The sequence below is a fragment of the Gilliamella sp. ESL0232 genome (assembly GCF_013346885.1).
Taxonomy (GTDB): Bacteria; Pseudomonadota; Gammaproteobacteria; order Enterobacterales; family Orbaceae; genus Gilliamella; species Gilliamella bombi.
In genome coordinates, this window is the sequence record NZ_JAAEDW010000010.1 from 1 (window position 1) to 54,479 (window position 54,479).

Consider the following 54,479-nt stretch of genomic DNA (forward strand, 5'->3'; position numbering starts at 1 on the left):
CCATGCCGAACTCAGAAGTGAAACGCCGTAGTGCCGATGGTAGTGTGGGTATTACCCATGTGAGAGTAGGGTGCCGCCAGACTTTTAAATATAGAGAGCCCAGCAGTCATGCTGGGCTTTTTGCTTTCTAAACAAAACTTATTTGTAGTGTATTTCTAGTTTATTCGATGTTTATTATACGTTTCAACAATAGGTGTTCTCACTGATGATATTGGTCGTAATTTATAAAGATAGGTTATGATAATGAATGAAGAATGGAAACCTATATTTCAAATAGAGTTAATGGATATTATTAACAGTCTACACATTAAAAAATTGCATGTTGGATCGTCTGATTCTCTTATTTGTGAAACGATGGGAGAACCAGAATTACCTGTAGCAAGACTGAATAGAAAATCAAAAATATTTAGTCATCTATATGGCAATGTCAATATTCTCTCTGAAAATAACATGGTAATAAGTATAAATATTGATATGCATTGTTTTAGAAAAAAAATGGTAGTTCTTGGTAGAATAAATAGCTGGAAACTTGATACTTGGTTAGAGTTATCAAAAATAAAAGATTGGCGTGTAAATAAATTTTGTGATGTGGTTCGACTTGAAGGAAAAGGAATAGTTATTTGTTTATTACCGAATGGAGAAGTAGGGATGATTTCTCTTTGTTGAATGGTTTTTAATCACTGATGTTGAGTAGTAATTTGCGAAAATACTGTAATGAATATTGGAGTTTGTCGAGGTAAATGTGTACATAGAGATCATGTGAAAATTATCGCTTGCTGAGTGGAGTAACTTCGACGGGAGACCAAATTGACTGTTTCCATTGTATGAAGTTATTAGTTAGAATTTCTTTTATGTAATTTTCAAATTTAGAATTAAAGTATTTATCAGATATTATTGTTATTTTAAGAGTATAATGTTCATCACATAATAACTCACTAAGCCTATCAATTTTGTCGATAACAGCAATACTAAAATTATCCAATTCCGCTCTGGCAATATAACGACCTTTTTCATCTTTACAGGATAATTTACATTTAAATGCTAGTTCTATCTTAGTCAGCATTTCTTCAAATGAATTATTACTATCAATAAGTACAAAAGTTAACCATCTTTCATTTATTTTCATAACTCTATTATCCTAGAAAAATTTAATGCTAAAATATTAAAAAATAAATATTATTTACATAAAATGTAGAAATTGTTTACGTGTTATCCGAAGTAATTTGTAATGAATATGCATAAAAAACAAAATTAGCGTCTTATTATAAACAATAGATATGATGTTTATATCATAAAGAAGAAATAACTGCTACTGATTTGATTAAACGCTTATCGCTTGCTGAGTGGAGTAACGTCAAAAGGAGACCAAACTGGCTGTTCCCATTGTATGAAGTTATTAGTTAGAATTTCTTTTATGTAATTTTCAAATTTAGAATTACAGTATTTATCAGATATTATTGTTATTTTAAGAGTATAATGTTCATCACATAATAACTCACTAAGCCTATCAATTTTGTCGATAACAGCAATACTAAAATTATCCAATTCCGCTCTGGCAATATAACGACCTTTTTCATCTTTACAGGATAATTTACATTTAAATGCTAGTTCTATCTTAGTCAGCATTTCTTCAAATGAATTATTACTATCAATAAGTACAAAAGTTAACCATCTTTCATTTATTTTCATAACTCTATTATCCTAGAAAAATTTAATGCTAAAATATTAAAAAATAAATATTATTTACATAAAATGTAGAAATTGTTTACGTGTTATCCGAAGTAATTTGTAATGAATATGCATAAAAAACAAAATTAGCGTCTTATTATAAACAATAGATATGACGTTTATATCATAAAGAAAAAATAACTGCCACTGATTTGATTAAACGCTTTATGGTCAGTTATCCGACTATTTATAACTAGCCTAAGAAAGCCTGATTGAAGCTTTTTATTCCTTTAATCTGTAAGAATGAATGTTCTTAAACCATTATTTATAGCTAGTCAAAGTTGAAAAATCCATCAAAACTAAATTAAGTCAGCAAGCTAAATGCTATAACAAAACCTATTAGGGGATAAACTTATAGGTTATTCTTTACAAGAATAAAACCGATTTGTGTTCCTTTTCCTTGTTCGGTAACAAATGCGCCAACTGCGCAAATCAGTTGTTCGTTGTAGTAAATTAGAGGGATTCGAGTTCGCATCCATGGTGGAATATTATGCTCTTGCCATAGTTTTTTTATTGATCGTGAACCATGGCGATTAACAATTTGAAATTTTCCTTGAGCATGGAATCTAACGGTGATTTTTTCATCTGCTTGTGGTAAGCGGCAACATAAATCAGTTTGATAATTAACTTGTAATTCGCCAACATTATCTGGAAGTGTTAATGGCAACGCTAAATCCCAGTTTAGGATTTGCTGTTCAATATCTTGATATAATGCTAACAAATAAAGTTGATTTTGATAACGGCGAACTTGTTGGTTATTAAAGATAAATTTCGGATTAGCATCTTCTTTTGCTAATGCAACGGTTTGCCAAATTAATGTTATTTGTTGGCGTGTTGGCATATTAATATGATTGTGTTTAAACCACATGCGTAAAATTGCATTTCGTTTATACTCGGAATAGTCCATTAATGGTGCAATAGCCAGTTGATTTTGTTCGGTGATAACTTGCTTAAATTCTACCAATAATAACTCATTAATTAACGTTTCTTGTTGTTGACATAATTCCGCACTGCGTGCAACCATTTGCGAAAAATGTGGCCAGCGTTGATTAAGAATTGGTAAGACTTTTAAGCGTAAAAAATTACGGTCGTAGTGATCATCTTGGTTGCTTTCATCTTCTATCCAATTGAGTTGATGTTTATTCGCATAGGTTTCAATTTGTGATCGTGATATTGTTAATAAAGGTCGAAGATGTTGTTGATTTTCCCTTGGCATTGCGGACAATCCCGCAGGTCCACTGCCACGTTTCAATGCCAAGAAGAAAGTTTCACATTGATCATCAAGATGTTGAGCTGTACATAACGTTTCATCATCTTTTAGATGGTGATATATAGCTTGGTAACGTGCATTTCTAGCTTGCTCTTCAATATTACCCGCTATGGGATCAAGTCTGACTTTTTCAATAATTATTGGAACTTGCCATGTTTGGCATTGTTGACTGCAATGCGTTGCCCAGTTGTCAGCATTGCTACTCAAACCATGATGAATATAGATCGCTCTTAGTTCTAAATTTGGTAACAATTGTTTTTTAAGCTTAACAAGCACATGCATTAATACCGTTGAGTCAACACCTCCACTATATGCAACCAGTAGCGCTTTGTGGTGTTTTATATTATGAAAAACTGTTTGTTTTATTATTTCGTCACACGTGATTTGGTTTTGATTATTCATCTTCTACTTAATTATGCTAAACTAAACATTCGTAATGCATTGGTTTTATATAGATTCATTTTTTATAGCTTGATTCTGTCTAAACCAGCAGCAAGATCGGCGATTAAATCATCGGGATCTTCAAGACCTATATGAAGACGAATTAAAGTTCCTTTAAAATCAATACCAGATACAGGTCTAATTTTTGCTAGTTCTTCGGGTTGATTGGCTAAAATTAATGATTCAAAACCACCCCATGAGTAAGCCATTGAGAAATAAGTTAAGTTATCAATAAAATCAGATAATTGCTCGTCAGTTAATCGATCTTTGAGTACAAAAGAAAATAATCCACTTGCACCTGAAAAATCACGTTTAAAAAATTCATGCCCCTTACAACTTTCTAATGCTGGGTGATTGACGGTAGCAACTTTAGGATGATGAGCTAACCATTTTGCTACTTTTATGCCATTTTCGTGGTGTTGCTTTAATCGTATTGCTAATGTTCGCAATCCTCGTGTGGCTATATAAGCGGTATCCGCATCGCACATTTGTCCCATTAAGTAAGAACGTTCGCGTAATTTTTCCCAACAGCGTTTGTTAGCAACAGCAGTGCCTATCATGGCATCAGAATGACCGATTAGGTATTTTGTACCTGCTTGTATTGAGATATCAATATCATGATCTAATGCTTTAAATAATACGCCGGCGCTCCATGTATTATCGATCATAATAATAATTTCTGGATTGGCGCTGCGAATTGCTTTAACCATTGAAGGAATATCATGAATTTCCATCGTAATGGAACTTGGTGATTCTAAAAATACGACTTTGGTATTGGGTTTAATTTGATTTGTAATATTGTGCCCCACTAATGGCGTAAAGTAATCTGTTTCAACACCAAAATTTTTTAAAATTTGCTGACAAAATTCTTGAGTAGGTTCGTAAGCGGCTTCAGACACTAATATATGATCGCCAGCTTGAACAAAAGCTAAAATAGCATTAGCGACGGCAGCTGCGCCACAAGGGTATAGATAGCAACCAGCTCCACCTTCGATTTCAACCATCGCATCTTGTAGCGCAAAATGAGTTAATGTACCACGGCGTCCATAAAATAATGCACCATTAGCACGGTTTTTGGTTGCTTCTTTTTTTGTTTCAATTGAATCAAAAACCAATGATGATGCACGTTGAACAACCGAATTAACAGCGCCTTGTGTATAACGCTTTTTACGTCCTGCATGAACTAATTTTGTTGGTAATGACATAATGATACACCCTTGCTACTATTTATTAAGGTTGATATTTTTATTAATTTTGATAACAGTTAGCATAGCATGCTGTTAGAATAGTAAAAAATAAATTTTATTAATATTTTCTTGCCAATTATGCTAATTGTTCGACTTGCTTGTCTTAAGGATGCTGACATTGATTTTTCACTGTTGCCTCAAACGCTTCTTGATGAAGCGAATAATTTAAGTGGCCAACGTAAAAAACAGTTTTTAGTTTGCCGATCAATTTTGGCTCATTTGCTTAAACAATACTGTGATATTTCGATGTTACCTGTTATTAAGGTTGGAGATAATGGTCGTCCCTCTTTTTTAGAGCCACACTTACCAGATTTTAATATTAGTCATAGCCAAGATTGGGTAGCAGTTGCGATTTCGTTAGTAGGTAAGGTTGGTTTAGATATCGAAGTAGTACGTCCACGAAAAAATTATTTGAAAGTAGCTAAAAATTTTTTTGCTGATGACGAATATCAATGGATGACTAAACAAGATGATACATTAAGAGCCTTTTGGCAACTATGGACATTAAAAGAGTCTGCATTAAAGCTTTATGCTAAAGGTGTTTGGCAAATAAAATCGGTTAACGTCGACTTAAAACAGCAGATGATTATGGCACCTTTTGCACAAGAATTTTATTATCAATATCGTCAAGTGGATAATGTTCATCTGTCGGTGAACAGCAATCAACCGATCTCTAAATTAATTTTGTTGTCTTAATACAATGTTTTTCCATTATTTATTATGGTGCGATAATGGCTTGTTATTTATTAAACCAGATAGATATCTTGAATTCTTTTTCTATTAGTTTCGTTTAATTGATATTCCTGTGATAACCAATTGTCAATTGTACCGTGACGCGTTTTAATTGCATTCAGTGCCGCAGTTAGATACTCTTTTTTGGCGGCAAAAATTAATTTGCGTTTTTCAAACTCATCAGGCGTCATTTTATGTTGATATTGGCTTAATATATTTTCACGATAATCTGACAATAGCTGTTCTGTTAGTAAATAATCTTGCATGACAGTTTCTTCACTAACACCCAAAGCAAACAATGTTAATGCAACGCCAACACCTGTACGATCTTTACCAACAGCACAATGTTGTACCAATGGTCTACCTTGTGAGTTTAGTAGGATTGAGGAAAGTTTTTGATATGCTGCGTTATTAAATGGTAGTAGCTGGTAAAGCTTAATCATAAAATCAAATGGAGCATTTTTTTTAAGTGTTTGGTGAGCATTACCTAAATCACTTGTTAAACTTGCGGTGATCGTATTGCTCAACGGATTAGCTGGTACATTAATATAATGAGTATTTTGCCATAATTTATCTGGATTTCGCTCAATTTCATCAGGATCGCGATAGTCTAAAACGTAGTGCAGATTTAGCTGATTAGCTAAAAAAGATTGCTCTTGTTGTGTAATAAGCGAGAATGCGCCTGAGCGGTATAGTAGGCCCGATCGAATTTGACGTCCATCAATTGTTTTGATTCCACCTAAATCACGAAAATTAATCCCATTTTTTATTGGTACAACTGATGCCATAACCCGTCCCTATTTATTTTTAACTTTACTTGCTATATTAACATGTTTCTGATTAGAATTAACTCATTGTTATGTTGTTTATCAATTTTTTGAGGTTTTTACTATGTCGATGTTATCTGTTTTACTAACTGATAAACCTGCACCAAAACAGTGGGGAAAAGATGCATTACTGAGTTTTTCTAACGAGGCGATTACTATTCACTATAAACCAGAACATCGCTTAGGGGCGATTCAACGTGCAGGTCGCAAGTTAGATAACCAAGGAATAAATTCGGTTAAACTAAGTGGTGAAAATTGGGATCTCGAAGCTTGTTGGCATTTTTGGTTAGGCTATCGTAATGCCAAAAAAAGTACAAAAGTAACTTGGTCAGAACTCAACACCAAAGACAAACAAGAATTGAAACATCGTATAGAAATTATTGATTGGTGTCGGGATATTATTAATGAACAAGCCGAAACATTAAGTCCTGTTGAGTTAGCCACACGAGCAGCTAAGTTAATTAGCACTTACTCATCTGCTGTGACTTACAACATCATTTCAGATGAAGCTTTAAGAGAGCAAGGTTATATGGGCATTTATACGGTTGGAAAAGGTTCGGATCGGCCAGCGGCTTTGCTTGAACTAGATTATAACCCAACCCAAAACCCTAATTCACCGATAACAGCCTGTTTAGTTGGTAAAGGTATTACCTTTGATTCAGGAGGATATAGTTTAAAACCAAGTAATTTTATGGAGTCAATGCGCTCAGATATGGGGGGGGCTGCGTTAGTAACAAGTGCATTAGCATTAGCCATTGCGCGAGGTTTAAATCAACGTATTAAACTTTATCTATGTTGCGCGGATAATTTAGTCAGTGGCAATGCGTTTAAATTAGGCGATATTATTCGTTACCGTAACGGTAAAACGGTTGAAGTTGATAACACTGATGCAGAAGGGCGACTAGTTTTGGCTGATGGTTTAATTTGTGCTGATAATGACCAGCCTCATTATATTATTGATTGTGCAACACTGACTGGAGCGGCTAAGATTGCGGTGGGGAATGATTATCAGTCATTACTTTCGTTTGATGATAACTTTGCTAGCCAATTGTTAGCTAGTAGCGATATTGAGCATGAAGCTTTTTGGCGATTACCATTAGCCGAGTTTCACCGTTCGCAATTTCCATCATCATTTGCTGATATAGCAAATTCAGGTATACCTAATACTGCAGGGGCAAGTACTGCTGCGGCTTTCTTATCGCATTTTATTAAAAATTATCAAAAAAATTGGTTACATATTGATTGTTCTGCAACATTCCGTAAAAGTGCCACAGCTTTATGGGCAACAGGGGCAACAGGTATTGGTGTGAGGACAATTGCTAATTTACTTAGTCAGCTTAAATAAACAAAAAACCACTTTTAGAAAGTGGTTTTTAAAGTGGTTTTTGTTAACAAAGTGCAATTTTAATCATTTTTAATAACAATTGCTTTTTTGATATAAATAGGCTCAACTGGCACATTTTGATGTGGTCCCACGCGTTTAGTTGGGACACTAACAATTTTATCAACTATATCCATCCCTTTAGTTACTTTACCAAATACAGCATAACCATATTGTTCTGGTGATTTGTAATTAAGGAAATCATTGTTTACTACGTTGATAAAAAATTGACTGGTTGCGCTGTTTATTTCACTTGTTCTTGCCATTGCAATGGTGCCACGATCATTTTTTAATCCATTGTCTGCTTCATTTTTAATTGGTGGGTTATTGTCTTTGAATTTTAGTTGATCATCAGCGCCACCGCCTTGAATCATAAATCCAGGAATTACGCGGTGGAAAGTTAAATTTTCATAAAAACCACTGTTAACATAATCAAGAAAGTTTTTAGTGGTAATTGGCGCATGTTCGCTGTCTAGTTCAATCTCAATATCGCCCATACTGGTTTGTAATAAGACTTGAGGAGTAGCTAAGGCGATAGTTGAAAAAATTGTTAGCAATAATGTTAAAATTAATAGTTTGATTTTTTTCATATTAATAAAATCTCTTTCCATTTGAATTGACTGATTATACCGAATATTAAACTAATTTAAATAGCAATTATGCAAAATCGGATAATTTTTTGTGCTGTATATCGTATAACAATTTAATTATATTTAATTAAAAAATTGATTGGTCTATTTTATTGATGTTAACCTGATTTTAAACATTGATAAGATAAGGAGTTATAAAAAATGTTTTTTATAACTCCCTTTTTTATACTAACCGTTTTTATACTGAAACATAGTGTAACCTGAAACTTTTTTACAAATAAAACTATTAAATTTTATGCGATGTATTTTGTGTGATATGCCTTTATTTCTATCTCATCATGGCATTTGCAGCCAATGTGTTCAAAATATACCTAAATTTAATAAGGTCTGCCATCAATGCTGTTTACCACATTCTTTATCGACTGATATATGTTATCGGTGTCGTGCAAAGAAACCTTATTGGGATGAACTTATTGCTGTTTCTGAGTATGTTAATCCTTTAAAAAAATTGATTCATCATCTAAAGTTCTACAACAAAATTGAATTGAGTACTGCATTGGCAAGATTGATGTTTTTGGCTTGGTATCAACGGCGAGAAATCGATGCGTTAATTAAGCCCGATTTGGTCACTTGTGTGCCATTGCATCATTTTCGTTATTGGTCTCGTGGTTTTAATCAAGCTGAGTTATTGGCAAAACCGATTGCAAGATGGTTAGATTGTGAATTTTATCCTTATTTACTATCTCGAACGTCAAATGTACAAGATCAAAAAAAACTATCTCTTACAGAGCGAATCGCTAATGTTGAAAAGCTTTTTACATGCCATCAAAATCTTTCACATAAATCAGTAATGCTTATTGATGATATCGTTACAACAGGTAATACGATTAATGCAATTAGTCAGCAACTAAAAAATTGTGGAGCAACGAATGTTTATGTTGTTTGTTTATGCCGTACAGTATTGTAAAATCCTAAACAGCCCCTATAATAACCAAGAAAGTTAGTCAACTATTATTATTAATATATTATAAATGATGTTAGGTTTGTTTATTACCTAACTACATTAAAGTGAGGGGTTATGTCTATTATCACTATTTCTGAATCAGCTCAACAGCACTTTAAAAAATTGCTTGCTAATCAAGCCGATGGAACACAAATTCGAGTATTTGTTATTAACCCTGGTACTCCAAGTGCGGAATGCGGTGTTTCGTATTGCCCTGCTGATACTATAGAAGATAGCGATATAGAAGAACGGTATGCTGATTTTTCAGTTTATATTGATGAAATTAGTGCGCCATTTTTAGAAGAAGCTGTCATTGATTATGTGACTGATGAATTAGGTTCGCAGTTAACATTAAAAGCACCAAATTCAAAAATGAAAAAAGTAGCTGATGATGCACCTCTTATTGAGCGTGTTAATTACGCAATTCAAGCACAGGTCAATCCGCAATTAGCTAGCCATGGTGGCCATGTTAGTTTAGTGGAGTTGACCGAAGATAATTATGTTGTTTTACAATTTGGTGGGGGGTGTAATGGTTGCTCAATGGTTGATTATACTTTGAAAGAAGGTATTGAGAAGCAATTAATGGCAGAGTTTCCTGAACTCGCTGGTGTAAAAGATATTACTGAACACCAAGCTGGAGCTCATTCTTTTTGCTAATAATGGCAGAAAATAATTTTTATTTAAATCTTGCTTATTGCTGGGATTGAGTCATAATCGGATAACGTTTGCCATTTGACATTCTGATGGGGTTTTATGAATCAAGTTAGTATTATTTCAGATCTTATCGTTTGGATTGAAAAAAATTTGGAACAACCATTATCTATTGATCATGTTGCACAAAAATCAGGTTATTCAAAGTGGCATTTACAACGTATGTTTAAAGAGGTAACTGGTCAAGTTCTTGGTACTTATATTCGACATCGTCGTTTAACTTATGCTGCGCTTGCTTTACGCATGACAAGTAAGCCTATTTTAGATATTGCGATGCAATATCGTTTTGATTCTCAACAAACATTTACTCGTTCTTTTAAAAAACAATTCAATGAAACCCCAGCAAGTTACCGACGAGGAGATATTTGGGATCCTACAGGATTAACTCCTGCTATTGAGCTTAATAAAAACCGGTTTTCATTGCCTGAGCCAAAATTTGTTAATATGCCTCAAAAAACGTTTTGGGGTATCACCTTTAAAAATAATTGTAATTTGAGTCAATTATTAGATGAAGAAAATAAACTAAGATCACAATTTTTTCATAATTATATATCTCGCTGTGGCAATACATGTGAAAACTTGCCAGATAAAATTTATGCTTTTAGCCGTATATTGAAAAGCAAAGATAATGCTAATGAACAAGAGCTTTTTTATACAATTGCTTTAGATCAGAATAATAATTTAGAGCATATTGAGCAGATAGTTAATGAAGGAGGATTGTATCTTTGCTTTAGATATATTGGTTCTCCTGATGAGTTTGGCGATTTTATTTCACAAGTGCATTTAGCTGCTATGCCAGCATTAAAGGTACGCTTACGTTGCTCTAGTTGTGTAATTGAGATTCATCATAATCTTCGCGATGACTCTGTTGAATCGTTTAAGGATATTAAGCATATGGAGTGTGATTATTGTGTGCCGGTTGTTGCTGATAGTGAAGTCAATATCCAATCAAGTTTATAGTTATAATATGATATAAAAATCTGCTATTAGATATTGACTGAATTATTTAGTTATCTGAGTTTAATAAAATCTTTTCTAACCACTTTTTAAATTCTGGAGTTGCTTCTTTTAGGCTATTAGAGCCTCTTGTTACTGTTGCAATACCAATTTTTAGTTGCTCTTTAAGTTGGCGTTGATTGATTGAACCATCAAGTAATGAATATACGATTTTAACTCGAGTAATTAAAGCATCTCGCTCATCGGCAGTCATTAGTAATTTTAATATATCCAGTGAATAACCATCGTTAAATGCTTGGTGTAATAATTCAACTGTTTGTTGCCATTCGTTAGTTTTCATTATAATCACCATTAATATTGTTTATTAAATTCATTTGAACTAAGAAAATTGACATTTTTTTGCCCTAAGATTACTTGATAAATATAATCATATACCAATACGTTTTTGACGTAATTACGTGTTTCAGTAAACGGTATACTATCGATAAATGCTACTGCATCAAGTTTTCCGTTACTCTTTTTTAGCCAGCGCTTAACATTATTTGGACCAGCATTATAAGCGGCTGAAGATAATATACGATTTTTATCATTTTGTAGATAAGCAGTGTTTAAATAGGTAGTGCCTAACTGTATATTTGTTTGAGGATCAAACAATTGTGCTGATGAAATATAAGTTAATGAATTAACTTTTTTAGCTGTCTCTTTTGCTGTAGCTGGCATTAGTTGCATTAATCCACTGGCGCCGACAGGTGATTTGACAGTAGTATCAAGTGCACTTTCTTGGCGAGAAATAGCTAAAGCATAAGATAAACCAATAGCTTTATCTTTTAATGCATTGTTATATAAATCTTTGTACATAATAGGCAAACGCTCTGTCCAGTTATTCCAGAGTTTGCCTGCAATGGTTGCTTGAATACTAAGATCCCCCCACCCTTTTTGTAAGGCATATTGAGATAATGCTAAATATTCATTCTTATTTTTTTGATTATTTAACATATATCGCCATTCGTAGCTTGATTCTGAAAGCATTCCTAAATAACGTAATTCGTTAATTCTTTTTACATAGGGTTGATTGTCGTATTTGCTTTTTAAGGTTGATATTTCTGATGGTGTAATCTTTGGTGATTGGTTATTGATCGAATAAGGTTGATTAAGAGTTTGTGCACTTATCATGCCATAAAACCCACGTTTGGTTGTGAGTGTTTGTAAAATTTTGTTAGCTTCACTTTTTTTATTATTATTTAATAAAACTCTAGCTTGCCAATATTGCCAGTCTTCTTTTAATTGATCTTCTGGTGATAGTTGTGCTATCCAATAAGCGATGTCTGTGAAGTTATAGTTATCGATAGCAAGGCGGATACGTTTTTCAACTAATGTTGTATCGTGGTATTTTTCAATATAGCTATCACGCCATTTAATTTGTTCATCTGTTGCAGAATTTTTAAAGTAGCTGTTAGCTAAACTTTTTTGTAATGCTACCTGCTCTGCTTTACTTAAAGTTTGCTGTTTAACTAATTTTGGTAATAATGCTGCAGCTAAATTCATATCAGCTTTTACTAAGCGAGGGAATGATGATAAGACAACTTTTTTAGTGAAAGAGCTAGCTTTAATATTTTTTGAAAAATCTTCTAATTTTTTAGGATTATTAAGAACAGCTAGTAAATTGATTTTTGTTGTTTTGTAGTTGTCATCAAGTAAATTAGCTAGGTGTTTGGCTAATTTTAAATTATTTGCATCAATAGCAAGTTCGATACGTAATAGTATTAAATTAGCTGTCCGTTTACCTGCTTGAGCCCAAGCGTCAAGTAATGGATCGCATGCAGAAGGAAGTTCTTTGCCTGTCATCCAAAGAGATTCAACAGAGCTAAAAGCAACCTCGTTATTTCCTTGTTGTAGTAATGCATATTGATAACGACAGTTAGAGAGTATGGAGTTATCTTTTGGGAACGAAACGATTGAATTCCAATCTTGACGATTGCTTAATTCGGTTAAATAAGATTGTGTCAATGAAGCTGTTAGCGGAAAATCATTATATTGATTGACAAAATTGCTTACCATTTGTGGTGAAACGATTTTAATATTACTCTGAAAAAACTGTACAGCAGCATAAGGATATAATGGGTAATCTTTTATGGTAGAGAGCAATGTTTGCTGTTCTTCAAAGTTAAGTGATTGATATGAATTTAGCCATTTTTGATAATTTTCTCGTCCTTTTAGAGAACTATCTGCGTAAATGTTACCTGTGGACAATAGGCTAATTATCAAAAAATAACGTAATAGTAATTTCATCCTTTAACTCCCATGTGAATTTAGTTTATTAGATTAGCATATTAAGCTATGATTCGTCGATAATGAACTGCGGTTTAATTCCTACTAAAACACTCAACTAAATACTTGACTAAATCGAAAGGATATATACAATATGCATACACACATATAAAGGAATGCTCAATGAAACTGACATCAAAAGGGCGATACGCGGTGACAGCAATGCTTGATGTTGCTTTACATGCAGATTCAGGACCGGTATCACTAGCTGATATTTCAGAACGTCAAGAAATTTCACTTTCTTATCTTGAACAATTGTTTGCTCGATTACGAAAAAATGGTTTGGTGCGCAGTGTTAGAGGCCCTGGTGGCGGTTATATACTGAGTCGTTCTATGGATCAAATTGCTATTAGTTCAATTGTTAAAGCTGTCGATGAAACAGTGCATGCGACAAAATGTCACGGGCAAGATGGATGTCAAGGCGGTGTTAGATGTTTAACCCATACACTGTGGAATGATTTAAGTGAACGAATTGAGGACTTTTTAACTAGCATTACATTGAGTGAATTGGTCAATAATAAAGAAGTTAAAGCTGTTGCTAGCCGACAAAGTAATATACAACACGTTCAAATTAATTAATAAAAATAGAATACAGAATTTCTCATTGGGAGTAATTAATGAAACTACCTATTTATATGGATTATGCAGCGACAACGCCTGTAGATCCTAGAGTTGCTGAAAAAATGATGCAGTATTTAACGCCAGACGGTATATTCGGTAACCCAGCATCTCGTTCCCACAAATTTGGCTGGCAAGCTGAAGAAGCCGTTGATATTGCCCGTAATCAAATTGCCGATCTTATTGGTGCTGATTCACGCGAAATTGTCTTTACGTCAGGGGCAACTGAAGCTGATAATTTAGCAATTAAAGGTGCCGCTCATTTTAATCAAGCCAAAGGTAAGCACATTATTACTTGTAAAACTGAGCACAAGGCTGTGCTTGATACTTGCCGCCAGCTTGAGCGAGAAGGTTATGAAGTAACTTATTTAACGCCAGAATCCGATGGGATCCTTGATCTTGATAAACTTGCAACGGCTATGCGTAGTGATACAACCGTTGTATCAATTATGCATGTCAACAATGAAACGGGTGTAATACAAGACATCGAAAAAATTGGTGAGATGTGCCGTGAAAGAGGCATTGTTTTTCATGTTGATGCAACCCAGTCTGTTGGTAAATTACCAATTGATGTAGCTAACTTAAAAGTTGATTTAATGTCATTTTCTGGTCATAAAATTTATGGGCCAAAAGGTATTGGTGGGCTTTATGTAAGGCGTAAACCGCGTGTTCGTATTGAAGCTCAAATGCATGGCGGTGGTCATGAACGAGGTATGCGCTCTGGTACTTTACCTGTGCATCAAATTGTGGGCATGGGTGAAGCGTATCATATAGCTAAACAAGAGATGGTTACTGAAATGCCTCGTTTATTGGCTTTAAAAAATCGTTTATGGGATGGTTTAAAAGACATTGAAGAGGTTTATTTAAATGGTTCTTTGGAGCACAGTGTGCCAAATATCTTAAATGTGAGTTTTGCTTACATTGAAGGTGAATCGTTGATGATGGCTTTAAAAGATTTAGCTGTTTCATCTGGTTCTGCATGCACATCTGCGAGTTTAGAGCCGTCTTATGTATTACGAGCATTAGGGCTTAATGATGAGCTGGCTCATAGTTCAATTCGATTTTCTATTGGTCGTTTTACCACAGAAGAAGAAATTGATTATGTCATTAAATTAATCAGAGAATCTATTGGGAAATTAAGGGATTTATCGCCTCTTTGGGAAATGTTTAAAGATGGCGTTGATTTAACAAAGATTAAATGGTCAGCACATTAAAATTGGGAGTAAATTATGGCATATAGTGAAAAAGTTGTTGATCATTACGAAAACCCACGTAATGTTGGTTCGTTTGATCAAAATGATCCTAATGTTGGTAGTGGTATGGTTGGCGCACCAGCGTGTGGTGATGTGATGCGTCTACAAATCAAAGTGAATGACAACGGTATTATTGAAGATGCTAAGTTTAAAACTTATGGTTGTGGTAGTGCAATTGCATCAAGTTCTTTGGTTACAGAATGGATAAAAGGTAAATCATTAGACGAAGCAGAAGCTATCAAAAATACGGATATTGCTAAAGAACTTGCTTTACCACCGGTTAAAATTCACTGTTCAATTCTAGCGGAAGATGCAATTAAAGCTGCTATTGATGACTACAAAACCAAAAAAGGACAACGTTAATGGCAATCACATTGACTAATAGCGCAGCTGATCGTGTTCAAGCCTTTTTGGCTAATCGCGGAAAGGGTGTTGGGTTACGATTAGGTGTTAAAACATCTGGTTGCTCTGGTATGGCTTATGTTTTAGAGTTTGCCGATGTGATTAATGATGATGATAGTGTCTTTGAAGATAAACATGTCAAAGTTATCGTGGATAAAAAAAGCTTAGTTTATATTGATGGTACTGAACTTGATTTTGTTAAAGAAGGATTAAATGAAGGTTTCAAGTTTAATAATCCTAATACGAAGCACGAATGTGGCTGTGGCGAAAGCTTTAATGTGTAATCGGACACAATAATTATGGTTAATTACTTCGAGCTATTTAGTTTGCCAGCTCAATTGCCGGTAGATGTCGCTCAACTAACAACTCATTATCAGCAATTGCAAAAGCAATATCATCCAGATAATTTTGCTGTTGTAAACGATATTGATAAAGTGGCAATTGTTCAAAAGTCAGCAATCATTAATGATGGTTATCATACGTTAAAAAATCCAATTAAAGCCGCTGAGTATTTTTTATCTCTACAAGGTTTTGACGTAGCAACTGAACAAAGTATTATTCATGATACTGATTTTTTAATGGAGCAATTTTTTTTACGTGAAAGACTTGATGATATCGAACGTAAAGATAATTTTGAATTATTAGATGATTTTTATGCTGAGATTGTTGCTTGTCAAAAGATAGTTTATAACGAATTATTACAATTTATTACTAATCAAGATTGGTCAAAAGCACTTAATCAGATCTATAAAATTCGCTATCTTGCCAGATTGATTGAACAAATCGAAAAGTTACAAGAAAAGCAATTTGATTTATAATTTAAGATAAGTAACATATCGATAGAGATAGATTAAATGGTATTATTACAGATCAGCGAACCAGGACAAACTCCACTACCACATCAGCGCCGCCTTGCTGTAGGAATTGATCTTGGTACAACTAATTCATTAGTAGCAACGGTACGAAGTGGACAAGCAGAGGTATTGCCTGATTTAGAAGGTAATCCGCTATTGCCATCCGTTGTGCATTATGGCATCGATCATGATGATAACTTTGTTATCACGATTGGAAAAAATGCCAAAGATAATGCTGTGAATGATCCGCAAAATACAGTTAGCTCTATTAAGAGATTAATGGGGCGAAGTTTATCTGATATAGATTTATCACAATTTCCTTATACTTTTTCACAAACTGAAAATGGTGTTCCTTTATTAAATTTGCCTAATGAGCAAGTAAATCCAATACAAGTTTCATCAGAAATTTTGACAGCGTTAGCTGAGCGAGCAAAAGAGAGTTTACAAGGTGAAATTGATGGTGTGGTTATTACTGTGCCAGCTTATTTTGATGATGCACAACGGCAAGCAACAAAAGATGCTGCCAAATTAGCTGGTTTGCATGTATTGCGCCTACTTAATGAACCTACAGCCGCTGCGATTGCGTACGGTTTAGATTCAGGGAAGGAAGGTATAATCGCTGTTTATGATTTAGGTGGCGGTACTTTTGATATTTCTATTTTACGCTTAAATAAAGGTGTTTTTGAGGTTCTAGCAACTAGCGGTGACTCAGCTCTTGGTGGTGATGATTTTGATCGGCTACTTGCTGACTATATAAAAGAGAAATTAGGATTAACTAATAATATAGATCCTTATATTAATCAAAAAATCAGTAGCCAAGCTACCGAAATAAAGATTTTATTAAGTGAGCAAGATTTAGCTGTATTTTCTCTGGATAATCAATCTTTGACTATTACTCGCCAGCAATTTCAACAATTAATTGAGCCATTGGTTAAACGCACTTTAGCTGTTTGTCGCCGTGCATTGAAAGATGCCGAGATTAATGTGGATGAAGTAGTTGAAGTTGTTATGGTTGGCGGCTCTACTCGTGTGCCATTAGTGCGAGAATTAGTAGGGAATTATTTTAAAACTAATCCCTTGATATCTATCGATCCTGATAAAGTAGTTGCTATTGGTGCAGCTATTCAGGCCGATATTTTGGTTGGCAATAAACCCGATTCAGATATGTTATTGCTTGATGTGATCCCATTGTCGTTAGGCATTGAGATCATGGGTGAATTGGTCGAAAAAATTATTCCACGTAATAGTACAATTCCGTGTGCAAGAGCTCAAGAGTTTACAACTTTTAAAGATGGTCAAACCGCGATGATGGTTCATGTTTTACAAGGAGAACGTGAAAGTGTTGCTGATTGTCGATCTTTGGCTCGTTTTACTCTGCAAGGTATTCCAGCAATGCCTGCTGGTGGTGCGCACATTAGGGTGACTTTCCAAGTTGATGCTGATGGTTTATTAAGTGTAACAGCAATGGAAAAATCAACGGGTATTGAAGCTGCTATCCAAGTAAAACCTTCATATGGACTGACTGATAATGAAATTGCCGATATGATTCAAGATTCAATCAGTTACGCACAGCAAGATAAACAGATTCGAATACTTGCTGAACAAAAAGTTGAGGCAGCTAGAGTGCTTGAAAGCTTGCAAAGTGCTTTAGATAAAGATGCTGGCTTATTAGATGAAAGTGAACTAAACCATATTTTAATTGCTAAGCATCAATTACAAGCTGTAAGTGAGTCAAATGACAGTTATGCAATTGAAAAACAAATTAAAATTGTTGATAAAGTAACACAAAATTTTGCAGCTAAGCGAATGGATAGGTCAATTCGACATGCGTTAACTGGCCATAACGTTGATGATATTTAACTAACGAGATTATTATGCCAAAAATTACTTTTTTACCGAATGCGGAGCTTTGTCCAGATGGAAAAACTGTTGATGCCCAAGAAGGCGAATCCATTTTAGAAGTGGCATTGCGCAATGATATTGAAATCGAGCATGCTTGTGAAATGTCATGTGCTTGTTCAACATGCCACTGTATTGTGCGTAAGGGATTTGATTCGCTTGAAGTAAGCGATGAGCAAGAAGATGATATGTTAGATAAAGCCTGGGGAGTTGAACTGCATAGTCGTTTAAGCTGTCAAGCTCGTGTCACGAATGAAGATTTAGAGGTCGAAATCCCAAGATATAGCCTTAATCATGCCAAAGAAGATCATTAGGAAGTTATCATAATGATTATCCATTATGGGTTAATATAAAAATAACATTAAATCTGGTTATTTGATTGAAATTTGGTAATTGTAAATTAATAACCAGAAAAAGCTTCCCATCTTTAAACCCAAATATCTGTATTTATTCCTTGCCGTTAGTTAACTAACAGAGTATAATCGGCTCACTTTGTTTATTGCCTTTATGTAAGCAAATGAGAAAAAGATATAATTGTTATATAAAAAATAGCTAATTATATCAACAATACTCCCGATTTGGGGGTTACGAAAAAGAACGGATTACACTCTCCTGTCAATCGAAACAGGGAAAGAGGAGTAGTCTTTTGTTATAACTTTTAAATAATGGAGCTCTGGTCTCATGTCGAACCAAAGAATCCGTATCCGGTTAAAAGCGTTTGATCATCGTTTGATTGATCAATCAACTGCTGAAATTGTAGAAACTGCGAAGCGCACAGGTGCGCAAGTTCGTGGTCCTATTCCATTACCGACACGCAAAGAGCGTTTCACTGTATTGATTTCTCCACACGTAAATAAAGATGCGCGTGATCAGTACGAGATTCGCACTCATAAGCGTCTAGTTGATATTGTTGAGCCAACTGAAAAAACAGTTGATGCTTTAATGCGTCTAGACCTTGCTGCCGGTGTTGATGTGCAGATCAGTTTAGGTTAATCCTAAGCTGAATGATTGAGAGGTCGAAATAATGATTGGTTTAATCGGTCGTAAAGTAGGAATGACGCGTATCTTCACTGAAGATGGTGTTTCTATTCCTGTCACCGTAGTTGAAGTTCAAAGCAACCGCATTACTCAAGTTAAAACACTTGAGAATGATGGTTATCAAGCTATTCAGGTTACTACTGGCAGCAAAAAAGCAAGCCGCGTAAACAAACCTGAAGCAGGTCATTTCGCTAAGGCTGGCGTTGAAGCTGGTCGTGGTCTATGGGAATTCCGTTTTGAAGAAGGCGAATTTTCTGTAGGTCAAAGTATTAACGTTGATATCTTCGCTGACGTTAAGAAAGTTGATGTTACTGGAACATCTAAAGGTAAAGGTTTTGCTGGCGTTACTAAACGTTGGAATTTCCGTACTCAAGATGCTACTCATGGTAACTCTTTGGCACACCGTGGTCATGGTTCTATTGGTCAAAACCAAACTCCGGGTAAAGTGTTTAAAGGTCGTAAAATGGCAGGTCACCTAGGTAATGAACGTGTAACTGTTCAAAACTTAGATATTGTACGTGTTGATGCTGAACGTAATCTTTTATTAATTAAAGGTGCAGTTCCTGGCTCAATCAATAGTGACGTAATTGTTAAACCGGCAATCAAGGCTTAACGTCGAGGAGATAGAGATGGAATTAGTAGTAAAAGACGCGAAAGCGCTTTCTGTTTCCGAAACTACCTTCGGACGTGAGTTTAATGAAGCGTTAGTTCATCAAGTAGTTGTTGCTTATGCATCTGCTGCTCGTCAAGGTTCTCGCGCACAAAAAACTCGTGCAGAAATCGCTGGTTCAGGTAAAAAACCATGGCGTCAAAAAGGTACCGGTCGTGCTCGTTCAGGTTCAATTAAGAGCCCAATCTGGCGCAGTGGTGGTGTAACATTTGCAGCAAAACCACAAGATCATAGCCAAAAAGTTAACCGTAAAATGTATCGTGGTGCATTAAAGAGTATTTTCTCTGAATTAGTGCGTCAAGAACGTTTAGTTGTGGTTGAAACATTTACTGTTGAAGCACCTAAGACTAAATTATTAACTCAGAAATTAAACGATATGAATCTTAATGATGTTCTTATTATCGCTTCTGAAGTTGATGAAAATCTTTTCTTAGCAGCACGTAACTTACATAAAGTTGATGTGCGTGATGTGGCAGGTATTGATCCAGTTAGTTTGATTGCATTTGACAAAGTGGTTATCACAGTTGATGCCGTTAAACAAGTAGAGGAGATGTTAGCATGATTCGTGAAGAGCGTCTGCTTAAAGTCCTGCGAGCACCACATGTTTCTGAAAAAGCATCTATTTCAATGGAAAAAACAAATACATTAGTATTGAAAGTTGCTAAAGATGCTACTAAGAGAGAGATTAAAGCCGCAGTTGAACAACTATTTGAAGTTAAAGTAGATGACGTTAATACACTTGTTGTTAAAGGTAAAGTTAAACGTCGTGGTCAACAAATCGGTCGCCGTAGCGACTGGAAAAAAGCTTACGTTACTTTAGCAGAAGGTCAAAATTTAGACCTTGCTGGCGTCGCTGAGTAATTCGGAGGAGTAAGAACAATGGCAGTTGTTAAGTGTAAACCTACATCTCCGGGTCGTCGCCACGTTGTTAAAGTGGTTAACCCAGAGTTGCATAAAGGTAAACCTTATGCACCGTTGCTTGATTCAAAAAGCAAAACTGGTGGTCGCAATAATAATGGTCGTATCACTACCCGTCACATTGGTGGTGGTCATAAACAACATTATCGTATTGTTGACTTTAAGCGTAATAAAGATGGTATTCCAGCAGTTGTTGAACGTTTGGAATATGATCCAAACCGTAGTGCAAATATTGCATTGGTTTTATATAAAGACGGTGAACGCCGTTATATTTTAGCGCCTAAAGGCTTAAAAGCAGGTGATCAGATCCAATCTGGTGTTGATGCAGCAATTAAAACAGGTAACTGTTTACCAATGCGCAATATCCCAGTCGGTTCTACTGTGCATAATATTGAAATGAAACCAGGTAAAGGCGGACAAATTGCTCGCTCTGCTGGTAGTTATGTTCAAATCGTTGCGCGTGATGGTGCTTATGTAACATTACGTCTACGTTCAGGTGAAATGCGTAAAGTATTATCTGATTGTCGTGCCACTATTGGTGAAGTTGGTAATTCAGAGCATATGCTTCGTGTATTAGGTAAAGCGGGTGCAACGCGTTGGCGTGGTGTTCGTCCTACTGTTCGTGGTACAGCAATGAACCCGGTAGACCACCCACATGGTGGTGGTGAAGGTCGTAACTTTGGTAAACATCCTGTGTCTCCATGGGGTCAAAAAGCCAAAGGATTGAAAACGCGTAGCAACAAACGTACTGATAAGTATATTGTTCGCCGTCGCAATAAGAAATAATTAATATAGAGGATTAGCTATGCCACGTTCTCTCAAGAAGGGTCCTTTTATTGACCTACACTTGCTGAAGAAGGTAGAGAAAGCGGTGGAAAGCGGGGACAAGAAACCAATTCGTACTTGGTCCCGTCGTTCAACGATCTTTCCTAACATGATCGGTTTGACCATCGCTGTCCATAATGGTCGTCAGCACGTTCCAGTTTATGTTTCCGACGAAATGGTTGGTCATAAATTGGGTGAATTCGCGCCGACTCGTACTTATCGCGGCCATGCGGCTGATAAGAAAGCTAAGAAGAAATAAGTAGGAGAAAGAGATGGAAACAATTGCAAAGTACCGCCACGCTCGTTCTTCTGCACAAAAGGTTCGCTTAGTTGCAGATCTTGTTCGCGGTAAGAATGTGTCTCAGGCACTAGATATTTTAACGTACACCAATAAAAAAGCGGCTGTACTTGTTAAAAAAGTATTAGAGTCTGCTATTGCTAACGCAGAGCATAACGATGGTGCTGATATTGATGATCTAAAAGTTGCGAAGATTTTCGTAGATGAAGGCCCAACCATGAAGCGTATTATGCCTCGTGCGAAAGGTCGTGCAGATCGAATTTTGAAGCGTACGAGTCACATCACCGTGATCGTTTCAGATCGCTAGGCTGGAGAATAGCAATGGGTCAAAAAGTAAATCCAAATGGTATCCGATTAGGCATTGTCAAGCCTTGGACATCTACATGGTATTCGGGTACAAAGACATTCGCTGATAATTTAGAAAGTGATTTTAGAGTGCGTGAATTCTTAAATAAAGAATTGTCTCAAGCGTCAATCTCTAAGATTGTGATCGACCGTTCAGCAGAAACTAACGTTCGTATTACTATTCACACTGCTCGTCCGGGTATCGTGATTGGTAAAAAAGGCGAGGACGTTGAAAAATTACGTAATGCCGTAGCTTCTATTGTCAATAAATATAAAGACAAAAGAGAAAAACGTGATGTTGCAGTACAAATTAATATTGCTGAAGTTCGTAAACCAGAACTTGATGCTAAATTAGTTGCTGATAGCATTACTTCTCAGTTAGAACGCCGTGTTATGTTCCGTCGTGCTATGAAACGTGCGGTTCAAAATGCAATGAAGGCGGGTGCTAAAGGTATCAAAGTCGAAGTAAGTGGTCGTTTAGGCGGTGCTGAAATTGCTCGTAGCGAATGGTATCGTGAAGGTCGTGTACCTTTACATACATTACGAGCTGATATTGACTATGGTTTATCTGAAGCATTAACTACCTATGGTATTATTGGTGTTAAAGTGTGGATCTTCAAAGGTGAGATCCTTGGTGGTATGGCTGCCGTTGAACAAGCAGAAAAACAACCTGCTGCTCAACCGAAAAAGCAGCGAAAAGGCCGAAAACAATAAGGAGCGTCGCTGATGTTACAACCAAAGCGTACAAAATTCCGTAAAGTGCACAAGGGCCGCAATCGTGGTCTTGCTGTAAGTACTGACGTTAGTTTCGGTACATTCGGTCTTAAGGCTGTAGGTCGTGGTCGTTTGACTGCGCGCCAGATCGAAGCAGCACGTCGTGCAATGACTCGTGCAGTTAAGCGTCAAGGTAAAATCTGGATTCGAGTTTTCCCTGATAAACCAATTACCGAAAAACCACTTGCAGTGCGTATGGGTAAAGGTAAGGGTAACGTTGAATACTGGGTTGCTCAGATTCAACCAGGTAAAGTCCTTTATGAAATGGACGGTGTACCGGAAGAAGTTGCTCGTGAAGCATTTGCGTTGGCAGCTGCAAAACTGCCAATTAAAACCACCTTTGTGATTAAGACGGTGATGTAAATGAAAGCAAAAGAGCTACGCGAAAAAAGCGTTGAAGAGTTAAATACTGAACTTCTTAATTTATTACGTGAGCAATTTAACTTACGTATGCAATTAGCTGGAGGTCAGTTAACACAGACTCATATGTTAAAACAAGTGCGTCGTAATATTGCACGTGTTAAAACATTATTAACTGAAAAGGCGGGTGCGTAATATGACTACTGAAGTAAAAATTCGTACTCAGCAAGGTCGTGTTATTAGCGACAAAATGGATAAATCTATTACTGTAGCTATTGAACGTAAAGTGAAGCATCCGTTATATGGTAAGTTCATTAAACGTACGACTAAATTGCATGTACATGATGAAAACAACGAGTGTGGTATTGGTGATACTGTAGAGATTAAAGAGTGTCGTCCATTATCAAAAACCAAATCTTGGACTCTTGTTCGAATCGTTGAAAAAGCAGTTATTTAATCTTTTTTTGATTGAAAACTGTACATAATATAATAAACGGCTGAACGGCCGTTTATTTTATGCTATCCATTTTATTTGAGTGGTGTTATACTATGCATCCTCACGTAAGTGGGTTTTTGGTTGTCTATTCTTATCCATGGTAGTTGAGGTGGATGAAGGTAGATTAGACAATAATTAATTTATACGGAGCATTAAAATGATCCAAGAACAGACTAGGCTAGATGTTGCCGATAACTCTGGCGCACGTAGCGTAATGTGTATCAAGGTTCTCGGTGGATCGCACCGTCGTTATGCAGCAGTAGGCGATATCATCAAAGTTACCATTAAAGAAGCAATTCCGCGTGGTAAAGTTAAAAAAGGTGATGTACTTAAAGCTGTTGTTGTGCGCACTAGAAAAGGTGTTCGTCGCCCTGATGGATCTGTCATTCGTTTCGATCGCAATGCTTGTGTTATTTTAAATAATAACAGTGAGCAACCGATTGGTACGCGTATTTTTGGACCGGTCACTCGTGAACTTCGCTCTGAGAAGTTTATGAAGATCATTTCATTAGCACCAGAAGTACTGTAAGGAGCGGGTAATGGCAGCGAAAATCCGTCGAGAAGATGAAGTTATCGTGTTAACTGGCAAAGATAAAGGTAAACGCGGTAAAGTTAAGAGTGTTTTGTCTACAGGCAAAGTGATTGTTGAAGGTATCAATTTGGTGAAAAAACATCAAAAACCAGTACCTGCATTAAATCAAGAAGGTGGAATTGTTGAAAAAGAAGCAGCTATCAATGTTTCTAATGTGGCAATTTTTAATCCAGCTACAGGCAAAGCAGATCGCGTAGGCTTTCGTATTGAAGACGGTAAAAAAGTCCGTTTTTATAAGTCTACTAATGAATTAATCAATTAAGTAATTTGGAGTGTACGATGGCGAAACTGCATGATTACTACAAAGCACAGGTAGTAAATAAACTGCAAGAACAGTTTGGCTACAAATCTGTCATGCAAGTCCCTCGGATCGAAAAGATCACCTTGAATATGGGTGTGGGTGAAGCAATTACTGATAAGAAATTATTAGATAATGCTGTTGCAGATTTAGCTGCAATCAGTGGTCAAAAACCACTAGTCACTAAAGCACGCAAATCAGTTGCTGGTTTTAAAATCCGTCAAGGGTATCCTATTGGTTGTAAAGTCACTTTACGTGGCGAACGTATGTGGGAATTTTTTGAGCGTCTAGTTTATATTGCCCTTCCTCGTACTCGAGATTTTCGCGGTTTAAGCGCAAAATCTTTTGATGGTCGTGGCAACTATAGCATGGGTGTTCGTGAGCAAATCGTTTTCCCTGAAATCGATTATGACAAAGTTGATCGTGTTCGTGGTTTAGATATTACTATCACCACTACTGCACAATCAGATGAAGAAGGCCGAGCTTTATTATCTGCCTTTAACTTCCCATTTCGTAAGTAAGGTAGGGCATAATGGCTAAACAATCAATGATTGAACGCGATAAGAAACGCGTAAAGCTAGCAGAAAAATATTTTGCAAAGCGTCAAGAATTAAAAGCGATTATCTCTGATCTTAATGCATCAGATGAAGATCGTTGGAATGCAGTGCTTAAATTGCAAACGCTTCCTCGTGATTCTAGTCCATCACGTCAACGTCGTCGTTGTCGTCAAACTGGTCGTCCTCATGGCGTCCTTCGTAAGTTTGGTTTAAGCCGTATTAAGGTTCGTGAGTCAGCCATGCGTGGTGAGATTCCTGGTCTTAAAAAGGCAAGTTGGTAATCAGGGGAGTGTTATAGATGAGCATGCAAGATCCTATAGCAGATATGTTGACCCGTATTCGTAATGGTCAATCTGCGAATAAAGTTGCAGTCACCATGCCTTCCTCTAAGCTAAAAGTGGCAATTGCCAATGTGCTAAAAGAAGAAGGTTATATTGGGGACTTTAAAGTTGTTGGTGACACTAAGCCGGAACTGGAAATTACTTTAAAATATTTCCAAGGTAAAGCTGTTGTAGAAAGTATCAAACGTGTTAGCCGTCCAGGTTTACGTATTTATAAACGTAAAGATGAATTGCCGAAAGTTATGGCAGGATTAGGTATCGCAGTTGTTTCTACTTCTAAAGGTGTTATGACTGATCGTGCAGCACGCCAAGCAGGTCTTGGTGGTGAAATTATCTGCTACGTAGCGTAAGGGAGAAAAGAATGTCTCGTGTTGCAAAAGCACCTGTCGTTGTTCCTGCTGGCGTAGAGGTAAAACTCAATGGTCAGGTAATTACGATTAAAGGTAAAAATGGCGAATTATCTCGCACAATAAATAATGCTGTTGTGATTAATCAAGAAGAAGGACAAATTAAATTTGCTCCTCGTGTTGGTTTTGCAGATGCTTGGGCTCAAGCTGGAACTGCGCGTGCTTTGATTAATTCAATGGTTATTGGTGTTACTGAAGGTTTTACTAAAAAACTTCAGCTAGTTGGTGTCGGTTATCGTGCACAAGTGAAAGGTAATACAATTAGTTTATCTCTTGGATATTCACATCCAATTGAACATCAATTACCTGCAGGTGTAACAGCTGAGTGTCCATCTCAAACTGAAATCGTATTAAAAAGTACTGATAAACAGTTAATCGGGCAAGTAGCTGCTGATATCCGTGCTTATCGTCGTCCTGAACCTTATAAAGGTAAAGGTGTTCGTTACGCAGATGAAGTTGTGCGTACTAAAGAAGCTAAGAAAAAGTAAGGTAACACTATGGATAAGAAATCAGCTCGTATCCGTCGTGCAACTAAAGCGCGTCGCAAGATGCATGAACTACTTGCAACTCGCTTGGTAGTTCACCGCACTCCGCGTCATATTTATGCGCAGATTATCGCACCAAACGGATCAGAAGTACTGGCAGCCGCTTCTACATTAGAAAAAGCTATCAGTGAAAGTTTAAAATACACAGGAAACAAAGACGCTGCAGCAGCAGTTGGTAAAGCAATTGCTGAACGTGCGTTAGCAAAAGATATCAAAGAAGTTTCATTTGATCGTTCAGGTTTCCAATATCATGGTCGAGTTCAGGCGCTAGCAGATGCTGCTCGCGAAGCTGGCCTACAGTTCTAAGGTAGGAGTTAAAGATGTCAAACATCGAAAAACAAGCTGGTGAACTGCAGGAAAAACTAATCGCAGTTAACCGAGTTTCTAAAACTGTAAAAGGTGGTCGTATTTTTAGTTTTTCTGCACTAACAGTTGTTGGTGACGGTAATGGCCGCGTAGGTTTTGGATATGGTAAAGCACGTGAAGTGCCAGCAGCAATCCAAAAAGCAATGGAAAAAGCACGTCGCAATATGATTAATGTTGCTTTAAATAACGATACTTTACAGCATCCTGTTAAAGGTGCTCACACAGGCTCTCGTGTTTATATGCAACCAGCATCAGAAGGTACTGGTATTATCGCCGGTGGTGCGATGCGTGCAGTTTTAGAAGTTGCTGGAGTTCGTAACGTTCTAGCTAAAGCATATGGTTCTACTAACCCAATTAATGTGGTTCGTGCAACTATTGATGGCTTAGAAAGTATGAAATCACCAGAAATGGTTGCTGCTAAACGTGGTAAAACCGTCGAAGAAATTTTGGGGTAATTAACCATGGCAAAAACAATTAAAATTACACAAACTCGTAGTTCTATAGGTCGTCTGCCTAAGCATAAAGCGACATTAGTAGGTCTAGGATTACGTCGTATTGGTCATACTGTTGAGCGCGAGGATACTCCTGCAATTCGTGGTATGGTAAACCAAGTTTATTACATGGTTAAAGTGGAGGAGTAATAGTAATGCGTTTAAATACTTTATCTCCTGCTGAAGGTTCAAAGCATGCACCAAAACGTCTGGGTCGAGGAATCGGTTCAGGATTAGGTAAAACTGGTACTCGTGGTATTAAAGGTCAAAAATCTCGTTCAGGTGGTGGCGTTCGTCGCGGCTTTGAAGGTGGTCAAATGCCTTTATATCGTCGTTTACCAAAATTTGGTTTTACCTCACGTAAAGCTCAAGTTACAGCTCAAGTTCGTCTTTCAGATTTGATGAAAGTCGAAGGCGATATTGTTGACCTAAATAGCTTAAAAGTTGCAAATGTGATTAATTCACATATCGAATATGCAAAAATCATGTTATCTGGAGAAGTAACCAAACCAGTAACTATTCGCGGTATTCGAGTAACTAAAGGTGCTAAAGCTGCAATTGAAGCTGCTGGCGGAAAAATTGAGGAATAATTAGAAAGATGGCAAAGCAACCAGGATTAGATTTTCAAAGTACACGGGGCGGTAGTGGTGAGCTTAAAAGACGCTTGATGTTTGTGCTTTTAGCGCTTATTGTTTTTCGTCTTGGTTCTTATATTCCGGTTCCTGGTATTGATACAAAAGCGTTATCGGACTTATTAACAATAGCATCGTCAAACGGTATTGTTGGTATGTTCAATATGTTCTCTGGTGGTGCTTTAAGCCGTGCTTCAATTTTTGCATTAGGGATAATGCCTTATATTTCCGCATCAATTATCGTGCAGTTATTAACGGCAATTAGCCCTAAGTTAGCAGAATTGAAGAAAGAAGGTGAATCAGGTCGTAAAAAAATTAGTCAGTACACTCGTTATGGCACACTTGCTTTAGCAATAGTACAGGCTATTGGTATTTCAACTGGTTTACCAAATATTCCTGGTTATGAACATGTTGTAATTAATCCAGGATTTTCTTTCTATTTTATCGCATCGGTTAGCTTAGTTACTGGCACTATGTTTCTTATGTGGTTGGGCGAACAAATCACCGAACGAGGTGTAGGTAATGGTATTTCTATCATTATCTTTGCTGGTATTGTGGCAAGTCTTCCTCATGCTATTTATGAAACACTTGAACAAGCTCGCTCTGGTTCATTGCATCCGATTTTATTATTGGTTGTTGCTGCATTAGTGGTTGGTGTAACTTATTTTGTTGTATTTGTTGAACGTGGTCAGCGACGAATTGTTGTTAACTATGCGCAACGACAACAAGGTCGTCGTGTTTACGCAGCACAAAGTACACACTTACCATTAAAGATTAATATGGCAGGAGTTATTCCAGCGATATTTGCCTCGACAATTGCTATGTTACCATCAATGATGGCTTCTTGGTTCCAAGGAGATGGTGAAGGATGGAGATATTTTATTGTACTTATCGGTCAATACTTCAATCATGATCAACCGTTATACATAATCTTTTTTGCTGCGGCGATTATCTTCTTTTGTTTCTTCTATACAGCATTGGTTTTTAACCCAAGAGAAACAGCAGATCAGCTAAAAAAATCTGGTGCATTTATTCCAGGTATCCGTCCAGGTGAACAAACATCTAAGTATATTGACAAGGTAATGACTCGTTTAACGCTAATTGGCGCAATCTACATTACTTTTGTATGTTTGGTTCCAATGTTTATGACAAGCGCAATGAAGGTTCCAGTTCAATTTGGTGGGACATCGTTATTAATTGTTGTTGTTGTAATCATGGATTTTATGGCACAAGTACAGACTTTAATGATGCCAAATCGTTATGAGTCAGTGTTAAAGAAAGCGAATCTTAAAGGCTATGGCCGATAAGTTAGCCAGAAGTTACGGAGAAAAAAATGAAAGTTCGTGCTTCAGTCAAGAAATTATGCAGAAATTGTAAAATCATTAAACGTAATGGCATCGTTCGTGTTATTTGCGTTGAAGGTAAACACAAACAACGTCAAGGTTAATTTATTTAACTGGAAAGTTGAGCTTTTGCATATTTTTCTTGCCAAAGTATAGTAAAGCTGGCTAGAATAGCCAGCCTAGATTTATTTGTAAATTCACTGTTTGAGTATCCTGAAAACGGGCTTTTCAGTATGGTGAATTTGCTAAACATTAACAATAAAGGAGTGCATAGTGGCCCGTATAGCAGGCATTAACATTCCTGATCAACAACATGCTGTAATTGCTTTACAAGCAATTTATGGTATTGGAAATACTCGAGCTAAGACAATTTGTGCTGAAGCTGGTATTCCTGAACATGTTAAGATCAGAGAACTATCTGAAGATCAGATTGAAAAGTTACGTGAACAAGTCGCTAAATTCACTGTTGAAGGTGATTTACGCCGAGAAGTAACTATGAGTATCAAGCGTTTATTAGACCTTGGTTGTTATCGTGGCATGCGTCACCGTCGTGGACTTCCTGTTCGCGGTCAACGCACAAAGACTAACGCTCGTACCCGTAAGGGACCGCGTAAGCCAATCAAGAAATAATTGAGGTATAATTAAATGGCAAAGACACCTGTTCGTACACGTAAACGTGTAAAAAAGCAAGTTTCTGATGGTATAGCTCATATTCATGCATCATTCAACAATACAATCGTAACTATTACCGATCGTCAAGGTAATGCGTTAGGTTGGGCAACCGCTGGTGGTTCTGGTTTCCGTGGCTCTCGTAAATCAACTCCTTTTGCAGCTCAAGTGGCCGCAGAACGTTGTGCTGAAGCTGTCAAAGATTACGGAATTAAGAATCTGGAAGTTATGGTAAAAGGACCTGGTCCTGGTCGTGAGTCAACAATTCGTGCATTAAATGCAGCGGGTTATCGCATCACTAACATTACTGATGTTACTCCGATTCCTCATAACGGTTGTCGTCCACCAAAGAAACGTCGTGTTTAATTTTTTAAACATTGAATGTTTAGGATTATTGGAGAAATAAAATGGCAAGATATTTGGGACCAAAACTCAAATTAAGTCGTCGTGAAGGTACAGATTTATTCCTTAAATCTGGTGTCCGAGCGATTGATAGTAAATGTAAATTAGAACAAGCTCCTGGACAACATGGTGCGCGTAAACCGCGTTTATCAGATTATGGTGTTCAGTTACGTGAAAAGCAAAAAGTTAGACGTATTTATGGAATTTTAGAACGTCAATTCCGTAATTACTACAAAAGCGCAGCTCGAATTAAAGGCAATACCGGTGAAAACCTACTTGGTCTTTTAGAACGTCGCTTAGATAACGTTGTTTATCGCATGGGATTTGGTGCAACTCGTGCTGAAGCTCGTCAATTAGTTAGTCATAAAGCTGTTCTTGTTAATGGTCGTGTTGTGAATATTGCATCTTATCAAGTTTCACCTGAAGATGTGATTAGTGTTCGCGAAAAATCAAAAAAACAAGCACGTATTAAAGCCGCTTTAGAGCTAGCTGAACAACGTGAAAAACCAACATGGTTAGAAGTTGATGCTAGCAAAATGGAAGGTGTATTTAAACGCTTACCAGAACGTTCAGATTTATCTGCTGATATCAACGAACATTTGATCGTCGAACTTTACTCTAAGTAAAGTTTAGCACTTAAGAGAGGACATAATGCAGGGTTCTGTAACAGAGTTTTTAAAACCTCACCTAGTTGATGTTGTTCAATACAGCCAAACACATGCTAAAGTGACTTTAGAGCCACTAGAACGTGGTTTTGGCCATACTTTAGGTAATGCACTACGCCGCATTTTATTATCATCTATGCCGGGATATGCAGTAACCGAAGTTGAAATTGACGGTGTTCTGCATGAGTACAGTACTAAAGAAGGCGTTCAAGAAGATGTACTTGATATTCTGCTTAATTTAAAAAAATTAGCAGTACGTGTACATACGAAAGATGATGTTATGCTGACTTTAAACAAATCGGGCATAGGTGCAGTAACAGCATCTGATATCACTCATGATGGTGATGTTGAAATTGTTAATCCTGATTTAGTGATTTGTCATCTTACTGATGCCAATGCTTCAATTAGTATGCGTATTCGTGTACAACGAGGACGTGGTTATGTCCCTGCTTCTGCTCGCGTTAAGTCAGAAGATGAAGAACGACCAATCGGTCGTCTGTTAGTTGACGCATGTTATAGCCCTGTAGAGCGCATTGCATATTCTGTTGATGCTGCTCGTGTGGAACAACGTACGGATTTAGATAAACTTGTTATCGATATGGAAACTAATGGTACTATCGATCCAGAAGAATCTATTCGTCGTGCATCAACTATTTTGGCTGAACAACTTGAAGCTTTCGTTGATTTACGAGATGTACGTCAACCAGAAGTTAAAGAAGATAAACCGGAATTTGATCCAATCCTTTTACGTCCAGTAGATGATTTGGAATTAACTGTTCGGTCTGCTAATTGCTTAAAGGCAGAAGCAGTTCATTATATTGGTGATTTAGTACAACGTACCGAAGTTGAGTTACTTAAAACCCCTAATCTTGGTAAGAAATCACTTACTGAAATTAAGGACGTGCTCGCATCTCGTGGTTTATCTTTAGGCATGCGTCTTGAGAATTGGCCACCAGCAAGTATTGTTGAAGACTAAGATAAAATTTATATAAGAAGGATAAAGTTATGCGCCATCGTAAAAGTGGTCGTCAACTGAACCGAAATAGCAGCCATCGTCAAGCAATGTTTCGTAACATGACAAGTTCACTTGTTGAACATGAAATCATCAAAACTACATTGCCTAAAGCAAAAGAGTTGCGTCGTGTTGTTGAACCGTTAATTACGCTAGCCAAAAGCGATAGCGTAGCTAATCGCCGTCTGGCTTTTGCTCGTATCCGTGATAAAGATACAGTTAAAAAATTATTTTCAGATTTAGGTCCACGTTTTGCTACCCGTCCTGGCGGTTATGTACGTATTTTAAAATGTGGTTTCCGTGATGGAGATAATGCTCCAATGGCTTATATTGAATTAGTTGATCGTCCTGCAGTAGAAGAAGCAGCATCAGCTGAATAATAATAAATCATTGTGTATTAAAACCGGCTATATGCCGGTTTTTTATTTATGTTTACTATATTTGAAAACTCAAATTACTAACTTTAGTTAAAATTAGTTAAAAACTAAAAGAGATCAAGACAAAATTATTAAATAAATAATTGTTAACAACAGTTATTTACCTCATAAATACAATTAATAGTGAGGTGGTGGTGTTTCTTCAGATAAATTAGCAATGTTTGAAGGTTGTGTTGCCTGTAGTTTTTGAGACAATAACGTCAATTGTTCTTTTAATTTGCTAACATCAGCTTGAAGGTTAGTTACCATTTGATTAAGTTCTTCAATGGTGATTTCTTGAAAAGCTACTTTGGTTTCAAGTAATTCTAATTGCTGGTTCATAAAATAAATTCATATATAGATTAGTTGATTAAATTACATTGTAAGTAAAAATAGCTACGAAATCCATCCATGCTCTGCAAAAGAGAAATATTCACCTTTACCTATAACAATATGATCTATGACTCGAATATCAACCAATTCACAAACTTCTTCTATTTTTTGTGTAAGATGGCGATCTGCCTGACTAGGTTTTGCCACACCTGAAGGATGATTATGAGCTAGAATCAATGCGGCTGCGTTATGTTGTAATGCTCGTCTAACAACTTCTCTTGGGTGGACTTCAACACAATTATAGGTACCGACAAACATATCTTCTGATGCTATGACGCGATTTTGATTATCTAAAAAAATAACCATAAAAACTTCACGATCTTTATTAGCCAATCGACTAGCTAAATAGTGATGTGTCAAAGATGACGATGTCAAAAAATTATCGGTAGTCATTTTAACTTTTAAATATCTATAAGAAAGTTCAACAACTGCTTTCAATTGTGTATATTTAGCCGTTCCCAATCCTTTCTTCTTGCAAAAATCACTATGGCTTGCATTAATTAAATTATAAAAAGAACCAAACTCATTTAATAGCTTTTGTGACAGTTCCAAAACAGGCAAATCTCGAGTGCCAGTGCGTAAAAAAAGAGCAAGTAATTCAGTATCACTGAGTGCTTCAACGCCAAATTTTAAAAGCTTTTCACGCGGCATTAATGCTATTGGTTGTGAAGGCATAGTTGCAGATCCCAATAATCGTAAAATAAAGATTATTAAAGGAAAAATTAGCAAAGCAAAATGATAATTTAAAATATTGGGAGTTGTTTCACAACTTATTAAGCAAAAACACAAAACAGAAGTAAATAAAAAGCGCTATATAGCGCTTTTAAAATTTAATTTAAATTAATTAAGAATTAGTGACAACCGCAGCCACCATGGCCACCGCCACAGCAGCCTGTGTTTTCATCATCTTCGTCTTCATGAGAATGACCACCACAGCCACAACCGCCATGTCCGTGATCATGACCATGCTCACCATGAATATGCCCGTGAGCAATTTCATCTTCAGTAGCTTCACGAATAGCCAATACTTCAACGTTAAATTGTAAATCTTGTCCAGCTAACATATGGTTTCCATCAATAGTGATGGTATCGCCATCGATAGCGGTGATTTCAACGGGTAAAGAACCATGCTCGGTATCAGCAAAAAATCGCATACCGACTTCAAGTTCATCTACACCAACAAAAACGTCACGAGGAACATTTTGTACAAGAGCATCATTAAAATCCCCGTAAGCATTAATTAGCTCAACGTCAAATTTGTCGCCAACTTGGTGACCATCTAATGCGTTCTCAAGATCTTGTAGCAAGTTACCTGCACCATGTAAATATTCTAATGGCGCTGTCGTAGTTGCTTCATCAACTAAAACACCGTCTTTAGTGCGAACTTGGTATGCTAAACTAACCACTGTATTTTTTGCTATTTTCATTTTTTCTCCAACAAACTTTTATTGAGCAAATTACATTAGATTTTAACGGAAAAAAGAGTATAAGTATTCTAAATTTTATATTTTTGTTCAAAACTTACCAAAAAATAAAATAAAAAAGGCGCAAACATTTATGGTTTAGCGCCTTTTTCACACACACTGAGAGCAGCTTATTTAAGTTCTAATTCATTCATCGCAGCGATGCTAAATCCACCGTCAACGTGAATGACTTCACCTGTAATACCTGATGCTAAATCTGAACATAAAAATGCTGCTGAATTACCCACATCTTCGGTTGTCACAGTGCGACGGATTGGTGTTACTGATTCACAGTGAGATAACATTTTTTTGAAATCTTTAATACCCGATGCCGCCAGTGTACGAATAGGGCCTGCTGAAATTGCATTAACACGGACACCTTCAGGCCCCATAGCATTTGCCATATAACGCACATTTGCTTCTAGTGAGGCTTTAGCTAGTCCCATTACATTATAGTTAGGGATTGCACGCTCAGCACCAAGATAAGAAAGTGTCACTAATGCTGAATTTGGATTTAGCATTGAACGACATGCCTTAGCCATAGCAACGAAGCTATAAGAGCTAATATCGTGAGCAATAGCAAAACCTTCACGGGTAACAGCATTAACATAATCGCCATCTAATTGATCACCTGGTGCGAAAGCAATAGCATGAACAAAACCATCAAATTTATCCCAAGTTTTTGCAAGTTCAGAAAATAGTTCAGAGATGCTTTCATCATGAGCAACATCGCAAGGTAAAACGATTTTAGAACCAAAATCAGCGGCAAACTCTTCAACGCGTGTTTTTAATTTATCATTTTGGTAAGTAAAAGCGAGTTCAGCGCCTTCACGATGCATTGCTTGTGCAATACCGTAAGCAATTGAACGATTACTTGCAACACCCGTAACGAGTATACGTTTACCTGTTAAAAATCCCATAAATTATTCCTCTAATTTTCACTATATAGTCTAGGATGATGACGATTATATGTTGATCAAGCCAACTTCGCCACTATAAATTTATTTTCGTTGATAGGTTTTTATTTTATTGTCTAAAATAAATGATTGTTTACCATATTAATATCCTACTATAATAGTCAATTATTGTTTTTTTATAGGAGGTACCAATTTGAATAATTTAGTTTGTTACAAAACATTGCCTATTTGGAATGCTGATACATTACCTGCGTTGTTGCGTCAAAAGCATAATACCCAAATTGGTACATGGGCGAAGTTAGAAATTTTAAAAGGAAGTATTGGTTTTGAAATGTTAACCGAACAAGGCGAAGTGATTACTAAGCATTGTTTTGATACTCAGCAGCAACCGCCATTTATATTGCCACAGCAATGGCACCGTATAGCCGAAATATCAGATGACTTACAGTGCCAGTTAGCATTTTACTGTTTGCCTGAGGATTATACTCAAAAAAAATACCAAATGACCAAAACCCACTCCGAGGTAATTAACGCAACAAAGATTATCCAAACAGGAAAGGCATTGGATTTAGGTTGTGGTTCAGGTCGTAATTCACTTTACTTGCAGTTACAAGGCTTTGATGTTACCGCGATTGATAAATCAGAGCTCAGTATTGGAAACTTACAAAAAATCATTAATGATGATAACCTTAAGCACATTAATGCAATGGTTTACGATATCAATCAAGCAAATTTACCGGGCGAATATGATTTTATTTTTTCGACCGTTGTCATGATGTTTTTACAACCCGAAAGAATTCCAGCTATTATTAATAACATGCAAAAAATGACCAAATCAGGGGGATATAATTTAATTGTCAGCGCCATGTCTACGCCTGATTACCCTTGCTCTGTTGGGTTTTCATTTACTTTTAAAGAAAACGAATTGCGCCAATATTACCAAGATTGGGAAATACTAAAATATAATGAAGATGTTGGACAATTGCATAAAACGGATATACATGGAAACAGAATCAAATTAAGGTTTGCAACCTTATTGGCTAAAAAACGATAACGATTACAGGATATAGCATCCTGTAATTTTATACATTAATCGATTAACGTGTATTTAATTTTTCGCCGACCGTAAACCAAGCCTTGCGTGAGTTTAACAAATCTTGGGCAGACATCGGTTTTTTCCCAGCAGGTTGCAAAAGTATCATATTCAATGCGCCGTTGCTGGTTGCAATACAAATGCCATTTTTATTGGCTTGCAAAATTGTGCCAGCCGTCTGTTTTGAATCCATTTTTACCACATGGGCTTGCCATACTTTTACAGGCTCACCATTAACCTCAAAATAACTCACTGGCCATGGGTTAAAAGCCCGAACGCAACGTTCAAGTTGCACGGCAGGCAAATTCCAATCAAGTTTAGCTTCCTGTTTTGACAGCTTTTCGGCATAGGTTGCTTGCGCCTCATCTTGTTTTTCAGGTTGGATTTTTCCTTCAGTGATTAACTCTAATGTATCAAGCAAGCCTTGGGGACCGAGTTTTGCGAGTTTCTCATACAGTGATGCGCTAGTATCGGATTGCTCAATAGGACAGGTAAGCTTATAAAGCATATCACCCGTATCAAGCCCTGCATCCATCTGCATAATGGTAATGCCTGTTTCTTCATCGCCTGCCCAACATGCACGTTGAATTGGCGCAGCACCTCGCCAACGGGGTAATAACGAACCATGCACATTTAAGCAACCTAATCTAGGTATACCAAGTACAGCTTGTGGCAAAATAAGTCCATAAGCAACAACAACCATAATGTCAGCATTTAATTCAGCAATGATTTTTTGATTTTCTTCGGATTTAAGCGTTGCTGGTTGATAAACAGGAATATTATGCTCAACAGCTAATTGTTTAACAGGGCTTGCTGTTAATTTATTACCACGACCTGCAGGGCGATCTGGTTGCGTAAAAACAGCAATTACATTATGGCGTGAGTTAATAAGAGCTTTTAAATGAGTTGCAGCAAAATCGGGTGTACCTGCAAAAATAATATTTAAAGGTTTAGTTGCATGTGGCATAAGCGTTATATCCATAATCAAAAATTTATCTGAATTATACCCGAAATTTTAGTGAGAATCTTTAATCAAAAAAACTCATGGATATGATAAACATCTTTAGTTGGTATAAATATTGATAATATTTATATACATTAGGTTATGTTGTGTAATTATCCCTCTAATTTAATACGATTAAACGTTACAAATGATTTCAGAAAAAACGCTTTATGGGTTTCTAGCGAATTATTTTAATCGATGAGATCCTTATCTTGCATCATGTTAGGCATAGTTATATTATGGCTATAATGCAATATTATTTAAGGAATAAATTATGTTAAAATCAATTGATCCAACAACAACCCAATCTTGGAAATCCCTTCAAGCTAGTTACGAAAAACACCACAATAAAACCATTGCACAAATTCTGAAAGAAGAACCAAAACGTGTTGAAAAGCTTACTATTCCTTTTGAAGAAGAGTTTTTGGTTGATTTATCTAAAAATAGAGTGACACAAGAGACGCTAGAGTTGCTTTATAAGCTAGCTGATGAATGCGATCTAATTGGTGCTACTAAAGCCATGTATAGTGGTGAAAAGATTAATCGTACAGAAAATCGAGCTGTATTACATGTTGCATTACGTAATGTATCAAATACACCAATTTATGTTGATGGTAAGAATGTGATGGATGATGTTAATACTGTCTTAGCTAAGATGGAATCATTCAGTAAAAAAATCATTAATGGTGAATGGAAAGGATACGCTGGTAAAGCCATTACTGATGTGGTCAATATTGGTATTGGTGGTTCGGATCTAGGGCCAGTAATGATTACCGAAGCACTACGACCTTACAAAAACCACTTGAACATGCATTTCGTATCAAATGTAGATGGCACACATATCGTTGAAGTGTTAAAAGGCTTAAATCCTGAAACTACTTTATTTTTGGTTGCATCCAAAACTTTTACCACTCAAGAAACTATGACAAATGCACAAACAGCACGAGCATGGTTACTTGATGCTGCTAAAGATGATAAAGCAGTTGCTTTGCACTTTGTTGCACTTTCAACTAATGCTAAAGAAGTTGAAAAATTTGGTATTGATACAGCTAATATGTTTGAATTTTGGGATTGGGTTGGTGGACGTTATTCATCTTGGTCGGCAATTGGCTTATCGATTGTTTTATCAATTGGTTTTGATAACTTCAAACAATTTTTAGCTGGTGGCCATGCGATGGATAAGCACTTCCAAAACGCACCAATTGATAAAAATATTCCAACGTTACTGGCATTAATTGGTATTTGGTACAATAATTTTTGTGGTGCTGAAACTGAAGCTATTTTACCATATGATCAGTACATGCACCGTTTTGCGGCTTATTTCCAACAAGGAAATATGGAGTCAAATGGTAAAAGTGTCGATCGCAACGGTAATAAAACACCTTACACAACAGGTCCAATTATTTGGGGCGAACCAGGAACCAATGGTCAACATGCATTTTATCAATTAATTCACCAGGGTACTAAACTCATCCCTTGTGATTTTATTGCGCCAGCAATAAGCCATAATCCAGTTGGAGATCATCACCCAAAATTATTATCTAACTTTTTTGCTCAAACTGAAGCTTTAGCTTTTGGTAAAACAAGAGAACAGGTCGAGCAAGAGTTCATAGCTGCAGGAAAAAATCTTGATGAAGTGAAATCTGTTGTACCATTTAAAGTATTTGAAGGTAATAAACCAACTAATTCAATATTAGTGAAAAAAATTACACCTTATACTCTTGGTGCCTTAGTTGCGATGTATGAGCATAAAATCTTTACTCAAGGAGTTATTCTTAATATATTTAGTTTTGATCAATGGGGTGTTGAACTTGGTAAACAACTTGCTGGACGTATTTTACCTGAATTAGCAGATGATAAACCAGTTAGCTCTCACGATGATTCAACCAATAGCTTAATCAACCAATACAAAAAATGGCGTTAAGTATTATTAAAAAAGATAAGTTATAATATAAAAAAAACCTTCAGCTAAAACTGAAGGTTTTTTATAATAGTGAAAAAATTATTTTTTCACACGCATTATTGGAGTTTTACCTGCTTCGACAGCGCCAGATAATTTATTTAATTCTATTATGGTTTCCATATTAGAAATAACCACTGGAGTTAATACGGATTTGGCTTTGCTTTCAAGTAAAGGTAAATCAATTTCAATAATAGTATCTCCTACTTTTACCTGCTTACCTTCTTCAGCAACTCGTTTGAAGCCTTCACCTTTTAGTTCTACTGTATCAATACCAAAGTGAACAAAAAGCTCAATGCCCTCATCCGATTCTATAGCAAAAGCGTGGTTGGTTTCGAAAATTTTGCCTATTTTTCCACTTAATGGAGCGACAATTTTATTACCAGAAGGTTTAATTGCTACCCCATCACCAACGATTTTTTCAGCAAAAACCACATCTGGTACATCTTCGATTTTGACAATTTCGCCACTTAAGGGAGCAATAATCTCGATGCTGTTTTTATTATCATCGGATACGAATTGCTTAATTTTATCGAATAGACCCATTATTGCCTCCTAACAAATTTGCTTTTCAGCAGTGTAATTTTCAATTAAATCAATAATTTCTTTAGAAGTTGCTTTTTCTAATACAGTATCAGCAAATTTTTTCGCTTCTTCATAGTTAGTATTGCGAATTAATTTTTTGATTTTAGGAATTGATACTGCACTCATACTAAATTCATCAAGTCCCATACCAAGCAATAAGATTGTGGCTCTTTCATCACCAGCAAGCTCTCCACACATACCTGTCCATTTACCTTCTTTATGAGAAGCATCGATAACATTTTTAATCAGAGTTAGCACTGAAGGCGAAAACGGATTATAAAGGTGAGAAATTAATTCGTTACCACGGTCAACGGCAAGTGTATATTGAGTTAAGTCATTGGTACCGATACTAAAAAAGTCTACTTCCTTGGCTAAGTGATGTGCAATCACAGCGGCTGCAGGAGTTTCAATCATTACACCGATTTCAATATTTTTATCAAATGATTTGCCTTCAGCAGTCAATTGTTCTTTAAGAGTATTGATTTCGGATTTTAATGTTCGGATTTCTTCAACAGAAATAATCATTGGGAACATAATGCGCAATTTACCAAATGCTGATGCACGCAAAATTGCGCGTAGTTGTGCATGAAGTACTTCTTTACGATCTAAACAGATTCGAATTGCTCGCCAACCTAAGAATGGATTCTCTTCTTTTGGTAAATGCATATAAGGTATATCCTTATCGCCACCAATATCCATGGTACGGACAATTACCGATAAACCATTGGTTGATTCAGCTACTTCTTTATATGCTTTAAACTGTTCTTCTTCATCAGGATAAGCTTCGCGATCCATAAATAAGAATTCAGTACGGTATAGACCAACACCTTCATAACCGTTACGTTCAGCACCTGCAATATCACGCACTGTACCAATGTTACCGCAAATTTCTACTTGATGGCCATCAAGGGTTACAGCAGGTAGATCTTTCAATTTAGCTAGTTCTTCTTTATCACTAATATATTTAGCTTGAACTTGTTTTAATTTTTCTTGAGTTGTGTGATCTGGATTGATATAAATAGCATTATTTATAGCATCTAAAATAACAAAATCGCCATGTTTGATTGCTTGAGTTGCATTAGATGTTCCGACGATAGCTGGTATCTCTAAAGAGCGAGCCATAATTGAAGTATGTGAGGTGCGTCCACCAGCGTCAGTAATAAAACCTAGCACCATATCCAAGTTTAGCTGAGCTGTTTCAGAAGGTGTTAAATCGGTTGCAACTAAAATACATGGTTGGCTAATAGCACTCAAGTCAACAATTTCAATACCTAAAATATTTTTGAGTAAACGTTTACCAATATCACGAATATCTGCGGCACGTTCTTTTAGATATTCATCATCTAGATTTTCTAATTCTTTAGCTTGAGTTTCAAATACAGATTGAACAGCGGCATCAGCGGTTGAATGTTTACTTTGAATACGAGAAATAACTTCTTGTTCAAGATCCTCATCTTCAAGAAGCATAATATGCCCTTCAAAAATGGCCGCTTTATCTTCGCCTAATGTGGATTTTGCTCGTTCCATAATCGTATGTAGCTGTTTACTTGATTTTTGGCGAGCTTCCTTGAAGCGCTCAATTTCAGCCTCAATCTTGTTATCAAGAATTTGCCTATTACTAATAACAATAGGCTCTTCTTTTAATAATAGCGCTTTAGCAAAAGCGATACCGGGGGAAACAAGTGTACCTGATACCATAACATTTAATCCTTATTCTATTTTAAAACCGTTCATAGCTAATCGGGAGTTATTATTCCAACTCAGGAATTAATTTTACTAAATGAGCAACTGCTTCTTTTTCGTCTTCACCTTCGGCAGAAATGGTAATAGTTGTGCCTTGTGATAAACCTAATGTTTGTAACTTAAACAGACTTTTAGCACTCGCACTTTTACCATTAGATGTGACAGTAATTTCTGCATTAAAGTTCTTTGCTTCTTTAACAAATTGTGCAGCAGGGCGGGTATGAAGACCGTTAGATGCAGTAATAGTTACATCTTGTTTATACATATTATTTTACTCCCAAAATATTTTGTTTCACCGACCAATATAAATAAAAACTGCCTGAAAGGCTAGTAAGATTTCATCGATCTTTTATATTAAGTCGTCGTATTAGCTATCATATTAAGATAGCCATACTTTATCAGTATCGGTAGATACGAGTGACTTTATCACTACATTTTTTAAATTCTACCTGTCCATGGATTCCATGTTTAATATTCTCAAAAACGATTTCTTCACTACCATCAAGTTGTGATATGCGGATCTCCTCTCTACAGAAAGCCTCGAATCGCTGTAATTCCTGCTCACTATTACCCAATTTATAAGATTTAGGTAAGTCTTGACTGGTTACATAGGTATGTATTTTATCTTGCACATCAAGGACAATTACGCCTTTATTCGATAAAAACGAACTACAGGAGGTTAATGATAATGTTAATCCTGCAAAAAATAATAATTGCAGTGAAAATTTCATGATAAATCCTATAATGTTCAAAATAATTCCTTTATAAAGCAAAGCAATCTGTTTATGATTTATAATTAGATGCAAATTATATACTAATAATTGAAGAAAGTGCAGAGTGCATTTTTCTTGATGTAATAATATTAGGGGAAGTTTATGTCAGATACTATTAATTACGACGAATTTAATCGCCAATTAATCCAAAATAAAATAGGCATTACCGCTGCTGAGTTACATGGTTTTCTTTCAGGCATATTAGCTGGAGGTAACAATGACGAGAGCTGGCGTCCATTAGTTGAGGATATGTTAAACAATGGTCAAAAAATGCCAACATCATTAGATGAAAAAATTAGCCAACTTTATGCGCTTATCAAACAGCAATTTTTTGAAGAAGATTTCAGCTTTCAGTTATTACTTAGCGACAAAGATTTATATACACAACTGGATGATTTAGTTGGTTGGGTAAATCATTTTTTACTTGGTATTGGACTTGTGCAACCTAAAATTAACCACATCAAAGGTGATGTTGGTGAAGCTATTTATGACCTACGTCAAATTGTTAAACTAGGCTATGATGAAAATGAAGATCAACAAGAGCTTGGTTTTGCTTTTGAAGAGATAAAAGAGTATGTTCGCATAACTTCTATGCTATGTTTTGATGAATTTAACGAATTTAATGAGGCTGACACACCCCCAACAATCCATTAATATTAATAACATTATATCTTCAGGGGCATCACAATGATAAATACTGATATCGAAACAGAACTTTTTGCACGTCGAGAAAAATTACTAGCTCAAATGATACCAAATAGTGTTGCACTTTTTTTTGCTGCTCCAGAAATGACGAGGAGTAATGACACCCACTACCCATATCGACAAAATAGCGACTTTTGGTATTTTACACTTTTTTCTGAACCAGAAGCGGTATTTGCAGTAGTTAAACAAAAAGATAATACAACTAAATACATATTATTTAATCGCCCCAAAGATACGCTAGCAGAGACTTGGACTGGTTACCGTTTAGGTCAAGATGCCGCATTAAAGACGGTTTTTGTTGATGAAGCTTATATATTTGATGAGATTGAAAAAGTATTACCTGATTTATTAAATGGCAAAACGGCGGTTTACCATGCCGACCAACAGTATCAATATGCCGATAGAATCGTAGATCACACAATGAATACGCTGCGACAAGGGAGTAGATTAAATTTTTATGCACCAAACAGCACGATCGATTGGCGACCGATAGTTCATCAAATGCGCATGTTTAAATCAGATTTTGAAATAAAAATATTGCGCAAGGCTTGCAAAATCAGCGCACAATCTCACGTTCGAGCAATGCAAAAATGTAAACCGAATATGTATGAGTATCAACTAGAAGCTGAAATCTTGCATGAATTTGCGTGGCATGGCGCACGAGCACCATCTTATAACACCATTGTTGGTAGTGGTAATAATGGATGTATACTACATTATGAAAATAATAGTCAGCAGTTAAAAGATGGCGATTTAGTTTTAATTGATGCGGGTTGTGAATATCAGTACTATGCAGGAGATATAACTCGCACTTTTCCTATCAATGGCAAATTTAACCACGCTCAACTTGAAATTTATAACATCGTTTTAGCATCACAATATCAAGCCATTAAATTATTTAAACCGGGCACGTCAATTATGGAAGTCAATAATCAAGTTGTAAGAACGATGGTAGAAGGTTTAGTAAAACTCGGGATTATGCAAGGTGATGTTGATAGCTTAATTGCTAATAAAGCTTATACACAATATTACATGCACGGTTTAGGCCATTGGTTAGGTATTGATGTACATGATGTTGGTAGTGGACGAGATCGAATTTTAGAGCCAGGAATGGTATTGACCGTTGAACCAGGGCTTTATATTAATCAAGAATCAGATGTACCAGCACAATATAAAGGTATCGGTATTCGGATCGAAGATAACATTTTAATTACTGACACAGGAAATGAAGTTCTGACAGGTGATGTTCCAAAAGACCCAGCTGAAATTGAAAAATTAATGGAAAATAAATTTACTCATTAATTGTGTCGTTGCCGTAATTTTTAAAATAAAAATTACGGTTTTTTGTTTTCATCTACCTAATTATTAATCCAACTTAATTGATTTATCACGGTTAAAAATAATTCTAATTTTTAGGTCTTTTGCTGGAATTGATTTGTACTTCCAAGTTTTCATGGCATTTATTACCGAACGATTAAATATATTATTAGGATTTGCTTCAACAATGCGAATATTTTCAACTCGCCCATCGCTGTTAACATCAAACATTGCTACCACATAGCCTTCTAAGCGCATATCAAGCGCTCGGCGTGGATACTCAGGTTGATTCCGTCTAATTGGAGAAGGATTACCTGAATATTGGCGATTATCTGAAAGTTTGGGTGCAACAGGGGTATTTGCCAAATTATCACTAACCACTTCTTGCCTAACTTGTTTATGAGAAGCTTTTTGGACTGACCTGCGCTTTTTTTTCGGCTTTTTATCTTTTTTTACTACAACTTCCTTTTGGGGCTCAACTGTTGATTTATTAGATATTTTTTCGAGAATAGATTTAGGATTTTCTTCCTTAACCACTTCTGGTTCAACAACAGGATCAATTGGTTTTTCTTCAATTTGTTTGTTATCGATCAGTTCACTATTTTCCGCACCTTGAATTTCTGGAGTATTTTCAACTAATGATTGTTCAGGGGCGGCAAATTGGGATAGATCGACCATAATAGCTTTAATCGCATTATCGCCTTCATCAACAGCAACATTTTTAGCAAACAAGGCAGAACTAAAGAGCAGAGCAAATAAGATAAGATGCGACAATACAGAAACTGATGTACATACATAGTTGTTTTTAGGCTTTTTTTTAATTGGACTCAAAGGGGCCTTAGTATTATCGAGATCTATATCAAAGTTAATCTTCATAATAATAATCATATTTAACTTAATGACAGTTATTCTAAATGAAAATGCTTATCATTTGTAGTATTATTTTAAAATAAGATAGATGAAACCTTGTTGCATAAAGATATTTATCAGATAATAGAAAATAAATATCTATTATTTGTAGTGGTTAGGCTGATGAATACTCCATCAATGAATCAAATACTCGATCTTGTTAAAAATGATTTAGTCAAAGTAAATGAGGCAATACAGGCAGAACTAACTTCTGATGTGGCTTTAATTAATCAATTAGGCAATTACATCATTAGTAGTGGTGGCAAACGTATACGCCCTGTTATCGCATTATTAATAGCCAAAGCACTCAACTACCAAGGCGATAAACATATTATCACTGCTGCTTTTATTGAATTTATTCATACCGCCACCTTATTGCATGATGATGTTGTTGACGAATCCGATTTACGCCGAGGCAAATCAACCGCCAATGCACTTTTTGGCAATGCCGCGAGCGTATTAGTTGGCGATTATATTTACACACGCTCTTTTCAAATGATGGTACGTACAGAATCGTTCAAAGTATTGACGATCATGTCGGCTGCAACCAATGTAATAGCTGAAGGTGAAGTACAACAGTTGATTAATTGTAACGATCCAGATATCACAAAAGAACAATATTTAGATGTAATTTATCGAAAAACGGCACGTCTATTTGAAGCAACATCGCATTCTGCTGCTGTCCTAGCTGGAGCTAGTGAGGAGCAAGAACTCGCCCTACAAGAATATGGAAAATATTTAGGCACAGCCTTTCAAATCATTGATGATCTACTCGATTATAGTGCTGATAGCAACCAAAAATTAGGTAAAAATTTAGGGGACGATCTTAACGAAGGCAAGCCCACTCTACCGCTTTTACATGCTATGCACCACACAAAAAACGCCCAAGATGCGGCATTAATACGCCAAGCAATAGAGCAAGGTAATGGTCGACAATTATTAGATCGTATTTTAAACATCATGGACGAATGTGGTTCGCTAGATTTTACGTTACAAACTGCTCAAAAAGAAGCGCAAAAAGCGTTTGACGTTATCGCAATTTTACCTGATTCGCCTTATAAACAAGCGTTACAAGATCTTGCCTTATTGTCAGTAAAAAGAGAAAACTAACTAGCCAATAAATCAATTAAATATATGCTTTTTATACTCAAACACATAGTTTCCTGAAACTTTTTGTCATTAGTTTCATATACAATAACTTTAATTTAAGGTAATTATTTATGCTTAAAAGGTTTTGGCCTGTTTTGTTAATTTTTATCTCGATGATTTCAGTGCAAGGCAGTGCCTCAATAGCCAAATATCTGTTTCCTGTATTAGGGCCTGAAGGGATGACAGCTTGGCGATTATTTTTTTCAGCAATTATGTTAATTTTAATATTCAAGCCGTGGCGTAAAACACTGACAAAACAAGCATTAAAATACATTTTTTTATACGGTATTTCAATTGGTTGTATGAATTTAGCGTTTTACAATGCAATCGCAAGAATTCCGCTAGGTATTGCAGTTGCCATTGAACTCACAGGGCCAATTATGGTGGCGATGTGCTCCTCGCGTAAAGTACTTGATTTTATTTGGTTAGGTGTTGCTATTATTGGCTTGGCTATGCTTTTACCCATTGAACAAGCTTCAAGCAATTTAGATCCCAAGGGTATTTTATTTGCGCTATTAGCTGGAAGTGGTTGGGCGTGTTATATCTTATTTGGACGCAAAGCCAGCACTATTTATGGCTCAGCCAGCGTAGCGATTGGATCAGTCATTGCTTCGTGCTTTTTATTTCCTATTGGAATTTGGCAAAGTGGCAGTACCATGTTTTCGTTGGAATTGCTCCCAATGGTTTTTCTGGTCTCGTTATTAGCATCAGCAATCCCTTATGGATTAGACATGATTGCACTACCAAAATTACCAGCACAAACATTTAGTACATTAATGAGCTTATCGCCTGTTTTTGCCGCGCTTTCTGGATTCATTGTTTTGCATGAACAACTAACCCACTACCAGTGGTTAGCCATTATTTTTATTATTACCTCATCAATAGGTACAGTGCTAACTATGAGTCGCCCAGTAAAAATAAAATCGAGTAAACCAAACAATTAAACGATTAAAACCACTATCGCACTAATTATAAGTGGATAATGGTTGTACGGCGAGCTATAGTTAACAGTTACTAAGTACTCAGTTATAACTCATTTAATTGAAAATTTAGTATTAATGACTTAACGAGGAGGTAATCCCATACCTCCGCCCATTAATCCTTTCATTTGGCGCATCATCTTCATCATGCCGCCACCTTTCATTTTTTTCATCATCTTTTGCATATCTTCAAACTGTTTTAACAGCTTGTTGACATCTTGAACCTGAGTTCCCGAACCGTTGGCAATACGGCGTTTACGAGAACCTTTAATGATTTCAGGATTAGCACGCTCTTTTAATGTCATTGAACCAATGATTGCCTCCATTTTGATGGTAATTTTATCATCCATCTGTGCTTTAATATGATCAGGAAGTTGACCAACACCAGGTAATTTAGCTAACAAAGCCCCCATTCCGCCCATATTACGCATCTGTTTTAACTGATCTTGGAAATCGTTAAAATCAAATTTATCACCTTTTTTTAGCTTCTTGGCAATTTTTTCTGCTTTTTCGCGATCGACGTTGCTTTGTAATTCTTCAATTAAAGATAGCACATCGCCCATCCCTAAAATACGTGAAGCAATGCGATCAGGATAAAATGGCTCTAAAGCGTCTGTCTTTTCACCCATTCCTAAAAATTTAATTGGCTTACCGGTAATGTGGCGAATTGATAACGCTGCACCACCACGAGCATCCCCGTCAACTTTTGTTAAAATTACACCAGTAAGCGGTAATGCATCATTAAACGCTTTAGCGGTATTAGCGGCATCTTGCCCTGTCATAGCATCGACCACAAATAGCGTTTCAATTGGATTGACAGCATGATGGAGCGCTTTGATTTCATCCATCATATCGCTATCAACATGCAAACGGCCTGCAGTATCAACAATTAACACATCAAAAAATTGCAATTTAGCATGCGAAATAGCTTTATTAACAATATTGACTGGCTTTTCAGCAATATCAGATGGAAAAACTTCAACATCAATAGCTTTAGCTAATGTTTCTAGCTGTTTAATCGCAGCAGGGCGATAAACATCGGCAGAAACAACCAACACTTTCTTTTTATGTTTTTCTTTTAAAAATTTAGCTAGCTTAGCAACGCTCGTTGTTTTACCTGCCCCTTGCAAACCTGCCATTAAAATCACTGCGGGTGGTTGAGTTGCCAAATTGAGCGAACTATTAACCTCACCCATAGCAGTTGTTAATTCTGCCTGAACTATTTTGATAAATTCTTGACCTGGGGTTAAGCTCTTATTGACATCTAATCCAACAGCCTTTTCTTTAACTTGATTAATAAATTCACGAACTACGGGTAGTGCAACATCGGCCTCAAGTAGTGCCATACGAACATCGCGCAATGCATCTTTGATATTATCTTCAGATAATCGTCCTCGACCACTAATATTGCGGAATGTCTGTGATAAACGGTCGGTTAAATTCTCGAACATATTAACTCTCGTAATAAATGAAAAATTGCCATTATCATATCAGAAAATTTCAATAAGTCCCACGATCATAATTTTGCACTGACTTGACACAAAATTGTGTTCCTGTTGAAATGAGGAAAGAGAAAAAGACGATTATTAATAATTACAAAACAGAATAGTTTAGACTAAAAAGGAGAAAATCGGACATGGCAAAAGTAATTAGTACTGATAAAGCGCCAGCAGCTATTGGGCCTTATGTTCAAGCAGTAGATTTAGGTAATATGTTATTTGCCTCAGGACAAATTCCATTAGATCCAACAACTGGTGAAATGCCAACTTGTGTTAAAGAGCAAGCCAAACAGAGTTTAGCGAATGTTAAAGCGATCATCACTGCGGCTGGCTATCAAGTAAGTAATATCGTTAAAACGACTATTTTCTTATCTGATATCAATGACTTTGCTACGGTAAATGCAGTATACGAAGCCTTTTTTATTGAAAATAATGCATCTTTCCCTGCACGTTCTTGCGTACAAGTAGCTCGAATTCCCAAAGATGCCAAAGTCGAAATCGAAGTTATTGCCGCTAAATAAATTTGCTTATCAGATTAGCACCAATAGGTGCTAATTTTTGTAAAAAAGTTTCAGGTAACTATGTGTTTCAGTATAAAATTAATATAAAAACATGACTTTTTGGGTTATTTTGTTCTTTATTCATCTTATTAAAAAACGGCAATTTTCCAACCAAAAATCAACTTAATTATTTGCTATTAAACTATTATTTAATGATTGATCGCCAATAGAGTTGGTGCAATAATCTACAATTATTTATTATTATTATTTGTACCAATTGGATTGTAAAAATGTTTGAAAAAGTAGAGCCGTACTCAGGGGACCCCATCTTATCACTAGTAACTGAATTTATTAATGATAGTCGAGAAAACAAAATAAATTTAAGTATTGGTTATTATTATGATGAAAATAGCATAGTGCCTCAATTACAATGTATTAAAACGGCGCGTGATTATATCTATCATCACAACCAAGATGCTCAATTGTATTTACCCATGAGTGGCCTACCAGCTTATTGCCAAGCGATCCAATCTTTATTATTTGGTGAAGATCATTCGGCCTCTAAAGATAAACGTATCGCAACGATACAAACCTTAGGCGGATCGGGGGCTCTTAAAATAGGTGCTGATTTTTTATTTCGCTATTTCCCAAATTCACAAGTATGGGTCAGCGATCCAACTTGGGAAAATCACATCGCCATTTTTAATGGTGCTGGTTTTAAAGTAAACCAATATCCTTACTTTGATGAACAAACATGTGGCGTAAAATTTGAAGCAATGCTTGAAACATTAAATCAACTACCAGCTAAAAGCATAGTCTTACTACACCCTTGTTGCCATAACCCAACTGGCGCTGATCTAACGCAAGCACAGTGGGATAAAGTAATAGCAGTTTTACAAGCACGAGATCTTATTCCATTTATGGATATTGCTTATCAAGGCTTTGGCAAAGGTATTGAACAAGACGTTTATGCGATTCGAAAAATGGCAGATGTAGGATTGTGTGGATTTGTTAGTAACTCATTTTCGAAAACATTTTCACTTTATGGTGAACGAGTGGGAGGATTATCCGTTTTATGTGATAACAACCAGATCGCTAACCGTGTGTTAGGACAGTTACAAGCAACGGTTCGCCAAAATTATTCAACCCCAGCGGCATATGGTGTGCAGTTAGTGAGTTATGTTTTAAATAATCCAGAACTTAAAGCGCAATGGTTAAAAGAAGTCGAATCCATGAGAACTCGCATCGTAACCATGCGATCAACTCTGGTTGAATTATTAAAAAAAGCGGCACCTGATTGTCATTTTGATTATTTAGTAAAACAGCAGGGCATGTTTAGTTATACCGGTTTTAGTAAAGAGCAAGTTACACAATTAAAAGATAATTTTGCTATTTATTTGGTGGGTAGCGGAAGAATGTGTGTAGCGGGTTTAAATCACCATAATATCGAACGTGTGGCAGAAGCATTTGCTGCACTAAAACAATCATGTTAATAAAGGAGTGTATTTTTATGTTCCATAAAATGTTAATGTTAATATTAGGTATAGCAATGGCGACTTTAGTTGTTGGATGTAACACCGTAAAAGGTGTTGGTCAAGATGTCGAATCGGGTGGAAAAGCCATTTCACATACAGCCGAAAAAGTGAGTGATAAAATGTAACTAAGGTTATCTATGTCTAGCAAAATATCCGTTTTTTAACTATTTTTAGAGTAAAATATTTTGTATTTTATATTTTTACTTGTTGGGTGCGGTTCGTTAAATTTACGAATTGCACCTTTAATTATGGAAAATTGCCAATATTCAAACCTATCGAATTTTTATTAAATACATCATCTAGCATATACCTGAAATAATCTTTTTGATAAATCAGAAGGTTATTAGCAATCCTAAAAAAACGCAAAAACTAGCCAAGTATTTTTTTTATAGTTATAATCAAAACCAATTCAGTTCACTTAGTGAACTAATAAAAAACCAAATAAAACAAATAATTAATTGACAGGCGGAATATTATGTTGTATAATTTTAAACACCAAACACCAAAACTGGCAAACCTATCTCTTAAATTTATCAAATAACGGCCTTAGGCAATTTTTTACGCTTTCCTCGTTTATATTCTCGAAGTTATCACTTAAATTATTATCGGCATTATTGCCGAAATTATCTCAAAAAGCCGTGCTAGTATTAGCATTATTATTGTCGTCTTCATGGAATTTACAGGCATCAATAAGTAAAATTGAACGATCGGGTAATCGTAGTGATGCAATAATTATTCCGTCGCCAGTTATCAATTACGCAAGGCCGAGTCTACGATTTGGCGGTGGGGTTCTTGACGATTTTCACGATAGCGACTATCTGGCAGGTCCAGCTGAAATATGGAATCCATATAAGGGATTCTTAGTTCAAATTAACCCGATGTTATACAGTCAAAATTTTCCGACAACGGGTGCTGATGGGTTATATTTTGATTTATTGATAGACGGATATGAAGGGGAATTGATATGGGAACCTGTCACACATGAGGGAATAACAGCAACAGTGACGAGTGTTGTTGCTGATGAGTGGTGGATGACTACTCCTGCCGATAAAGGAAAAGTTGTAGCACGTGTTAAGTTAACCGGGCCAATGGCAAATAATAGTCAGAAACAGTCAACAGATCCAGGTAAAATTACTGTGCCAAATTTACCACAGACATTTGAGCTAGTGGGTAGGGATAGTTCAGGTAGTGAAGTTGTAAAATATGGATTTGTTTTGCAGAAATGGTTTGTCAGTGGAGGGCCTAATAAACTCGAAACTCTTCCTAATCAAGTAAGTTGGTGTAGTAGTTTAGGTTATCGACTTATTAAAGTAAAAGATGTCACTAACGCAGTTTGTTTCAATTTTAACTCAGGACCTTGGTGTAAAGGCGCTGTTGGCGCTACGCCGTCCTCAAATGGTAATTATTATCAGCGTCGAATAGGCGCGGGGTTTATTGCAGAGTGGGGGGTACTCTCAGTTTATGGCGCAGGATTTAGAGAAGGGTTTCACTGGACGAGTGACGAAAGTGATGGCCACAGGTACCAGCTCATTGTGTGGCCACGCTTTGGTGATATAGGCGGCTATGATTATCCTGCTTCTCTATATGTGATTTGTGTTACACCTTAGTTTTTAGCCATTAATCCTAATAGAAAGCTACCCTATCATAAGATGAGTGTTAAACCAATAAAGCTGCGCTTTTGTGATTAGATAGCAAAAGCGCTTTTTTGAAATAAAAAATCTTTTGAGTAAGCGCTGAATTGGCTAAAAATACTCAGATAGAATGCTTGTTTTCCTAAGTCTTTCTACATTTTTATGCTTTTATCCAGTCCTGTTGCCATTTTCTTAGTTTTTGTTTGTCTATTTTATATTTACCTTGTTTTTATTAATTAGAGTCGTTCAAAAAATAGGTAAATACACAAATTTAACAGGGGATAAATTTGTAGTATAAGACAAGCCGTGTTACAAAATTGCCAAATCGTTTATATCGCTATTGATTCTTTAGCTAAAGACAGAGATAATCCTTTGCTAATTGAATCTAACGATTTATCGATTATTAAACAGGTACAAAAATGATCAAGGAAAAAGAACTTAAAGGATTAGGCGGTTGGCTAATTTTAGTTGGTATTGAATTATTTTTTTGTTTTATTTTTATTGGATATGTTACCTTTTCTAGACTAAATGCGATTGATTTTATCGACGTATGGACACAATTATTGGATCCCTACTCGAAAATGCACACAATTCATTTGGGTCTGTTTATTTTAGGTGACATGGGTCTAAATTGTTTATTATTGCTTTTAAACGCTTATATTATATTTTTATATTTTACTAAAAGTTATAAATTTCCTAACTTTTTTATTATATTTAGTAGCAGTTTTATTGTTTTTAAGCTAATTCAAAGATGTTGGTATCTTTTTATAGTGTTACCATTTGAAGTTAAATTTGAGTTTTCTTTTATAAAAGATATTGTGATAGCAATCATTTATACCAGTATTTGGATTGCTTATGTGTTAAAGTCAGTTCGAGTCAAAAATACATTTGTTAATGGTCGCCATAGTGAAGTTACTCATAGCGACATAATTAGTTAATTTGTTTTAAGGAAATAAAATGACATCAAATTTAGACAATTCAGTAAATGGAAAAGTAACAAAAGCGGTTATCCCTGTTGCCGGTTTGGGTACTCGTATGTTACCAGCAACTAAAGCTATTCCAAAAGAGATGCTCCCCGTTGTTGACAAGCCACTTATTCAATATGTAGTTAAAGAGTGTATTGCCGCAGGCATAACTGAAATTATATTTGTTACGCACTCATCAAAAAACTCAATTGAAAACCATTTCGATACCAGTTTTGAATTAGAAGCCATGTTAGAGGCGCGTGTTAAACGTCAATTATTGCAAGAAGTACAAGGCATTTTACCTAAAAATGTTACCATAACTAGCGTCCGCCAAGGTTTGGCAAAAGGGCTTGGTCATGCGGTATTATGTGCTTATCCTTTAGTTGGTGATGAACCATTTGCTGTTGTTTTACCTGATGTGATTATCGATGAATACGAAAGTGACCTTACCAACGATAATTTAGCTGCAATGATCAAAAATTACCATGAAACCAAACATAGCCAAATCATGGTAGAGCCCGTGCCAAAAGAATTAGTTTCTTCTTACGGTATTGTTGATTGTCGTGGTCAAGAGCTATCTGCAGGTAATGTTGCACAAATGTACAGCGTTGTTGAAAAACCATCAGTTGAAGAAGCACCATCAAACCAATCCGTTGTT

The 54,479-nt window shown here is 36.1% G+C and carries 72 protein-coding genes and 1 rRNA gene (1 of these 73 running past the window's edge); 54 read left to right on the top strand and 19 right to left on the bottom strand.

What is annotated here, in order from left to right; translation table 11 throughout:
• Both rrf and GYW75_RS10310 read left to right on the top strand, forming a co-directional pair.
• A 5S ribosomal RNA gene (gene rrf / locus GYW75_RS12825) occupies positions 1 to 82 on the top strand; the annotation flags it as partial.
• A 161-nt stretch (positions 83 to 243) separates the two neighbouring features.
• Positions 244 to 666 carry a hypothetical protein gene (locus tag GYW75_RS10310; protein ID WP_174799312.1) on the top strand — a complete coding sequence of 141 codons (423 nt, stop codon included), beginning with the start codon at positions 244 to 246 and terminating at the stop codon, positions 664 to 666.
• A 100-nt stretch (positions 667 to 766) separates the two neighbouring features.
• On the opposite strand, the gene GYW75_RS10315 is transcribed toward GYW75_RS10310, so the two are convergent.
• The 4 genes from GYW75_RS10315 to metC all read right to left on the bottom strand — a co-directional run bounded on the left by GYW75_RS10315 (position 767) and on the right by metC (position 4,644).
• Complete coding sequence (locus tag GYW75_RS10315) at positions 767 to 1,126, bottom strand: hypothetical protein (RefSeq protein ID WP_174799313.1); 360 nt, start codon at positions 1,124 to 1,126, stop codon at positions 767 to 769.
• Positions 1,127 to 1,329: 203 nt separating this feature from the next.
• A complete protein-coding gene (locus GYW75_RS10320) occupies positions 1,330 to 1,689 on the bottom strand; it encodes a hypothetical protein (protein ID WP_174799314.1) in 360 nt (119 codons plus the stop codon).
• A 391-nt stretch (positions 1,690 to 2,080) separates the two neighbouring features.
• Complete coding sequence (gene tilS, locus GYW75_RS10325) at positions 2,081 to 3,400, bottom strand: tRNA lysidine(34) synthetase TilS (protein ID WP_174799315.1); 1,320 nt, start codon at positions 3,398 to 3,400, stop codon at positions 2,081 to 2,083.
• Between the two features lie 62 nt (positions 3,401 to 3,462).
• Positions 3,463 to 4,644 carry a cystathionine beta-lyase gene (gene metC / locus GYW75_RS10330; RefSeq protein WP_174799316.1) on the bottom strand — a complete coding sequence of 394 codons (1,182 nt, stop codon included), beginning with the start codon at positions 4,642 to 4,644 and terminating at the stop codon, positions 3,463 to 3,465.
• Positions 4,645 to 4,764: 120 nt separating this feature from the next.
• Here metC and GYW75_RS10335 point away from each other — a divergent pair, with 120 nt between their 5' ends.
• The gene (locus GYW75_RS10335) at positions 4,765 to 5,382 is read left to right on the top strand and encodes a 4'-phosphopantetheinyl transferase family protein (protein WP_174799317.1); all 618 of its coding nucleotides are present in this window, start codon (positions 4,765 to 4,767) and stop codon (positions 5,380 to 5,382) included.
• Positions 5,383 to 5,432: 50 nt separating this feature from the next.
• Here GYW75_RS10335 and GYW75_RS10340 read toward each other — a convergent pair whose 3' ends face one another.
• Positions 5,433 to 6,206, bottom strand: coding sequence for a tyrosine-protein phosphatase (locus GYW75_RS10340; protein ID WP_174799318.1), 774 nt, complete (start codon positions 6,204 to 6,206; stop codon positions 5,433 to 5,435).
• Positions 6,207 to 6,309: 103 nt separating this feature from the next.
• Between GYW75_RS10340 and pepB the strand changes: the two genes are divergently transcribed.
• Positions 6,310 to 7,590, top strand: a complete 1,281-nt coding sequence (gene pepB / locus GYW75_RS10345) for an aminopeptidase PepB (protein WP_174799319.1) — start codon at positions 6,310 to 6,312, stop codon at positions 7,588 to 7,590.
• A 59-nt stretch (positions 7,591 to 7,649) separates the two neighbouring features.
• On the opposite strand, the gene GYW75_RS10350 is transcribed toward pepB, so the two are convergent.
• Positions 7,650 to 8,216 carry a peptidylprolyl isomerase gene (locus tag GYW75_RS10350; RefSeq protein WP_174799320.1) on the bottom strand — a complete coding sequence of 189 codons (567 nt, stop codon included), beginning with the start codon at positions 8,214 to 8,216 and terminating at the stop codon, positions 7,650 to 7,652.
• A gap of 316 nt (positions 8,217 to 8,532) precedes the next feature.
• On the opposite strand from GYW75_RS10350, the gene GYW75_RS10355 reads away from it, so the two are divergent.
• The 3 genes from GYW75_RS10355 (at position 8,533) to robA (ending at position 10,890) form a co-directional block, all read left to right on the top strand.
• On the top strand, positions 8,533 to 9,183 hold the full coding sequence (locus tag GYW75_RS10355) for a phosphoribosyltransferase family protein (RefSeq protein ID WP_167370108.1): 651 nt from the start codon (positions 8,533 to 8,535) through the stop codon (positions 9,181 to 9,183).
• A gap of 117 nt (positions 9,184 to 9,300) precedes the next feature.
• Positions 9,301 to 9,876, top strand: a complete 576-nt coding sequence (nfuA, locus tag GYW75_RS10360) for a Fe-S biogenesis protein NfuA (protein WP_065626402.1) — start codon at positions 9,301 to 9,303, stop codon at positions 9,874 to 9,876.
• Positions 9,877 to 9,972: 96 nt separating this feature from the next.
• A complete protein-coding gene (gene robA / locus GYW75_RS10365; RefSeq protein ID WP_065611182.1) occupies positions 9,973 to 10,890 on the top strand; it encodes an MDR efflux pump AcrAB transcriptional activator RobA in 918 nt (305 codons plus the stop codon).
• Positions 10,891 to 10,936: 46 nt separating this feature from the next.
• Here robA and trpR read toward each other — a convergent pair whose 3' ends face one another.
• Positions 10,937 to 11,227, bottom strand: coding sequence for a trp operon repressor (trpR, locus tag GYW75_RS10370; protein ID WP_202983971.1), 291 nt, complete (start codon positions 11,225 to 11,227; stop codon positions 10,937 to 10,939).
• 11 nt (positions 11,228 to 11,238) lie between these two features.
• A complete protein-coding gene (gene sltY / locus GYW75_RS10375) occupies positions 11,239 to 13,176 on the bottom strand; it encodes a murein transglycosylase (RefSeq protein WP_174799322.1) in 1,938 nt (645 codons plus the stop codon).
• Positions 13,177 to 13,338: 162 nt separating this feature from the next.
• Between sltY and iscR the strand changes: the two genes are divergently transcribed.
• The 35 genes from iscR (at position 13,339) to rplQ (ending at position 32,665) form a co-directional block, all read left to right on the top strand.
• The gene (gene iscR, locus GYW75_RS10380; RefSeq protein WP_065589729.1) at positions 13,339 to 13,794 is read left to right on the top strand and encodes a Fe-S cluster assembly transcriptional regulator IscR; all 456 of its coding nucleotides are present in this window, start codon (positions 13,339 to 13,341) and stop codon (positions 13,792 to 13,794) included.
• Between the two features lie 38 nt (positions 13,795 to 13,832).
• Positions 13,833 to 15,047 carry an IscS subfamily cysteine desulfurase gene (locus tag GYW75_RS10385; protein WP_065626326.1) on the top strand — a complete coding sequence of 405 codons (1,215 nt, stop codon included), beginning with the start codon at positions 13,833 to 13,835 and terminating at the stop codon, positions 15,045 to 15,047.
• 15 nt (positions 15,048 to 15,062) lie between these two features.
• A complete protein-coding gene (gene iscU / locus GYW75_RS10390) occupies positions 15,063 to 15,449 on the top strand; it encodes a Fe-S cluster assembly scaffold IscU (RefSeq protein WP_034911174.1) in 387 nt (128 codons plus the stop codon).
• Complete coding sequence (gene iscA / locus GYW75_RS10395; protein ID WP_065561024.1) at positions 15,449 to 15,772, top strand: iron-sulfur cluster assembly protein IscA; 324 nt, start codon at positions 15,449 to 15,451, stop codon at positions 15,770 to 15,772. Before iscU ends, iscA begins: the two co-directional genes overlap by 1 nt.
• A gap of 15 nt (positions 15,773 to 15,787) precedes the next feature.
• A complete protein-coding gene (hscB, locus tag GYW75_RS10400; RefSeq protein ID WP_174799323.1) occupies positions 15,788 to 16,306 on the top strand; it encodes a Fe-S protein assembly co-chaperone HscB in 519 nt (172 codons plus the stop codon).
• Positions 16,307 to 16,342: 36 nt separating this feature from the next.
• Complete coding sequence (hscA, locus tag GYW75_RS10405; RefSeq protein WP_174799324.1) at positions 16,343 to 18,202, top strand: Fe-S protein assembly chaperone HscA; 1,860 nt, start codon at positions 16,343 to 16,345, stop codon at positions 18,200 to 18,202.
• A gap of 14 nt (positions 18,203 to 18,216) precedes the next feature.
• The gene (gene fdx, locus GYW75_RS10410) at positions 18,217 to 18,555 is read left to right on the top strand and encodes an ISC system 2Fe-2S type ferredoxin (protein ID WP_174799325.1); all 339 of its coding nucleotides are present in this window, start codon (positions 18,217 to 18,219) and stop codon (positions 18,553 to 18,555) included.
• A gap of 367 nt (positions 18,556 to 18,922) precedes the next feature.
• A complete protein-coding gene (gene rpsJ / locus GYW75_RS10415; RefSeq protein ID WP_006120582.1) occupies positions 18,923 to 19,234 on the top strand; it encodes a 30S ribosomal protein S10 in 312 nt (103 codons plus the stop codon).
• 31 nt (positions 19,235 to 19,265) lie between these two features.
• Positions 19,266 to 19,892: a 50S ribosomal protein L3 gene (gene rplC, locus GYW75_RS10420; RefSeq protein ID WP_174799326.1), complete on the top strand. Its 627-nt coding sequence runs from the start codon at positions 19,266 to 19,268 to the stop codon at positions 19,890 to 19,892.
• A 16-nt stretch (positions 19,893 to 19,908) separates the two neighbouring features.
• Positions 19,909 to 20,511: a 50S ribosomal protein L4 gene (gene rplD / locus GYW75_RS10425; RefSeq protein WP_034911160.1), complete on the top strand. Its 603-nt coding sequence runs from the start codon at positions 19,909 to 19,911 to the stop codon at positions 20,509 to 20,511.
• Complete coding sequence (rplW, locus tag GYW75_RS10430) at positions 20,508 to 20,810, top strand: 50S ribosomal protein L23 (protein ID WP_034885052.1); 303 nt, start codon at positions 20,508 to 20,510, stop codon at positions 20,808 to 20,810. The genes rplD and rplW overlap by 4 nt, the downstream gene beginning before the upstream one ends.
• 18 nt (positions 20,811 to 20,828) lie before the next feature.
• Positions 20,829 to 21,653 carry a 50S ribosomal protein L2 gene (gene rplB, locus GYW75_RS10435; RefSeq protein WP_034911158.1) on the top strand — a complete coding sequence of 275 codons (825 nt, stop codon included), beginning with the start codon at positions 20,829 to 20,831 and terminating at the stop codon, positions 21,651 to 21,653.
• 19 nt (positions 21,654 to 21,672) lie between these two features.
• Positions 21,673 to 21,951: a 30S ribosomal protein S19 gene (rpsS, locus tag GYW75_RS10440; RefSeq protein WP_024496505.1), complete on the top strand. Its 279-nt coding sequence runs from the start codon at positions 21,673 to 21,675 to the stop codon at positions 21,949 to 21,951.
• Between the two features lie 13 nt (positions 21,952 to 21,964).
• Positions 21,965 to 22,297 carry a 50S ribosomal protein L22 gene (gene rplV / locus GYW75_RS10445; RefSeq protein WP_034947997.1) on the top strand — a complete coding sequence of 111 codons (333 nt, stop codon included), beginning with the start codon at positions 21,965 to 21,967 and terminating at the stop codon, positions 22,295 to 22,297.
• A 14-nt stretch (positions 22,298 to 22,311) separates the two neighbouring features.
• Positions 22,312 to 23,049 (top strand): 30S ribosomal protein S3, encoded by a 738-nt coding sequence (rpsC, locus tag GYW75_RS10450; protein WP_065561018.1) that lies wholly within the window; start codon positions 22,312 to 22,314, stop codon positions 23,047 to 23,049.
• A gap of 12 nt (positions 23,050 to 23,061) precedes the next feature.
• Positions 23,062 to 23,472: a 50S ribosomal protein L16 gene (rplP, locus tag GYW75_RS10455; protein WP_034911153.1), complete on the top strand. Its 411-nt coding sequence runs from the start codon at positions 23,062 to 23,064 to the stop codon at positions 23,470 to 23,472.
• The gene (gene rpmC / locus GYW75_RS10460) at positions 23,473 to 23,664 is read left to right on the top strand and encodes a 50S ribosomal protein L29 (RefSeq protein ID WP_034902373.1); all 192 of its coding nucleotides are present in this window, start codon (positions 23,473 to 23,475) and stop codon (positions 23,662 to 23,664) included. It abuts the gene before it with no gap.
• 1 nt (position 23,665) lies between these two features.
• On the top strand, positions 23,666 to 23,926 hold the full coding sequence (gene rpsQ / locus GYW75_RS10465; protein ID WP_034911151.1) for a 30S ribosomal protein S17: 261 nt from the start codon (positions 23,666 to 23,668) through the stop codon (positions 23,924 to 23,926).
• A gap of 196 nt (positions 23,927 to 24,122) precedes the next feature.
• Entirely contained in the window at positions 24,123 to 24,494 is a 372-nt protein-coding gene (rplN, locus tag GYW75_RS10470) for a 50S ribosomal protein L14 (RefSeq protein ID WP_025314392.1), read from the top strand.
• Positions 24,495 to 24,504: 10 nt separating this feature from the next.
• A complete protein-coding gene (gene rplX / locus GYW75_RS10475) occupies positions 24,505 to 24,819 on the top strand; it encodes a 50S ribosomal protein L24 (RefSeq protein ID WP_065561017.1) in 315 nt (104 codons plus the stop codon).
• A 17-nt stretch (positions 24,820 to 24,836) separates the two neighbouring features.
• Entirely contained in the window at positions 24,837 to 25,376 is a 540-nt protein-coding gene (gene rplE, locus GYW75_RS10480; protein ID WP_025314394.1) for a 50S ribosomal protein L5, read from the top strand.
• A gap of 11 nt (positions 25,377 to 25,387) precedes the next feature.
• Entirely contained in the window at positions 25,388 to 25,693 is a 306-nt protein-coding gene (rpsN, locus tag GYW75_RS10485) for a 30S ribosomal protein S14 (RefSeq protein ID WP_025314395.1), read from the top strand.
• Between the two features lie 17 nt (positions 25,694 to 25,710).
• The gene (gene rpsH / locus GYW75_RS10490) at positions 25,711 to 26,103 is read left to right on the top strand and encodes a 30S ribosomal protein S8 (RefSeq protein ID WP_034911147.1); all 393 of its coding nucleotides are present in this window, start codon (positions 25,711 to 25,713) and stop codon (positions 26,101 to 26,103) included.
• An 11-nt stretch (positions 26,104 to 26,114) separates the two neighbouring features.
• A complete protein-coding gene (gene rplF / locus GYW75_RS10495; RefSeq protein ID WP_174799327.1) occupies positions 26,115 to 26,648 on the top strand; it encodes a 50S ribosomal protein L6 in 534 nt (177 codons plus the stop codon).
• A gap of 9 nt (positions 26,649 to 26,657) precedes the next feature.
• Positions 26,658 to 27,011, top strand: coding sequence for a 50S ribosomal protein L18 (gene rplR, locus GYW75_RS10500; RefSeq protein ID WP_025314398.1), 354 nt, complete (start codon positions 26,658 to 26,660; stop codon positions 27,009 to 27,011).
• A gap of 14 nt (positions 27,012 to 27,025) precedes the next feature.
• Positions 27,026 to 27,526: a 30S ribosomal protein S5 gene (gene rpsE / locus GYW75_RS10505; protein WP_034911141.1), complete on the top strand. Its 501-nt coding sequence runs from the start codon at positions 27,026 to 27,028 to the stop codon at positions 27,524 to 27,526.
• Between the two features lie 6 nt (positions 27,527 to 27,532).
• A complete protein-coding gene (gene rpmD / locus GYW75_RS10510; RefSeq protein WP_025314400.1) occupies positions 27,533 to 27,712 on the top strand; it encodes a 50S ribosomal protein L30 in 180 nt (59 codons plus the stop codon).
• Positions 27,713 to 27,717: 5 nt separating this feature from the next.
• Positions 27,718 to 28,152: a 50S ribosomal protein L15 gene (gene rplO / locus GYW75_RS10515; RefSeq protein ID WP_174799328.1), complete on the top strand. Its 435-nt coding sequence runs from the start codon at positions 27,718 to 27,720 to the stop codon at positions 28,150 to 28,152.
• 8 nt (positions 28,153 to 28,160) lie between these two features.
• On the top strand, positions 28,161 to 29,501 hold the full coding sequence (secY, locus tag GYW75_RS10520) for a preprotein translocase subunit SecY (RefSeq protein WP_174799329.1): 1,341 nt from the start codon (positions 28,161 to 28,163) through the stop codon (positions 29,499 to 29,501).
• Positions 29,502 to 29,527: 26 nt separating this feature from the next.
• Entirely contained in the window at positions 29,528 to 29,641 is a 114-nt protein-coding gene (gene rpmJ / locus GYW75_RS10525; protein WP_025314403.1) for a 50S ribosomal protein L36, read from the top strand.
• A gap of 169 nt (positions 29,642 to 29,810) precedes the next feature.
• Positions 29,811 to 30,167, top strand: coding sequence for a 30S ribosomal protein S13 (gene rpsM, locus GYW75_RS10530; RefSeq protein ID WP_025314404.1), 357 nt, complete (start codon positions 29,811 to 29,813; stop codon positions 30,165 to 30,167).
• Between the two features lie 15 nt (positions 30,168 to 30,182).
• Positions 30,183 to 30,572, top strand: a complete 390-nt coding sequence (rpsK, locus tag GYW75_RS10535) for a 30S ribosomal protein S11 (RefSeq protein ID WP_025314405.1) — start codon at positions 30,183 to 30,185, stop codon at positions 30,570 to 30,572.
• A 41-nt stretch (positions 30,573 to 30,613) separates the two neighbouring features.
• Complete coding sequence (gene rpsD, locus GYW75_RS10540) at positions 30,614 to 31,234, top strand: 30S ribosomal protein S4 (protein ID WP_034911134.1); 621 nt, start codon at positions 30,614 to 30,616, stop codon at positions 31,232 to 31,234.
• A 25-nt stretch (positions 31,235 to 31,259) separates the two neighbouring features.
• Positions 31,260 to 32,249: a DNA-directed RNA polymerase subunit alpha gene (locus tag GYW75_RS10545; protein ID WP_034911133.1), complete on the top strand. Its 990-nt coding sequence runs from the start codon at positions 31,260 to 31,262 to the stop codon at positions 32,247 to 32,249.
• Between the two features lie 29 nt (positions 32,250 to 32,278).
• Positions 32,279 to 32,665, top strand: a complete 387-nt coding sequence (rplQ, locus tag GYW75_RS10550) for a 50S ribosomal protein L17 (RefSeq protein WP_065589720.1) — start codon at positions 32,279 to 32,281, stop codon at positions 32,663 to 32,665.
• Positions 32,666 to 32,839: 174 nt separating this feature from the next.
• Here rplQ and GYW75_RS10555 read toward each other — a convergent pair whose 3' ends face one another.
• The 4 genes from GYW75_RS10555 to fabI form a co-directional block, all read right to left on the bottom strand.
• A complete protein-coding gene (locus GYW75_RS10555; protein WP_034911129.1) occupies positions 32,840 to 33,043 on the bottom strand; it encodes a SlyX family protein in 204 nt (67 codons plus the stop codon).
• Positions 33,044 to 33,097: 54 nt separating this feature from the next.
• Entirely contained in the window at positions 33,098 to 33,769 is a 672-nt protein-coding gene (gene radC / locus GYW75_RS10560) for a RadC family protein (RefSeq protein ID WP_065589719.1), read from the bottom strand.
• A 176-nt stretch (positions 33,770 to 33,945) separates the two neighbouring features.
• Complete coding sequence (gene slyD, locus GYW75_RS10565; RefSeq protein WP_085166009.1) at positions 33,946 to 34,521, bottom strand: peptidylprolyl isomerase; 576 nt, start codon at positions 34,519 to 34,521, stop codon at positions 33,946 to 33,948.
• Positions 34,522 to 34,688: 167 nt separating this feature from the next.
• On the bottom strand, positions 34,689 to 35,477 hold the full coding sequence (gene fabI, locus GYW75_RS10570; protein WP_034911124.1) for an enoyl-ACP reductase FabI: 789 nt from the start codon (positions 35,475 to 35,477) through the stop codon (positions 34,689 to 34,691).
• Positions 35,478 to 35,667: 190 nt separating this feature from the next.
• Here fabI and tehB point away from each other — a divergent pair, with 190 nt between their 5' ends.
• Positions 35,668 to 36,528 carry an SAM-dependent methyltransferase TehB gene (tehB, locus tag GYW75_RS10575; RefSeq protein ID WP_174799330.1) on the top strand — a complete coding sequence of 287 codons (861 nt, stop codon included), beginning with the start codon at positions 35,668 to 35,670 and terminating at the stop codon, positions 36,526 to 36,528.
• A 43-nt stretch (positions 36,529 to 36,571) separates the two neighbouring features.
• Here the strand turns inward: tehB and fmt are convergent, their stop codons facing one another.
• Positions 36,572 to 37,534: a methionyl-tRNA formyltransferase gene (gene fmt, locus GYW75_RS10580; RefSeq protein ID WP_174799331.1), complete on the bottom strand. Its 963-nt coding sequence runs from the start codon at positions 37,532 to 37,534 to the stop codon at positions 36,572 to 36,574.
• A gap of 310 nt (positions 37,535 to 37,844) precedes the next feature.
• On the opposite strand from fmt, the gene pgi reads away from it, so the two are divergent.
• Positions 37,845 to 39,494: a glucose-6-phosphate isomerase gene (gene pgi / locus GYW75_RS10585; protein WP_174799332.1), complete on the top strand. Its 1,650-nt coding sequence runs from the start codon at positions 37,845 to 37,847 to the stop codon at positions 39,492 to 39,494.
• A 78-nt stretch (positions 39,495 to 39,572) separates the two neighbouring features.
• On the opposite strand, the gene crr is transcribed toward pgi, so the two are convergent.
• The 4 genes from crr to GYW75_RS10605 form a co-directional block, all read right to left on the bottom strand.
• On the bottom strand, positions 39,573 to 40,076 hold the full coding sequence (gene crr, locus GYW75_RS10590; RefSeq protein ID WP_174799333.1) for a PTS glucose transporter subunit IIA: 504 nt from the start codon (positions 40,074 to 40,076) through the stop codon (positions 39,573 to 39,575).
• A gap of 9 nt (positions 40,077 to 40,085) precedes the next feature.
• Positions 40,086 to 41,813, bottom strand: a complete 1,728-nt coding sequence (gene ptsI / locus GYW75_RS10595) for a phosphoenolpyruvate-protein phosphotransferase PtsI (protein WP_085166005.1) — start codon at positions 41,811 to 41,813, stop codon at positions 40,086 to 40,088.
• 52 nt (positions 41,814 to 41,865) lie between these two features.
• Complete coding sequence (gene ptsH, locus GYW75_RS10600) at positions 41,866 to 42,123, bottom strand: phosphocarrier protein Hpr (protein ID WP_034911114.1); 258 nt, start codon at positions 42,121 to 42,123, stop codon at positions 41,866 to 41,868.
• 133 nt (positions 42,124 to 42,256) lie between these two features.
• Positions 42,257 to 42,589 carry a hypothetical protein gene (locus GYW75_RS10605; protein ID WP_065589712.1) on the bottom strand — a complete coding sequence of 111 codons (333 nt, stop codon included), beginning with the start codon at positions 42,587 to 42,589 and terminating at the stop codon, positions 42,257 to 42,259.
• Between the two features lie 144 nt (positions 42,590 to 42,733).
• On the opposite strand from GYW75_RS10605, the gene GYW75_RS10610 reads away from it, so the two are divergent.
• Both GYW75_RS10610 and pepP read left to right on the top strand, forming a co-directional pair.
• Complete coding sequence (locus tag GYW75_RS10610; RefSeq protein ID WP_174799334.1) at positions 42,734 to 43,285, top strand: UPF0149 family protein; 552 nt, start codon at positions 42,734 to 42,736, stop codon at positions 43,283 to 43,285.
• A gap of 33 nt (positions 43,286 to 43,318) precedes the next feature.
• Entirely contained in the window at positions 43,319 to 44,638 is a 1,320-nt protein-coding gene (pepP, locus tag GYW75_RS10615) for a Xaa-Pro aminopeptidase (RefSeq protein WP_174799335.1), read from the top strand.
• A 63-nt stretch (positions 44,639 to 44,701) separates the two neighbouring features.
• On the opposite strand, the gene GYW75_RS10620 is transcribed toward pepP, so the two are convergent.
• Positions 44,702 to 45,529 (bottom strand): TonB family protein, encoded by an 828-nt coding sequence (locus GYW75_RS10620; RefSeq protein WP_174799336.1) that lies wholly within the window; start codon positions 45,527 to 45,529, stop codon positions 44,702 to 44,704.
• A gap of 156 nt (positions 45,530 to 45,685) precedes the next feature.
• Here GYW75_RS10620 and ispB point away from each other — a divergent pair, with 156 nt between their 5' ends.
• On the top strand, positions 45,686 to 46,672 hold the full coding sequence (gene ispB, locus GYW75_RS10625; RefSeq protein ID WP_174799337.1) for an octaprenyl diphosphate synthase: 987 nt from the start codon (positions 45,686 to 45,688) through the stop codon (positions 46,670 to 46,672).
• Positions 46,673 to 46,782: 110 nt separating this feature from the next.
• Complete coding sequence (locus GYW75_RS10630) at positions 46,783 to 47,655, top strand: EamA family transporter (protein ID WP_085165999.1); 873 nt, start codon at positions 46,783 to 46,785, stop codon at positions 47,653 to 47,655.
• A 119-nt stretch (positions 47,656 to 47,774) separates the two neighbouring features.
• Here the strand turns inward: GYW75_RS10630 and ffh are convergent, their stop codons facing one another.
• A complete protein-coding gene (gene ffh, locus GYW75_RS10635; RefSeq protein ID WP_034915314.1) occupies positions 47,775 to 49,142 on the bottom strand; it encodes a signal recognition particle protein in 1,368 nt (455 codons plus the stop codon).
• Positions 49,143 to 49,327: 185 nt separating this feature from the next.
• Here ffh and GYW75_RS10640 point away from each other — a divergent pair, with 185 nt between their 5' ends.
• The 6 genes from GYW75_RS10640 to galU all read left to right on the top strand — a co-directional run.
• Positions 49,328 to 49,711, top strand: coding sequence for a RidA family protein (locus GYW75_RS10640; protein WP_065575564.1), 384 nt, complete (start codon positions 49,328 to 49,330; stop codon positions 49,709 to 49,711).
• Between the two features lie 269 nt (positions 49,712 to 49,980).
• Entirely contained in the window at positions 49,981 to 51,183 is a 1,203-nt protein-coding gene (locus GYW75_RS10645) for an amino acid aminotransferase (protein ID WP_174799338.1), read from the top strand.
• Between the two features lie 35 nt (positions 51,184 to 51,218).
• Positions 51,219 to 51,350: an entericidin A/B family lipoprotein gene (locus GYW75_RS10650; protein WP_370738315.1), complete on the top strand. Its 132-nt coding sequence runs from the start codon at positions 51,219 to 51,221 to the stop codon at positions 51,348 to 51,350.
• 489 nt (positions 51,351 to 51,839) lie between these two features.
• On the top strand, positions 51,840 to 52,832 hold the full coding sequence (locus tag GYW75_RS10655) for a hypothetical protein (protein ID WP_174799339.1): 993 nt from the start codon (positions 51,840 to 51,842) through the stop codon (positions 52,830 to 52,832).
• Between the two features lie 443 nt (positions 52,833 to 53,275).
• Positions 53,276 to 53,794, top strand: a complete 519-nt coding sequence (locus tag GYW75_RS10660; RefSeq protein ID WP_085165995.1) for a DUF2569 domain-containing protein — start codon at positions 53,276 to 53,278, stop codon at positions 53,792 to 53,794.
• A gap of 19 nt (positions 53,795 to 53,813) precedes the next feature.
• A protein-coding gene (galU, locus tag GYW75_RS10665; RefSeq protein WP_174799340.1) for a UTP--glucose-1-phosphate uridylyltransferase GalU crosses the window boundary here: on the top strand, positions 53,814 to 54,479 show its 5' portion. It continues 249 nt past the right edge of the window; the window shows 666 of its 915 coding nt (coding positions 1-666); it begins with the start codon at positions 53,814 to 53,816; the stop codon falls past the right edge of the window.

What these genes read in the sequence shown, in the direction of transcription:
- ispB (WP_174799337.1), top strand. Translation starts at nt 45,686, where the DNA reads ATGAATACTCCATCAATGAATCAAATACTCGATCTTGTTAAAAATGAT.
- ptsH (WP_034911114.1), bottom strand. Translation starts at nt 42,123, where the DNA reads ATGTATAAACAAGATGTAACTATTACTGCATCTAACGGTCTTCATACC.
- GYW75_RS10645 (WP_174799338.1), top strand. Translation starts at nt 49,981, where the DNA reads ATGTTTGAAAAAGTAGAGCCGTACTCAGGGGACCCCATCTTATCACTA.
- rplD (WP_034911160.1), top strand. Translation starts at nt 19,909, where the DNA reads ATGGAATTAGTAGTAAAAGACGCGAAAGCGCTTTCTGTTTCCGAAACT.
- metC (WP_174799316.1), bottom strand. Translation starts at nt 4,644, where the DNA reads ATGTCATTACCAACAAAATTAGTTCATGCAGGACGTAAAAAGCGTTAT.
- slyD (WP_085166009.1), bottom strand. Translation starts at nt 34,521, where the DNA reads ATGAAAATAGCAAAAAATACAGTGGTTAGTTTAGCATACCAAGTTCGC.
- rpsJ (WP_006120582.1), top strand. Translation starts at nt 18,923, where the DNA reads ATGTCGAACCAAAGAATCCGTATCCGGTTAAAAGCGTTTGATCATCGT.
- iscA (WP_065561024.1), top strand. Translation starts at nt 15,449, where the DNA reads ATGGCAATCACATTGACTAATAGCGCAGCTGATCGTGTTCAAGCCTTT.
- GYW75_RS10650 (WP_370738315.1), top strand. Translation starts at nt 51,219, where the DNA reads ATGTTAATATTAGGTATAGCAATGGCGACTTTAGTTGTTGGATGTAAC.
- robA (WP_065611182.1), top strand. Translation starts at nt 9,973, where the DNA reads ATGAATCAAGTTAGTATTATTTCAGATCTTATCGTTTGGATTGAAAAA.
- rplO (WP_174799328.1), top strand. Translation starts at nt 27,718, where the DNA reads ATGCGTTTAAATACTTTATCTCCTGCTGAAGGTTCAAAGCATGCACCA.
- GYW75_RS10340 (WP_174799318.1), bottom strand. Translation starts at nt 6,206, where the DNA reads ATGGCATCAGTTGTACCAATAAAAAATGGGATTAATTTTCGTGATTTA.
- rplR (WP_025314398.1), top strand. Translation starts at nt 26,658, where the DNA reads ATGGATAAGAAATCAGCTCGTATCCGTCGTGCAACTAAAGCGCGTCGC.
- rpsS (WP_024496505.1), top strand. Translation starts at nt 21,673, where the DNA reads ATGCCACGTTCTCTCAAGAAGGGTCCTTTTATTGACCTACACTTGCTG.
- tilS (WP_174799315.1), bottom strand. Translation starts at nt 3,400, where the DNA reads ATGAATAATCAAAACCAAATCACGTGTGACGAAATAATAAAACAAACA.
- rpsQ (WP_034911151.1), top strand. Translation starts at nt 23,666, where the DNA reads ATGACTACTGAAGTAAAAATTCGTACTCAGCAAGGTCGTGTTATTAGC.
- GYW75_RS10355 (WP_167370108.1), top strand. Translation starts at nt 8,533, where the DNA reads ATGCCTTTATTTCTATCTCATCATGGCATTTGCAGCCAATGTGTTCAA.
- GYW75_RS10605 (WP_065589712.1), bottom strand. Translation starts at nt 42,589, where the DNA reads ATGAAATTTTCACTGCAATTATTATTTTTTGCAGGATTAACATTATCA.
- rpsD (WP_034911134.1), top strand. Translation starts at nt 30,614, where the DNA reads ATGGCAAGATATTTGGGACCAAAACTCAAATTAAGTCGTCGTGAAGGT.
- rpsC (WP_065561018.1), top strand. Translation starts at nt 22,312, where the DNA reads ATGGGTCAAAAAGTAAATCCAAATGGTATCCGATTAGGCATTGTCAAG.
- ffh (WP_034915314.1), bottom strand. Translation starts at nt 49,142, where the DNA reads ATGTTCGAGAATTTAACCGACCGTTTATCACAGACATTCCGCAATATT.
- hscB (WP_174799323.1), top strand. Translation starts at nt 15,788, where the DNA reads ATGGTTAATTACTTCGAGCTATTTAGTTTGCCAGCTCAATTGCCGGTA.
- rplW (WP_034885052.1), top strand. Translation starts at nt 20,508, where the DNA reads ATGATTCGTGAAGAGCGTCTGCTTAAAGTCCTGCGAGCACCACATGTT.
- GYW75_RS10350 (WP_174799320.1), bottom strand. Translation starts at nt 8,216, where the DNA reads ATGAAAAAAATCAAACTATTAATTTTAACATTATTGCTAACAATTTTT.
- secY (WP_174799329.1), top strand. Translation starts at nt 28,161, where the DNA reads ATGGCAAAGCAACCAGGATTAGATTTTCAAAGTACACGGGGCGGTAGT.
- iscR (WP_065589729.1), top strand. Translation starts at nt 13,339, where the DNA reads ATGAAACTGACATCAAAAGGGCGATACGCGGTGACAGCAATGCTTGAT.
- rplV (WP_034947997.1), top strand. Translation starts at nt 21,965, where the DNA reads ATGGAAACAATTGCAAAGTACCGCCACGCTCGTTCTTCTGCACAAAAG.
- pgi (WP_174799332.1), top strand. Translation starts at nt 37,845, where the DNA reads ATGTTAAAATCAATTGATCCAACAACAACCCAATCTTGGAAATCCCTT.
- sltY (WP_174799322.1), bottom strand. Translation starts at nt 13,176, where the DNA reads ATGAAATTACTATTACGTTATTTTTTGATAATTAGCCTATTGTCCACA.
- rpmC (WP_034902373.1), top strand. Translation starts at nt 23,473, where the DNA reads ATGAAAGCAAAAGAGCTACGCGAAAAAAGCGTTGAAGAGTTAAATACT.
- rpsK (WP_025314405.1), top strand. Translation starts at nt 30,183, where the DNA reads ATGGCAAAGACACCTGTTCGTACACGTAAACGTGTAAAAAAGCAAGTT.
- GYW75_RS10320 (WP_174799314.1), bottom strand. Translation starts at nt 1,689, where the DNA reads ATGAAAATAAATGAAAGATGGTTAACTTTTGTACTTATTGATAGTAAT.
- fabI (WP_034911124.1), bottom strand. Translation starts at nt 35,477, where the DNA reads ATGGGATTTTTAACAGGTAAACGTATACTCGTTACGGGTGTTGCAAGT.
- GYW75_RS10610 (WP_174799334.1), top strand. Translation starts at nt 42,734, where the DNA reads ATGTCAGATACTATTAATTACGACGAATTTAATCGCCAATTAATCCAA.
- fdx (WP_174799325.1), top strand. Translation starts at nt 18,217, where the DNA reads ATGCCAAAAATTACTTTTTTACCGAATGCGGAGCTTTGTCCAGATGGA.
- GYW75_RS10335 (WP_174799317.1), top strand. Translation starts at nt 4,765, where the DNA reads ATGCTAATTGTTCGACTTGCTTGTCTTAAGGATGCTGACATTGATTTT.
- pepB (WP_174799319.1), top strand. Translation starts at nt 6,310, where the DNA reads ATGTCGATGTTATCTGTTTTACTAACTGATAAACCTGCACCAAAACAG.
- rplC (WP_174799326.1), top strand. Translation starts at nt 19,266, where the DNA reads ATGATTGGTTTAATCGGTCGTAAAGTAGGAATGACGCGTATCTTCACT.
- fmt (WP_174799331.1), bottom strand. Translation starts at nt 37,534, where the DNA reads ATGCCACATGCAACTAAACCTTTAAATATTATTTTTGCAGGTACACCC.
- rplQ (WP_065589720.1), top strand. Translation starts at nt 32,279, where the DNA reads ATGCGCCATCGTAAAAGTGGTCGTCAACTGAACCGAAATAGCAGCCAT.
- iscU (WP_034911174.1), top strand. Translation starts at nt 15,063, where the DNA reads ATGGCATATAGTGAAAAAGTTGTTGATCATTACGAAAACCCACGTAAT.
- rplP (WP_034911153.1), top strand. Translation starts at nt 23,062, where the DNA reads ATGTTACAACCAAAGCGTACAAAATTCCGTAAAGTGCACAAGGGCCGC.
- rplN (WP_025314392.1), top strand. Translation starts at nt 24,123, where the DNA reads ATGATCCAAGAACAGACTAGGCTAGATGTTGCCGATAACTCTGGCGCA.
- GYW75_RS10545 (WP_034911133.1), top strand. Translation starts at nt 31,260, where the DNA reads ATGCAGGGTTCTGTAACAGAGTTTTTAAAACCTCACCTAGTTGATGTT.
- ptsI (WP_085166005.1), bottom strand. Translation starts at nt 41,813, where the DNA reads ATGGTATCAGGTACACTTGTTTCCCCCGGTATCGCTTTTGCTAAAGCG.
- GYW75_RS10630 (WP_085165999.1), top strand. Translation starts at nt 46,783, where the DNA reads ATGCTTAAAAGGTTTTGGCCTGTTTTGTTAATTTTTATCTCGATGATT.
- rplB (WP_034911158.1), top strand. Translation starts at nt 20,829, where the DNA reads ATGGCAGTTGTTAAGTGTAAACCTACATCTCCGGGTCGTCGCCACGTT.
- GYW75_RS10555 (WP_034911129.1), bottom strand. Translation starts at nt 33,043, where the DNA reads ATGAACCAGCAATTAGAATTACTTGAAACCAAAGTAGCTTTTCAAGAA.
- rpsN (WP_025314395.1), top strand. Translation starts at nt 25,388, where the DNA reads ATGGCTAAACAATCAATGATTGAACGCGATAAGAAACGCGTAAAGCTA.
- rpsH (WP_034911147.1), top strand. Translation starts at nt 25,711, where the DNA reads ATGAGCATGCAAGATCCTATAGCAGATATGTTGACCCGTATTCGTAAT.
- rpmJ (WP_025314403.1), top strand. Translation starts at nt 29,528, where the DNA reads ATGAAAGTTCGTGCTTCAGTCAAGAAATTATGCAGAAATTGTAAAATC.
- GYW75_RS10315 (WP_174799313.1), bottom strand. Translation starts at nt 1,126, where the DNA reads ATGAAAATAAATGAAAGATGGTTAACTTTTGTACTTATTGATAGTAAT.
- radC (WP_065589719.1), bottom strand. Translation starts at nt 33,769, where the DNA reads ATGCCTTCACAACCAATAGCATTAATGCCGCGTGAAAAGCTTTTAAAA.
- pepP (WP_174799335.1), top strand. Translation starts at nt 43,319, where the DNA reads ATGATAAATACTGATATCGAAACAGAACTTTTTGCACGTCGAGAAAAA.
- hscA (WP_174799324.1), top strand. Translation starts at nt 16,343, where the DNA reads ATGGTATTATTACAGATCAGCGAACCAGGACAAACTCCACTACCACAT.
- rpmD (WP_025314400.1), top strand. Translation starts at nt 27,533, where the DNA reads ATGGCAAAAACAATTAAAATTACACAAACTCGTAGTTCTATAGGTCGT.
- rplE (WP_025314394.1), top strand. Translation starts at nt 24,837, where the DNA reads ATGGCGAAACTGCATGATTACTACAAAGCACAGGTAGTAAATAAACTG.
- trpR (WP_202983971.1), bottom strand. Translation starts at nt 11,227, where the DNA reads ATGAAAACTAACGAATGGCAACAAACAGTTGAATTATTACACCAAGCA.
- GYW75_RS10385 (WP_065626326.1), top strand. Translation starts at nt 13,833, where the DNA reads ATGAAACTACCTATTTATATGGATTATGCAGCGACAACGCCTGTAGAT.
- GYW75_RS10310 (WP_174799312.1), top strand. Translation starts at nt 244, where the DNA reads ATGAATGAAGAATGGAAACCTATATTTCAAATAGAGTTAATGGATATT.
- GYW75_RS10640 (WP_065575564.1), top strand. Translation starts at nt 49,328, where the DNA reads ATGGCAAAAGTAATTAGTACTGATAAAGCGCCAGCAGCTATTGGGCCT.
- GYW75_RS10660 (WP_085165995.1), top strand. Translation starts at nt 53,276, where the DNA reads ATGATCAAGGAAAAAGAACTTAAAGGATTAGGCGGTTGGCTAATTTTA.
- crr (WP_174799333.1), bottom strand. Translation starts at nt 40,076, where the DNA reads ATGGGTCTATTCGATAAAATTAAGCAATTCGTATCCGATGATAATAAA.
- GYW75_RS10620 (WP_174799336.1), bottom strand. Translation starts at nt 45,529, where the DNA reads ATGAAGATTAACTTTGATATAGATCTCGATAATACTAAGGCCCCTTTG.
- rplX (WP_065561017.1), top strand. Translation starts at nt 24,505, where the DNA reads ATGGCAGCGAAAATCCGTCGAGAAGATGAAGTTATCGTGTTAACTGGC.
- rplF (WP_174799327.1), top strand. Translation starts at nt 26,115, where the DNA reads ATGTCTCGTGTTGCAAAAGCACCTGTCGTTGTTCCTGCTGGCGTAGAG.
- rpsE (WP_034911141.1), top strand. Translation starts at nt 27,026, where the DNA reads ATGTCAAACATCGAAAAACAAGCTGGTGAACTGCAGGAAAAACTAATC.